Origin of the sequence: Gemmata sp., assembly GCF_051859125.1 — a bacterium.
Taxonomy (GTDB): domain Bacteria; phylum Planctomycetota; class Planctomycetia; order Gemmatales; family Gemmataceae; genus Gemmata.
Window position 1 is genome coordinate 1 of record NZ_JBHYGG010000068.1, and the last position, 57,671, is coordinate 57,671.

Annotated in this window: 45 protein-coding genes and 2 tRNA genes (1 of these 47 running past the window's edge); 24 read left to right on the top strand and 23 right to left on the bottom strand. The window is 69.8% G+C overall.

Translation table 11 applies throughout. The annotated features are described in order from the left end of the window. The coding region (locus ACTIGN_RS08125) for a ketopantoate reductase family protein (RefSeq protein WP_439622632.1) at positions 1–582 on the top strand (582 nt) is incomplete at its 5' end. Here ACTIGN_RS08125 and ACTIGN_RS08130 read toward each other — a convergent pair. The 3 genes from ACTIGN_RS08130 to prfB all read right to left on the bottom strand — a co-directional run bounded on the left by ACTIGN_RS08130 (position 572) and on the right by prfB (position 4,125). Beyond that, a complete protein-coding gene (locus ACTIGN_RS08130; RefSeq protein WP_439622634.1) occupies positions 572–2,359 on the bottom strand; it encodes a protein kinase domain-containing protein in 1,788 nt (595 codons plus the stop codon). The genes ACTIGN_RS08125 and ACTIGN_RS08130 overlap by 11 nt on opposite strands. A gap of 88 nt (positions 2,360–2,447) precedes the next feature. Next, positions 2,448–2,909, bottom strand: a complete 462-nt coding sequence (gene tsaE, locus ACTIGN_RS08135) for a tRNA (adenosine(37)-N6)-threonylcarbamoyltransferase complex ATPase subunit type 1 TsaE (RefSeq protein WP_439622636.1) — start codon at positions 2,907–2,909, stop codon at positions 2,448–2,450. Positions 2,910–2,999: 90 nt separating this feature from the next. Then, positions 3,000–4,125 (bottom strand): peptide chain release factor 2 gene (prfB, locus tag ACTIGN_RS08140; RefSeq protein WP_439622638.1). Its coding sequence is split into 2 segments (ribosomal slippage): positions 3,000–4,055 and positions 4,057–4,125, totalling 1,125 coding nucleotides; the frame shifts between segments, so codons are not numbered across the junction. Between the two features lie 136 nt (positions 4,126–4,261). On the opposite strand from prfB, the gene ACTIGN_RS08145 reads away from it, so the two are divergent. After that, positions 4,262–4,996, top strand: coding sequence for an SDR family oxidoreductase (locus ACTIGN_RS08145; RefSeq protein WP_439622640.1), 735 nt, complete (start codon positions 4,262–4,264; stop codon positions 4,994–4,996). 109 nt (positions 4,997–5,105) lie between these two features. Here the strand turns inward: ACTIGN_RS08145 and ACTIGN_RS08150 are convergent, their stop codons facing one another. After that, complete coding sequence (locus ACTIGN_RS08150; RefSeq protein WP_439622642.1) at positions 5,106–5,858, bottom strand: PP2C family protein-serine/threonine phosphatase; 753 nt, start codon at positions 5,856–5,858, stop codon at positions 5,106–5,108. Between the two features lie 255 nt (positions 5,859–6,113). Between ACTIGN_RS08150 and ACTIGN_RS08155 the strand changes: the two genes are divergently transcribed. The 6 genes from ACTIGN_RS08155 (at position 6,114) to ACTIGN_RS08180 (ending at position 12,461) form a co-directional block, all read left to right on the top strand. After that, positions 6,114–7,259, top strand: coding sequence for a glycosyltransferase (locus ACTIGN_RS08155; RefSeq protein ID WP_439622644.1), 1,146 nt, complete (start codon positions 6,114–6,116; stop codon positions 7,257–7,259). Positions 7,260–7,370: 111 nt separating this feature from the next. Further along, a complete protein-coding gene (locus ACTIGN_RS08160; protein WP_439622646.1) occupies positions 7,371–8,585 on the top strand; it encodes a branched-chain amino acid ABC transporter substrate-binding protein in 1,215 nt (404 codons plus the stop codon). A gap of 86 nt (positions 8,586–8,671) precedes the next feature. Next, entirely contained in the window at positions 8,672–9,616 is a 945-nt protein-coding gene (locus ACTIGN_RS08165) for a branched-chain amino acid ABC transporter permease (RefSeq protein WP_439622648.1), read from the top strand. After that, positions 9,613–10,686 carry a branched-chain amino acid ABC transporter permease gene (locus ACTIGN_RS08170; protein WP_439622650.1) on the top strand — a complete coding sequence of 358 codons (1,074 nt, stop codon included), beginning with the start codon at positions 9,613–9,615 and terminating at the stop codon, positions 10,684–10,686. Before ACTIGN_RS08165 ends, ACTIGN_RS08170 begins: the two co-directional genes overlap by 4 nt. An 18-nt stretch (positions 10,687–10,704) precedes the next feature. Continuing rightward, positions 10,705–11,742, top strand: a complete 1,038-nt coding sequence (locus ACTIGN_RS08175; protein WP_439622652.1) for an ABC transporter ATP-binding protein — start codon at positions 10,705–10,707, stop codon at positions 11,740–11,742. Next, positions 11,739–12,461: an ABC transporter ATP-binding protein gene (locus tag ACTIGN_RS08180; RefSeq protein ID WP_439622654.1), complete on the top strand. Its 723-nt coding sequence runs from the start codon at positions 11,739–11,741 to the stop codon at positions 12,459–12,461. The genes ACTIGN_RS08175 and ACTIGN_RS08180 overlap by 4 nt, the downstream gene beginning before the upstream one ends. 3 nt (positions 12,462–12,464) lie before the next feature. Here the strand turns inward: ACTIGN_RS08180 and ACTIGN_RS08185 are convergent, their stop codons facing one another. From ACTIGN_RS08185 to ACTIGN_RS08220, 8 genes are all read right to left on the bottom strand, one after another. Further along, the gene (locus tag ACTIGN_RS08185) at positions 12,465–13,145 is read right to left on the bottom strand and encodes a hypothetical protein (protein ID WP_439622656.1); all 681 of its coding nucleotides are present in this window, start codon (positions 13,143–13,145) and stop codon (positions 12,465–12,467) included. 13 nt (positions 13,146–13,158) lie between these two features. After that, on the bottom strand, positions 13,159–13,575 hold the full coding sequence (locus ACTIGN_RS08190) for a hypothetical protein (RefSeq protein ID WP_439622658.1): 417 nt from the start codon (positions 13,573–13,575) through the stop codon (positions 13,159–13,161). A gap of 25 nt (positions 13,576–13,600) precedes the next feature. Next, positions 13,601–14,623, bottom strand: coding sequence for a D-alanine--D-alanine ligase family protein (locus ACTIGN_RS08195; protein ID WP_439622660.1), 1,023 nt, complete (start codon positions 14,621–14,623; stop codon positions 13,601–13,603). Positions 14,624–14,717: 94 nt separating this feature from the next. Further along, the gene (locus ACTIGN_RS08200; RefSeq protein WP_439622662.1) at positions 14,718–16,133 is read right to left on the bottom strand and encodes a KamA family radical SAM protein; all 1,416 of its coding nucleotides are present in this window, start codon (positions 16,131–16,133) and stop codon (positions 14,718–14,720) included. A gap of 335 nt (positions 16,134–16,468) precedes the next feature. Then, positions 16,469–18,187 carry a hypothetical protein gene (locus ACTIGN_RS08205; RefSeq protein ID WP_439622664.1) on the bottom strand — a complete coding sequence of 573 codons (1,719 nt, stop codon included), beginning with the start codon at positions 18,185–18,187 and terminating at the stop codon, positions 16,469–16,471. A gap of 164 nt (positions 18,188–18,351) precedes the next feature. Continuing rightward, a complete protein-coding gene (locus ACTIGN_RS08210; protein ID WP_439622666.1) occupies positions 18,352–19,656 on the bottom strand; it encodes a Glu/Leu/Phe/Val family dehydrogenase in 1,305 nt (434 codons plus the stop codon). A gap of 274 nt (positions 19,657–19,930) precedes the next feature. Then, positions 19,931–20,968: a class 1 fructose-bisphosphatase gene (gene fbp / locus ACTIGN_RS08215; protein WP_439622668.1), complete on the bottom strand. Its 1,038-nt coding sequence runs from the start codon at positions 20,966–20,968 to the stop codon at positions 19,931–19,933. 103 nt (positions 20,969–21,071) lie between these two features. Next, entirely contained in the window at positions 21,072–23,699 is a 2,628-nt protein-coding gene (locus ACTIGN_RS08220) for a hypothetical protein (protein WP_439622670.1), read from the bottom strand. Between the two features lie 117 nt (positions 23,700–23,816). Here ACTIGN_RS08220 and ACTIGN_RS08225 point away from each other — a divergent pair, with 117 nt between their 5' ends. Next, positions 23,817–24,677, top strand: coding sequence for an SDR family oxidoreductase (locus ACTIGN_RS08225; protein WP_439622672.1), 861 nt, complete (start codon positions 23,817–23,819; stop codon positions 24,675–24,677). Here the strand turns inward: ACTIGN_RS08225 and ACTIGN_RS08230 are convergent. Continuing rightward, entirely contained in the window at positions 24,601–26,532 is a 1,932-nt protein-coding gene (locus ACTIGN_RS08230) for an ABC transporter permease subunit (RefSeq protein WP_439622674.1), read from the bottom strand. The two genes, ACTIGN_RS08225 and ACTIGN_RS08230, sit on opposite strands and share 77 nt — an antisense overlap. A gap of 137 nt (positions 26,533–26,669) precedes the next feature. On the opposite strand from ACTIGN_RS08230, the gene ACTIGN_RS08235 reads away from it, so the two are divergent. Both ACTIGN_RS08235 and ACTIGN_RS08240 read left to right on the top strand, forming a co-directional pair. Then, a tRNA-Gly gene (locus tag ACTIGN_RS08235) sits at positions 26,670–26,740 on the top strand. A gap of 403 nt (positions 26,741–27,143) precedes the next feature. After that, positions 27,144–27,638, top strand: coding sequence for a hypothetical protein (locus tag ACTIGN_RS08240; protein ID WP_439622676.1), 495 nt, complete (start codon positions 27,144–27,146; stop codon positions 27,636–27,638). A gap of 76 nt (positions 27,639–27,714) precedes the next feature. Here the strand turns inward: ACTIGN_RS08240 and ACTIGN_RS08245 are convergent, their stop codons facing one another. From ACTIGN_RS08245 to ACTIGN_RS08260, 4 genes are all read right to left on the bottom strand, one after another. Then, the gene (locus ACTIGN_RS08245; RefSeq protein WP_439622678.1) at positions 27,715–29,025 is read right to left on the bottom strand and encodes an SCP2 sterol-binding domain-containing protein; all 1,311 of its coding nucleotides are present in this window, start codon (positions 29,023–29,025) and stop codon (positions 27,715–27,717) included. Positions 29,026–29,072: 47 nt separating this feature from the next. Beyond that, positions 29,073–29,516 carry a MarR family winged helix-turn-helix transcriptional regulator gene (locus ACTIGN_RS08250; protein WP_439622680.1) on the bottom strand — a complete coding sequence of 148 codons (444 nt, stop codon included), beginning with the start codon at positions 29,514–29,516 and terminating at the stop codon, positions 29,073–29,075. 213 nt (positions 29,517–29,729) lie between these two features. Then, positions 29,730–30,218 (bottom strand): gluconokinase, encoded by a 489-nt coding sequence (locus tag ACTIGN_RS08255; protein ID WP_439622682.1) that lies wholly within the window; start codon positions 30,216–30,218, stop codon positions 29,730–29,732. A gap of 24 nt (positions 30,219–30,242) precedes the next feature. After that, entirely contained in the window at positions 30,243–30,617 is a 375-nt protein-coding gene (locus ACTIGN_RS08260) for a hypothetical protein (protein ID WP_439622684.1), read from the bottom strand. Positions 30,618–30,800: 183 nt separating this feature from the next. Between ACTIGN_RS08260 and ACTIGN_RS08265 the strand changes: the two genes are divergently transcribed. From ACTIGN_RS08265 to rho, 6 genes are all read left to right on the top strand, one after another. Further along, positions 30,801–31,682 carry a DUF1559 domain-containing protein gene (locus ACTIGN_RS08265; RefSeq protein WP_439622686.1) on the top strand — a complete coding sequence of 294 codons (882 nt, stop codon included), beginning with the start codon at positions 30,801–30,803 and terminating at the stop codon, positions 31,680–31,682. A 615-nt stretch (positions 31,683–32,297) separates the two neighbouring features. Further along, entirely contained in the window at positions 32,298–32,765 is a 468-nt protein-coding gene (locus ACTIGN_RS08270) for a TraR/DksA family transcriptional regulator (protein ID WP_439622688.1), read from the top strand. 252 nt (positions 32,766–33,017) lie between these two features. After that, positions 33,018–34,157, top strand: coding sequence for a S1C family serine protease (locus tag ACTIGN_RS08275; protein WP_439622690.1), 1,140 nt, complete (start codon positions 33,018–33,020; stop codon positions 34,155–34,157). A gap of 723 nt (positions 34,158–34,880) precedes the next feature. Further along, entirely contained in the window at positions 34,881–37,814 is a 2,934-nt protein-coding gene (polA, locus tag ACTIGN_RS08280; RefSeq protein ID WP_439622692.1) for a DNA polymerase I, read from the top strand. Beyond that, positions 37,807–38,502, top strand: a complete 696-nt coding sequence (gene coaE, locus ACTIGN_RS08285; protein ID WP_439622694.1) for a dephospho-CoA kinase — start codon at positions 37,807–37,809, stop codon at positions 38,500–38,502. The genes polA and coaE overlap by 8 nt, the downstream gene beginning before the upstream one ends. A gap of 143 nt (positions 38,503–38,645) precedes the next feature. Next, positions 38,646–40,388: a transcription termination factor Rho gene (rho, locus tag ACTIGN_RS08290; RefSeq protein WP_439622696.1), complete on the top strand. Its 1,743-nt coding sequence runs from the start codon at positions 38,646–38,648 to the stop codon at positions 40,386–40,388. A 74-nt stretch (positions 40,389–40,462) separates the two neighbouring features. Here the strand turns inward: rho and ACTIGN_RS08295 are convergent, their stop codons facing one another. The 3 genes from ACTIGN_RS08295 to ACTIGN_RS08305 form a co-directional block, all read right to left on the bottom strand. Further along, positions 40,463–41,017 (bottom strand): hypothetical protein, encoded by a 555-nt coding sequence (locus ACTIGN_RS08295; protein WP_439622698.1) that lies wholly within the window; start codon positions 41,015–41,017, stop codon positions 40,463–40,465. An 83-nt stretch (positions 41,018–41,100) separates the two neighbouring features. Next, positions 41,101–41,664, bottom strand: coding sequence for a hypothetical protein (locus ACTIGN_RS08300; protein ID WP_439622700.1), 564 nt, complete (start codon positions 41,662–41,664; stop codon positions 41,101–41,103). Beyond that, positions 41,664–42,023: a hypothetical protein gene (locus tag ACTIGN_RS08305; RefSeq protein ID WP_439622702.1), complete on the bottom strand. Its 360-nt coding sequence runs from the start codon at positions 42,021–42,023 to the stop codon at positions 41,664–41,666. The genes ACTIGN_RS08300 and ACTIGN_RS08305 overlap by 1 nt, the downstream gene beginning before the upstream one ends. 119 nt (positions 42,024–42,142) lie before the next feature. Here ACTIGN_RS08305 and ACTIGN_RS08310 point away from each other — a divergent pair, with 119 nt between their 5' ends. Together ACTIGN_RS08310 and der are read left to right on the top strand one after the other, a co-directional pair. Further along, complete coding sequence (locus ACTIGN_RS08310) at positions 42,143–42,922, top strand: SDR family NAD(P)-dependent oxidoreductase (protein ID WP_439622704.1); 780 nt, start codon at positions 42,143–42,145, stop codon at positions 42,920–42,922. 104 nt (positions 42,923–43,026) lie between these two features. Beyond that, a complete protein-coding gene (gene der / locus ACTIGN_RS08315; protein WP_439622706.1) occupies positions 43,027–44,541 on the top strand; it encodes a ribosome biogenesis GTPase Der in 1,515 nt (504 codons plus the stop codon). Positions 44,542–44,701: 160 nt separating this feature from the next. On the opposite strand, the gene ACTIGN_RS08320 is transcribed toward der, so the two are convergent. Then, on the bottom strand, positions 44,702–46,030 hold the full coding sequence (locus ACTIGN_RS08320; protein ID WP_439622708.1) for a 3-keto-disaccharide hydrolase: 1,329 nt from the start codon (positions 46,028–46,030) through the stop codon (positions 44,702–44,704). Positions 46,031–46,259: 229 nt separating this feature from the next. Here ACTIGN_RS08320 and ACTIGN_RS08325 point away from each other — a divergent pair, with 229 nt between their 5' ends. Together ACTIGN_RS08325 and ACTIGN_RS08330 are read left to right on the top strand one after the other, a co-directional pair. Next, a complete protein-coding gene (locus ACTIGN_RS08325) occupies positions 46,260–47,906 on the top strand; it encodes an OprO/OprP family phosphate-selective porin (RefSeq protein ID WP_439622710.1) in 1,647 nt (548 codons plus the stop codon). A gap of 392 nt (positions 47,907–48,298) precedes the next feature. Next, positions 48,299–48,520, top strand: a complete 222-nt coding sequence (locus tag ACTIGN_RS08330) for a hypothetical protein (protein ID WP_144944155.1) — start codon at positions 48,299–48,301, stop codon at positions 48,518–48,520. A gap of 102 nt (positions 48,521–48,622) precedes the next feature. On the opposite strand, the gene ACTIGN_RS08335 is transcribed toward ACTIGN_RS08330, so the two are convergent. Further along, complete coding sequence (locus tag ACTIGN_RS08335; RefSeq protein ID WP_439622712.1) at positions 48,623–52,306, bottom strand: PVC-type heme-binding CxxCH protein; 3,684 nt, start codon at positions 52,304–52,306, stop codon at positions 48,623–48,625. A gap of 201 nt (positions 52,307–52,507) precedes the next feature. Between ACTIGN_RS08335 and ACTIGN_RS08340 the strand changes: the two genes are divergently transcribed. Beyond that, a tRNA-Met gene (locus tag ACTIGN_RS08340) sits at positions 52,508–52,580 on the top strand. A gap of 102 nt (positions 52,581–52,682) precedes the next feature. Further along, positions 52,683–54,386 (top strand): DEAD/DEAH box helicase, encoded by a 1,704-nt coding sequence (locus ACTIGN_RS08345; RefSeq protein WP_439622714.1) that lies wholly within the window; start codon positions 52,683–52,685, stop codon positions 54,384–54,386. A gap of 203 nt (positions 54,387–54,589) precedes the next feature. Here ACTIGN_RS08345 and ACTIGN_RS08350 read toward each other — a convergent pair whose 3' ends face one another. Beyond that, a complete protein-coding gene (locus tag ACTIGN_RS08350) occupies positions 54,590–56,653 on the bottom strand; it encodes a choice-of-anchor X domain-containing protein (RefSeq protein WP_439622716.1) in 2,064 nt (687 codons plus the stop codon). Positions 56,654–56,987: 334 nt separating this feature from the next. Between ACTIGN_RS08350 and ACTIGN_RS08355 the strand changes: the two genes are divergently transcribed. Further along, on the top strand, positions 56,988–57,671 hold the start of the coding sequence (locus ACTIGN_RS08355) for an FG-GAP-like repeat-containing protein (protein WP_439622718.1). The gene runs 2,976 nt beyond the window's last position; the window shows 684 of its 3,660 coding nt (coding positions 1–684); the start codon lies at positions 56,988–56,990; its stop codon lies off the right edge, out of view.

The window sequence follows — 57,671 nt, forward strand, 5'->3', positions numbered from 1 at the left end:
GGGCGTGAGCCCCCCGCTCACGTGCGGGCCTCGGGGGGCTCACGCCCCCCGCTCGCCGACCTCTTGCGAGCCGCGGGGTTGTTCTCCGTCGTCACCGTCCCCGACATCGGCCCGATCAAGCACACGAAGTTGATGTACAACGCGGCGATCTCGCCGCTCGCGGCCGCGGCAGGCATTGACAACGGCAAGCTGCTGTCCGTGCCGGTCGCCCGGAAGCTGTTCTTCGCGCTGCTCCAGGAGAACCACCGCGTCCTCACCGCGGCCGGCATTGAACTCGGGAAGGTCGGGCCGTTCCACCCGTCCACGGTGGCGGGGATCCTGCGGCGGAAGTGGGTCGCGGGGCTGATGGCGAAGTTCTTCGAGCCGTCGCTCCGCGGGACGTACTGCTCGATGGCCGGCGAGATCCAGAAGGGCCGCACGGAGATCGACAACTACAACGGGCACCTGATCCGGCTCGCCGAGACGACCGGTACGCCGTGCCCGCTGAACCGGGCCGTGTTCGACCTCGTGTCGCGGATGACCGCCGACCGCGCGGCGCCGGGACCGGCCGCGTTCGAGGAACTGGCGGCGGTCACTTCGTGACCCGCGGGTCGATCCACGCCGCGTGCGCGCCGCGCTCGGTTTCCTCGGCCACCACCTCCAGGACCAACTCGGTCACCCCGCGGACGTCCACGTCGCATGCTTGCGGGGCCGCGGCCCGCTGGGGTTGCGCGGACTGCCACTTCTGCACGCCGTCGGCGTAGACCACGAACCGAATCGGCGGGGGGGACGGGGGCGCGGTGTCGTTGTACGCCACCGCGGCCCGGAACCGGGCGTACTCCTTGTTCAGCCGGTACGTCGCGCGGGTCGGCGGGGCCTCACGCGGCCCGGGGTGCACGAACAGCCCGTGTGCCGCCGCCTGCCCGTTCACGCGGACCGTTCCGTCCGCCCCGGGCGGGAGCGGGACGGCCGGGGCCGGGACCGTTCGCGCCGCGGGGAAGTCGGTCAGGTAGGTGACCTCACCGGACCTGCCCGGGGTGACGGGCGGAGCCGGGACCGGGTCGGCCTTCGGCGTGCCCGCTCCCGCCCGGTTCCGGTCCCGGTTGCCGAGGGCCGCGACCAAGAGGAGGCCCGCGACGCCCAACCACACCGCGGCAATCAGGGTGACGCCGTGCTTCTTCCAGAACGACTTCGGCTTCTTCTTGGCCTTGGTCCGCGAGCGGCTCTTGCGGCCCGACCTGCTGGCGGCGTCCTCCTCGGTTCGCTCGTCGGCCGGGGCTGTGACGAGCGCCTGCGTCTTCCGCACCATTCTCTCGGACTGCGGAGTGTTCGCGCCCCGGACCCTCGGGACCGGGGCGCGGAGCGGCTCGGTCGCCGGGAGCGGGGCCGCCCCCTCGATTCCGACCACGGGCGTGATCTCCAGGTCGTTCAGGTCGTCCAGGGCGTCGATGACCTCCGCGGCCGATGCCGGTCGGTCCGCGGGTTCCGTGGCCAGCATCCGTGTAATGAGCACCGCGAGCGACTCGGGGACCGCCGGGTTCAACTCCCGCACCGGGGTGAACCGGCCGCGGATGAGCGCCGCCGCCTGCGCGACCGGGTTCTCGGCCTTGAACGGCGGCCGGCCGGTGCAGAGCGCGTACATCACGCACCCGAGGCTGAACAGGTCGGTCCGGTGGTCCAGCGCCTGGCCGCGGACCTGCTCCAGCGACATGTACGCCGGGGTGCCCATCACCATGCCGGACTCGGTGAGCCCGTCGCTCTGCTCGACCGCCCGCACGAGGCCGAGGTCGAGGATCTTCACCTGGAACCCCGGGGCACTCTTCGGCCGGTTCCCGGGCCGGCACTCCAGCCAGATGTTCGCGGGCTTGATGTCGCGGTGGATGAGCCCGTGGGCGTGCAGCGCGGCGAGCCCCTCGGCGGCCTCGCGGGAGATGCGCAGGACGTCGTCCAGGACCGGGCTCTTCGTGGGCTGCACCCACGCTTCGAGCGACTCGCCCTTGAGGAGCTCCATCACCAGGAACACGGTGCCGCGGTCCTGGAACGCCTGGTACACGGTGACGATGTTCTGGTGCTTGACGCCCGCGAGGGCGCGGGCCTCGCGGAGGAACCGCTGCAGCGCGCCGCCGTCGCCCGCGGCCAGGTCCGGGTGCACCACCTTGATGGCAACGTGCCGACGCAGCGCGAGGTCCTCGGCCGCGAACACCATCCCCATGCCGCCCGCACCGAGCAGGTGCAGCACGCGGTAGTGCCCGACGCGGCCGATCTCGTCGGGCTCAACGGGGGGCTGGAGGAACGGGTACGCCCGGGGCTCCGGGGCGCGGCCCTGGCGCGGGGGGGACGGGCGGTCCGCGCCGCTGGAGGTGGGCGTCGGGTTCGACATCCGCGGGGCTCGCTCGGGGTCGCGTGGCGGTTGGTCCCGGAGATTTTAACACAGGCCCGCACAAACTTCCCGTGCGACGCGCACGCGATTACGGGAACTCGCGGAGCAGGCACTCGTACCGCTCACCGGTCGCCGTGAGCGTGAACCGCCGGCGGGACTCGTCGAGGATCGCGATGTCGATGCGGAGGTGCTCGGCGGGGAGCGTCGGTTCGACCTTGTCGGCCCACTCGATGATGCACACGCCGTCGCCTCGAAAGTACTCCTCGACGCCGAGCTCGGCGAACTCGCGCGGCCCGCTCAGGCGGTAGGCGTCGAAGTGGTAGATCGGCAGCCGCGCCGGGTACTCCTGGATGAGCACGAACGTGGGGCTGTTGACCGCGGCGGGGTTCCGCACGTCGAGCCCCTCGGCGACGGCCCGCGTGAGGTGCGTCTTGCCGGCCCCGAGTTGCCCGACGAGCGCGACGACCGCCCCGGGGAAGAGCCGCGCGCCGAGCCGCCGCCCGAAGGCCTCGGTCGCCGCGAGATCGGGGACGTCGATGGTGCGGGTCATGAGAACAGAGCCACGGATGAACACGGATCAGACAGGAATCAGCTCTGAATTCTTATCCGTGTTTCATCCGTGTTCATCCGTGGCTCCAGCTTACTTCTTCACCCTATTCATCTTCGCCGACTTGTGCCGCAGGAAGGCGTGCATGAACTGGTCGAAGTTGCCGTCGAGGACGTCGTTGATGGCCGGGGTCTTGAGGTCGATCCCCTCGCGCTCCTCGCGGACGAGCGTGTACGGCTGCATGACGTAGCTGCGGATCTGCGAGCCGAACGCGATTTCGCCCTTCGCGTCGTAGGCCTTCACGATGTCGCCCATCCGCTTCTGCTCCTCGACCGCTTCGAGCCGGGCCTGGAGCATCCGCATCGCTTCGGCCTTGTTCTTGTGCTGGCTCCGGCCCATGCGGCACTCGGCCCGGATGCCCGTCGGCTTGTGGATCAGGCGGACGCCGGACTGGGTCTTGTTGACGTGCTGCCCGCCGGGGCCGCCGGTGCTGAAGGTCTGCACCTCGAGGTCCACGTCCCGGATGACGATCTCGATGTCGTCGGGGATCTCCGGGAGCACGTCCACGGCCGCGAACGACGTCTGCCGGGTGTCGCCGCTGCCGAACGGGCTCATCCGGACGAGCCGGTGGACGCCGATCTCGCTCTGCATGTACCCGTAGGCGTAGGGGCCGATGATCTTGAACGTGACGCTCTGGACCCCGGCCTCGAGGTTCGGCTCGACGTCGACCTCGTCCTTCGGCACGTCGAACCCGTGCCGCTCGGCCCACCGGGAGTAGGCCCGGTACAGGATGCCGGCCCAGTCGCAGGCGTCGGTGCCGCCGGCCCCGGGCTTGATCGACACGATCGCGGACCGCGCGTCGTGCTTGCCGCTGAGCATCGTCTGGAGTTCGAACGCCTCGTACTGCTCCTCGGCACGCGCGAGTGCGGGCTCGATCTCGGCCTCGAACGAGGCGTCCTCTTCAGCGAGTTCGGCCATCGCCTTGATCTCGCCCGTCGCGGCGGTGAGCTCCTCGAACGGCTTCACGAGCGCGTTCGCGACCTTGATCTGCGCGATCACCGACTTGGCCCGGTCCTGGTTGTTCCAGAAGTCGGGCTCGGCCTGCTTGGCCTCGAGTTCATTGCGGAACGCGGTCTTGCTGGGCAAGTCAAAGAGAGTCCCGCAACTGGGTGAGACGGGCGCACAACTCGTCGGTGCGTCGGCGGAGGTCAGCGTTCATCGGAGTCGCCCTTCGTGAAGATGCCGCGGCCGTGTGCCGCCCGTTCGGTTAGACAGTAGCATAGCGAAGAGGGTTCAGTGTCTGAAGCCCACCCAGGCCCCCGGATCGCGATCTGCGGGCTTTCAAGGAAATCTCCATGTCGAAGCTCGCAGGCAAGGTCGCGGTCGTCACCGGGGGCGGGTCGGGGGTCGGGAAGGCGACGGCCGCCCTGTTCCTCAAGGAAGGCGCGAAGGTCGTCATCGCGGGCCGCGACGCCGCCAAGCTCGCCGCCGTGGCCGCGGAGTTGAAGGCCGGCGACAACCTCGTCACCCAGGCCACCGACGTCACCAAGGCCGAGCAGTGCCAGGCGCTCATCGACGCCGCCACCAGGGCGTTCGGCCGCGTGGACGTGCTCGTGAACAACGCCGGCACCAACATCAAGGAGCGCACGCTCCGCGAACTCACGCCCGAGACGTGGGACATGATGATCCGCACGAACCTCGACGGCGCGTTCTACTGCACGAAGGCCGTGCTGCCGCAAATGTTCGACCGCAAGGACGGCGTGATCGTGAACGTGGTGTCGGTGGCGGGGAAGCGGGCGAACCCGCTCGGCGGCGCGGCCTACGTCGCGGCGAAGTTCGGGATGGGGGCGCTGGGGCTGGTGCTGGCGGGCGAGGAGAAGGACAGCGGGGTGCGGGTGAGCAACGTGTATCCGGGGGAGATCGACACGCCGATCCTCGCGGCCCGGCCGCGGCCCGTCTCGGAGGAGCAGCGGGCGGTGATCCTGAAGCCCGAGGACGTGGCCGACGCGGTGCTGTTCGTCGCCTCGCTGCCGCCGCGGGTCTCGGTGCCCGAACTGGTCATCAAGCCGACGGCGCAGATGTACTGGTGAGAGTGTTGAAGAGTGTTTCGTGTTGAGAGTGTTGATCGATCGGGGCCGAAGTTGCGAGCTTAAACCCCAACACTCTCGACACTCTTCAACACTCCAAACACTCTCCCGATCACTCCTGCACTTCGAACACGACGCACGAGACGTTGTCGCGCGAGCCCTGGGTGAGCGCGAGCTGGCCGAGCGACTCGGCGAGTTGCTGCATGTCCTCGGCGGCGCTGATCTCGGAGGCGAGTTGCTCGTCGGGCACGACGCCGGTGAGGCCGTCGGTGCAGAGCAGGAACCGGTCGCCGGCCTGAACGGGGACGACCGCGACGTCCGGCCCCTCGCCGACTTCCTTGCTGCCGAGGTACTTCCACAGCACGTTCTTGAACCGGTGGTCCTTCGCCTCGGCCGGGGAGATGGTCTTGGCCTCGACGAGCGCCTGGGCCAGCGAGTGGTCGATGGTGAGTTGCTGGATCTTCTTGTTGCGGACCATGTACCCGCGGCTGTCGCCGACGCCCGCGACGTACACCTCGCCGCCCTTGCGGAACAGGGCGAGGACCACGGTGGTCCCCATGTTCTTCATGTCCTTGTCGAGCGCGCCCATCGCCATGATTTCTTCGTTGGCCTGGACGATGGCCCGGCGGGTGGCGGTCTTCACGCCCTCGGCGTTGACGTTCGAGGTGAGCGTCTTGCGGAGCACGGCGGGGATGATTTCCACCGCGCGCTTGCTCGCGATCTCGCCGGCCGCCTGGCCGCCCATCCCGTCGGCCACGATGCACACCGTCAGGTCGGGGAACGCCTTGACGTCGATCGAGTCCTCGTTGTTCTCACGGTAGTTCCCGAGCAGGCTCGACTTACCGATGCTCAGCGTGAATGCCATTGTCTGTCCCCGAACTCGCGATGTGAGCGGGATCCGCCGACTCGATGGAGAGTACATTCGGACGACGCAGGAACGAGCGGCCGCGGCGCGCAAACTGCGTCTGGTGCTGTTGTAGCTTACACCGGGCCGGAGCGGCGAGCAATCCGACACACCGGATTCGAGCATTTCCCGACCGAGCCGCCTTTTCCGCCCCCCCGAAAGTCGGTACAGTCCGCACCCCCGGACCCCTTCCGGGCTCTGGCGCAGGAGATCGGCATGGACGCCGGCGAACGGGTGGTGCTGGTCCACGACTGGCTGACGGGCATGCGCGGGGGCGAGAAGTGCCTCGAGCCGCTGTGCCGGCGGTGGCCCGCGAGCCGCCTCCTCACCCTCCTGCACAAGCCCGGCAGCGTCTCCCCGACCATCGAGCGGACCCGCATCACCCCGAGCCCGCTCAACGCGCTCCCGAGGGTCGAGCGGTACTACCGCTACCTCCTGCCGCTCATGCCGTTCGTTGCCGGGTGGCGGGTCGAGAACGCCGACCTCGTCGTGAGCCTGAGCCACGCCGTCGCGAAGTCCGCCCGCCCGCCGAAGGGCGTCCCGCACGTCTGCTATTGCTTCACCCCGATGCGGTACGCCTGGCACATGCAGGAGTCGTACTTCGCGAAGAAGGGCGTCCTCGGCGGGCTGAAGGCGAAGGCCATTGACCTCCTCATGGGCCGCATCCGCGAGTGGGACCGCCGCACCGCGGGCCGCGTCACCCACTTCGTCGCCATCAGCAACACCGTGCGGGACCGCATCCGCGACTGCTACGGCCGCGAGGCCGCCGTGATCTACCCGCCGGTGGACACCGAGTTCTACCGGCCGTCGAACGAGCCGCGCGAGGACTTCTACGTCGTGGTGTCCGCGCTCGCCCCGTACAAGCGGTTCGACCTCGCGGTCGATGCGTGCCAGAAGCTCGGCCGCAAGCTCGTCGTCATCGGCAGCGGCCAGCACCTCGCGAAGCTCAAGGCGCAGGCGGGGCCGACCACGCAGTTCCTCGGCTGGCAGTCGGACGAGGTGATCCGCGACCACCTGCGGCGCGCGAAGGCGCTGCTGTTCCCCGGCGAGGAAGACTTCGGCATCGTGCCGCTGGAGGCGCAGGCGTGCGGGTGCCCGGTGATCGGGTACGGCCGCGGCGGGCTGACGGAGACGGTCCGGCCGCTCGGCGAGAGCCCGACCCCGACGGCCGTGGTGTTCCACGAGCAGACGGTGGACGCGGTCGCGACCGCCATCGAGACGTTCGAGCGCGAGGCCGACCGGTTCGACCCACGTGTCGCGCGGCGGCAGGCGGTGGGGTTTCGGAAGGACCGTTTCGAGGCGGAATTGTTCGAATACCTGAACGGGGTGATCGGTCAGAAGGGCGTCCGCCGCGCCGCGTAAAATGCGACGGGGGAATAAGCGGCGCGGGTTGGGGCTCGGGTCGTTGACGCGGGGCGCGTTCAACCCTAAACCTGCCTTGTCCCATCCCCCACACATCACCGGGAGTTCGCCGTGGACCGTCGCAAGTTTCTGACCGTTGCGGGTGGCGGCGTGGGGGCGGCCGCGCTCCTCGGGACCGGCGGGTGCGGGAAGAAGGAGAACACCCTCAAGATCGTGTCGAGCCTGCCCCGGACCGGGTCCGCCCAGGGCCAGACGGACACGATCGTCAACGGGATTAAGTTGGCGATCAAGGACTACAACGGCGAGATCGCCGGGATGAAGTTGCAGCACCAAGACAAGGACGACGCGACCGCGGCGCAGGGGCAGTGGGACGCGGGCAAGGAGGCGGACAACGCCCGCGAGGCCGTCTCCGACAAGGACGTGATGGTCTTCATCGGACCGTACAACTCGGGGGCCGCCAAGGTCTCCATGCCGATCCTGAACGAGGCCGGGCTCCTCCAGATCTCGCCGGCCGCCACTTGGCCCGGGCTCACCAAGCCGGTCCCGGGCCTCAAGAACGACGAGCCCATGGTGTACCGGCCGTCGGGCAACGTCACGTTCTGCCGCGTGTGCCCGACCGACGACACCCAGGGGCCGCTGACCGCCCGCTACCTCGCCGCCGAACTGAAGGCGAAGTCGGTGTACGTGCTCGACGACAAGGAGCTGTACGGGGCCGGCATCGCCGGGCTGTTCAAGGCCGAGTGCGAGAAGCTCGGGATCAAGGTCCTCGGCCACCAGAGCATCGTCGTCAGCCAGCAAAACTTCAAGGGCCTGATGAAGGAGATCGCGGCGCTGAACCCGGACGCGGTGTACTTCGGCGGGACCACCCAGAGCAAGGGGCCGCAGATCGCCATCGACATGAAGGGCGAGGGGCTCAACTGCCCGCTGTTCGTGCCGGACGGGTGCTACGAGGACGCGTTCATCAAGGCGGCCGGGGCCGACGTCCTCAACGGCCGCGTCTACGCCACCATCGGCGGGAAGGACCCGAGCCAGTTGACCGGGGCCGGGGCCGAGTTCGTCAAGAAGTACCGCGAGGAGTACAAGAGCGAGCCGGAGGCGTACTCCGTGTACGGGTACGAGGCCGCGAAGGTGTTCCTGGAGGCGGTGAAAAAGGTCGGTGCGAAGGACCGCGAGGCGATCCGCAAGGCCGTCCTCGCCACCAAGGACTTCGACGCCGGGTCGCTCGGGAAGTGGAGCTTCAACGAGAACGGCGACACCACCCTCCAGGTGCTCACCATCAGCAAGATCGAGGGCGGGAAGTTCAAACCGGTCAAGACGCAGGAGTGACACGACCGCGGCCGGGCGAACCCGGGGCGCGGGCGACGGGGCCCCCCGCCGTCCGCGCCCCGGGTTCGCCGATTGTGGGGGTGCCGATGCTCGACCTGTTCGCCCAGACCGACGCCGCGGGGTTCGGGCAGTTCCTGCTGCTCGGGCTGGTCCTCGGCTCGCTGTACGCGCTGATCGCGCTCGGGTACACGATGGTGTACGGCATCATCGAGCTCATCAACTTCGCGCACGGCGACCTGTTCATGCTCGGCACGTTCCTGGCCCTGACCCTGGCCGGGTGGGCGGGCGTCTCGACCGCCTCGGGGCGCGACGGCGGGGCCGTCGCCGGCGCGGTGCTGCTCATGCTCGTCGTCACCCCGCTGGCGTGCGCCGGCCTGAACGTGGCGACCGACCGGGTGGTCTACAAGCCGCTCCGCAACAGCCCCAAGCTCACCGTCATCGTCTCGGCCATCGGGGTCAGCTTCGTCTTCATGAACCTCGGGCTGTTCTGGAAGGGCGCGACCCCGGTTCGGTTCCCCGATCTGATCCCCGACGACAACCTGCTCGGCGGGGCGCTGGCGTTCACGTGGAAGGACCTGATGGTCGTCGGGGTCACGGTCCCGGCGATGGTCGCGCTGACGCTGTTCGTCAAGTTCACGCCGCTCGGCAAGGCGATGCGGGCGACGGCCCAGAACCCGACGGCCGCACAGCTCATGGGGATCAACGTGGACCGCGTCGTCGCCGCGACGTTCGGCATCGGCGGGGCGCTGGCCGGTGTCGGGTCCGTGGTGTACGGCCTGTACATCAAGTCGGTGGACTACCAGATCGGGTTCCAGAACGGATTGTACGCGTTCACAGCGGCGGTCCTCGGCGGCGTCGGGAACATCCCCGGGGCGGTCCTCGGCGGGCTAGTGATCGGCGTCGTCGGGGAGCTGTCGAAGGCGTACCTCGGGGCCAAGTGGAGCGAGGCCACGATCTTCGCCATCCTCATCGTGATCCTCGTGTTCCGCCCGTCCGGCCTGCTCGGGGCCCGCGTCCGGGAGAAAGTATGAGCGTGCTCCGGCACTGGGTCCCGGCCCTGTTCGTGTTCCTGGCCGCGTACCCGTTCCTCCCGTTCGCGGAGGCCAACCGCGGCGAGCAGTTCACCATCCTGTTCATCTACGCGATCCTCGCCCTGGGGCTGAACGTCGTCCTCGGGTACACGGGCGTGCTGCACCTCGGGATCGCCGCGTTCTTCGGCATCGGGGCGTACACCGTCGGCATCCTCACCGTGCCGTTCTTCCCGTTCCAGCAGAGCTTCCTCGTCGCGGCGGCGGCGGCGGCCCTCGTCGCGGCCGCCGTCGGCGTGGCCACCACCGCCCCGATCCTCCGGCTCCGGGGCGACTACCTCGCGCTCGTCACCCTCGGGTTCGGGCTCATCGCCCTGTACGCCATCCGCAACCTGGACGCGATCACCGAGGGGACGAAGGGGCTCAACCCGATCGACGCCGGCCCGGTCCCCGGCGTGCGGGAGAACGTGGACCTCAGCGCGTTCCGGGTGAACGACGAGTGGGGCGTGCGGTGGTACAAGTACCCGTACCTGTACTTCATCGTCCTGGGCACCCTCGGGGCCGTGATGCTGTTCCTGCGGAACCTGGAGCGGTCCCGGCTCGGCCGCGCGTGGGTGGCGCTGCGGGAGGACGAGCTGGCCGCGTCGTGCATGGGGCTCAACCCGGCCCGGCTCAAGCTCGCGGCCATCGCCATCGGGGCCGGGCTCGCCGGGCTCGCCGGCGCGTTCTACGCCATGTCGCTCCGCACCACCGGCAACCCCGCCGCGTACGACTTCACGCTCTCGATGATCATGGTGTGCTGCATCATTCTGGGCGGCCTCGGCAACCGCTCCGGGGTGCTGCTGGGCGTGTTCCTGCTCATGGGGTTCGACCGGATCGCCACGAACGTCCTCGACAACTGGCTCCAGGAGCAACTCGGCACCGGCGGCAAGAACTACGAGAAGGTCAGCGGGTGGAAGCTCATGATCTTCGGCCTCGTGCTCATCCTGATGATGCGGTTCCGGCCCGAGGGGCTGCTCCCCGAGGCCCGGGTGAGGCGTGAGTTGCACGACGCCGACGCGAAGGCCGGGTAGCGGTCCAACGGGGGTGCCATGTCGGTACTGAAGATCGAAAAGCTGACGATGCGGTTCGGCGGGATCACCGCCGTGAACGCCGTGGACCTCACCGTCGAGCCGGGGCAGATCTTCTCCGTTATCGGCCCGAACGGGGCCGGGAAGACCACCGTGTTCAACGCCGTCACCGGCATCTACGAGCCGACCGAGGGCCGCGTGCTGTTCGAGGACCGGCCCCTCGTGAGGCCGCTCGCCAAGGGCACCATCGCGTTCGCGGTCGCCGTCGGCGTCCTGGCCGGGCTGCTGTTCGCCACCCTCGCGGTGAACGTCGAGACCCTGTGGCAGGTGTCGATCCGCGACAACTTCGCCGGCAAGAACGAGCCGTTCCCGTGGGGCAAGGCGCTCGGGGACGCCGCGGCGCACGTCGCGGAGCGGGGCCGACGCGCGGGGCTCGGGTTCGCCGTCGGGGTGCTCGTGGGGGCGGCCGGCACGCTCGCGAGCTGGCAGCGGTCCCGGCACGCGGCCGACGCGATCTCGCAGCAGGGGATCGCCCGCACGTTCCAGAACATCCGCCTGTTCCACGGCATGACCGCCCTCGAGAACGTCATGGTCGGGATGACCCGGGCGCTGGTCGCGCACCCGCTCGTCAGCGCCCTGAACCTGGCCCCGCACCGCCGCGAGGAGCGGGCCGCCGAGAAGCAGGCCGCGGAGTTGCTCGCGTTCGTCGGCCTCGCCGGCAAGCACAACGAACTCGCCAAGAACCTCCCCTACGGCGCCCAGCGGCGGCTCGAGATCGCCCGCGCGCTCGCCACCAGGCCCAAGTTGCTGCTCCTCGACGAACCCGCCGCCGGCATGAACCCGAGCGAGACCGTCGACCTGATGGGGCTGATCCGCAAGATCCGCGACCGCGGCGTCACCGTGCTGCTCATCGAGCACCACATGAACCTGGTCATGGGCATCTCGGACCGCGTCGCGGTGCTCGACTACGGCGTGAAGATCGCCGAGGGGAACCCGGCCGACGTGAGCCGCGACCCGAAGGTCATCGAGGCGTACCTGGGCAAGGAGGAGGTGACGTGAGTTCCGCCCTGCTCGACGTGACCGACCTCGAAGCGGGGTACGGGCCGATCAACGTGCTCCACAAGCTCTCGCTGCGGGTCGACCGGGGCGAGATCGTCGCCATGATCGGCGCGAACGGGGCCGGCAAGACGACCACGCTCATGTGCCTGTCGGGGGTCGTGAGAGCCCGCGGCGGCAAGGTCGTGTTCGACGGCAAGGACCTCGTGGCCGAGCGCGTCCCGGCGCACAACATCGTCCGGCTCGGGCTCGCTCAGTCGCCCGAGGGCCGCAAGATCTTCTCGCGGCTCACGGTCCTCGAGAACTTGGAGATGGGGGCGTTCACCCGGTCGGACAGGGACGGCGTGCGGGCCGACCTCGAAAAGGCGTTCGTGATGTTCCCGATCCTCCGCGAGCGGCAGCACCAGGCCGGCGGGCTCCTCTCGGGCGGCCAGCAGCAGATGCTCGCCATCGCCCGCGCGCTGATGGCCCGGCCGAAGCTCCTGCTCCTCGACGAGCCGTCGCTCGGGCTCGCCCCGCAGATCGTGGTGCAGATCTTCGACGTGATCAAGGAGCTGAACCGGCAGGGGATGTCGGTGCTGCTGGTCGAGCAGAACGCCCGGATGGCGCTGAAGGTCGCGCACCGCGGGTACGTCCTCGAAACCGGCCGGATCACGTTCACCGACACCGGCGAGGCGCTCCTGAACGACCCCCGCATCCGCGCCGCGTACCTCGGCGAGTAACGGTCACCTCTGCGACGCCGGGTTCGGATACCCGATCTCGGCGAGGTCCGCCTTCAGGTCCGCGAGCGTCACGTCCGGGTTGATGCGCGCAACGAACGTCTCGGTGAGCGGCTTGTGGGCGTAGACGTGCCGCACGGCCGCGAGCGTGAGCTTGCGGTCCGAGGCGTCCAGTTCGTAGTAGTCGCGCGCCCGCGCCAGGAACGCCTGCGGCTTGCCCTCGAACGGCGAGAGGAGCCCCGCCGACCCGTCCGGGTCGTCGCCGCCCGGGAGCTCGACCGCGCCGCGGTGCCAGCGGTCGTCGGTGTACTGCCGCCAGACGCAGAACGTCGTGTCCTCCATCGTGAACGCCGGCTCCTTCAGCGCGGCGGCGAACACCCTCGGAACGTCGTCGAGGACGCCGGGCCACACGCTCTTCGGCCGGCGCGCATATGGGGTCATCGGGCACTCGTGCGCGAAGCCCTTGAGAAAGCAGCCGTGCTTGTTGAACAGGGCATGCAAGTCGTCGCCCTGGCCATTCCGCATTGAACCCATCTGCTCGCCCTTGCTCCACTTCGAGTTGAACGAGTAGAAACGGTACTCCCACTCGGGCGACAAAATCGCACCAAGCGTCGCCACGCCCTGCATGAGCCGCTTGAGGGCGTCGACGTCGGGCAACTTCGAGAGGTCGCGGGTGGAGATGATCACAGGCTCCCCACGGTCACTCCCACCACACCGTTACCAAACCGAACTCGGGGAACGAGGTGCCGAGGGCGCAGCAAACCTCGTTCTCGTCCTCTTCTACGGTCACCTCACCGCCAAGATTGGTAGCTTCGAGGACAACGCCCAACTCGCGAGCGTCATCGAGCGTGGGGGTGAGAAGGTATAGCGTGTCCGTGTTCCAGCGATTGTCGGGCAGATCTCGCAACTTGATGAGTCCGTCAACCAGCAACAGCGACGATCCGTAGGGAAGGGATCGTCCCGGCCGGTCGAGTAGCACGGCAACCCAGAGCGGCCGGTGACGTTGCAAGGTTGCGAACACACGCTCGCCGTCGAATGCGTTGAACCTTGTGCGGCGGATCAGTTCGAGTTGGATGTCTTGGACGGTGGCGTCGCGTAAGGAACGGTTCGCTTCCACGGTCACCTCCACGAAGATTTCGCGATCATACCAGCCCGTACCGCTTGATCGCGGCGTCGAGGATCATGCCCACGAGTTGCGGGTAGGTCAGGCCGAGGCGGTACGCGAGGAACACGATGTCGCCGGACTCGGGGTTCAGCCCCGGGAGCGGGTTGATCTCCAGGAAGTACGGCACGCCGTCGCGGACGCGGAAGTCGGCCCGGGCCACGTCGCGGCACCCCAACCCGGCGAACACCGCCAGCGCGTCCGCCTCGACCGCCCGCGTGACGGCGGGGGGCAGTTCGGCCGGCGCTTCGTACTCGACCGACTCCTCCCAGTTCCGCTTCACTTCGAGGCTGTAGACGAAGTGGTCCCCGGGCGTCTTGGGGAGCACCCGCATGATGCCCAGCGGCTCTGGCGGGTCGTTGCCGATGATGCCGACCGTCACCTCGTCGCCGCTGATGAACTCCTCCACCAGCACCGGCTGCTGGTAGTTCTTCCACAGCTCGACGACGGTCGGGCCGAACTCCGCGGCGGTGCGGATCAGGCACCGGTTGCGGATGCCCTTGCTCGACCCCTCGCACGTCGGCTTCGCGATGACCGGCAGCGGCAGCCCGGCTTCTTCCAGCACCGGGAGGAACTCGGCGCAGTCGCCGTCGTACTCGCCCGGGGGCGGGGACAGCACGATGCCCTTCGGCACCGTTAGGCCGAGCGACTCGGCGACGCGGCGGGTCATGTCCTTGTCGAGCGCGACGGCGAGCGCGAGCGGGTCGGAGCCGGTGTACGGGATGCCGAGCATCTCGCACACGGCCGGCACGCGGGCCTCGCGGGACCGCGAGACGCCGGACCCCTCGGCGAAGTTGAACACGAGGTCGGGCGGGTCCTTGAGCAGCGCCTCGATGAGCGGGCGGCCGTTGCCGAGTTCGACGGGCGTGTGGCCGAGCGCCCGGAACACGTCGGCGACGGCCCGCACAGTAACGGGCGAGTCGAACTCCTCGTGGAGGTCGTCCGGCGCGCCGGCCGGGGCCGGGCCGGTCGGCTTCAGGTCGAACGCGATGCCGATCCGCATGGGTCTCTCCTGGGGGCTGCCTGCGAAGGACCAAGAGATAACAAAACAGCCCACGGATCACAATCCGTGGGCTGAGACGTTGTGGCTCGCGGGCTCACCCGTTGCCGTTGGCCATCGGGAGCGGGACGGTCGCCCGCGGGGCGTCGCCGCTGCCTTCGGCGGCCGGGACCGGGCCGCCGGAACAGCCGTCGAGCAGCGCCCGCTTCCGGCGGCGGTCCATCCGCTCGTTGTTCTGCGGGATCAGCGCGGTCCGGTCGCCCTGGAGCAGCCCGCTCACGCCGCGGGTCGGCGTCGGCTCGATGGTGCCGGGCTTGTCCTCGGCCTGGTAGCGGATCAGCATCCCCTCGTAGTTGCGGAGGATCACCGCGTCGTCGGACATGCTCACGAGGTAGTTCGGCATCATCGGGATCTTCCCGCCGCCGTGCGGGCTGTCCACCACGTAGGTCGGGATGCCGATGCCGCTCATGTGGCCGCGGAGGCCCTCCATGATCTCCAGCCCCTTCCACACGCTGGTGCGGAAGTGCCCGGCCCCGGTCACCGGGTCGCAGTGGAACAGGTAGTACGGCCGGACCTTGATGCGGAGCAGGCCGCGGAGCAACTCGCGCATGGTGCCGAGGTCGTCGTTGACGCCCTTGAGCAGCACCGAGTGGTTGTTGATCGGCATCCCGTGGCGGAGCAGGGACCGGCAGACGCGGGCCGCCTCGGGGGTGATCTCCCGCGGGTGGTTGAAGTGCGTCTGGATGTACACCTTCTCGGCCGACGCGAGCAGGTCGATCAGTTCGGGGTCGTACAGCCGCTGCGGCAGCGTCACGGGGACGCGGGTGCCGATGCGGATGACGTCGACGTGGTCGATCACCTTCAGGTTGTCGAGGTAGAACCGGAGCTTGTTGAGCGGGAGGGTTAGCGGGTCGCCGCCGGAGACGATGACGTCGCGGATCTCGGGGTGCGTCCGGACGTAGTCGATCATCCGCTCGTCGTCGGCGCTGACGCCCTCCCAGCCGCCGCGGGTGAGGGTGGCGCGCTTGCGGGTGCAGTACCGGCAGTACATCGAGCAGTTGGGCGTGGTCACCAGCAGCACGCGGTCCGGGTACCGATGCGTGAGCCCGGGGACCGGTGAGTCCTTGTCCTCTTCGAGCGGGTCCTCGAGCTCGTACCCCGAGGCGTTCTCGGCCTCCAGCGGGTTCGGGACGGACTGGATGCGGATCGGGTCGACGGGGTTCTCGGTGTCGATGAGGGAGAAGTAGTACGGCGGGATGGCGAGCTTGTAGTCGCCCTCCAGGCGGCCGATCGCTTCGAGTTCCTCGTTCGAGAACTTCAGCAGGGTGCGGAGCTGGCGGACGGAGCGGATCGAGTTCTGGGTCTGCCACCGCCAGTCGTCCCACTGGGCGTCGGGGACGCTCTCCCAGATGGGGTGGCGGTTCGGGCGACTCGGGGGCTCCTCGTCGTCGAACCCGCCCGTGGCCGGCTGACCGGTCGAGGTGAGGGGGCGGCAGGCGTCGGGCTCGAACATACGGGGTGTGACCTCTTCGGGTCGGTTGGTCCCGGGCCGCATCAACGGGCGGTGCGGCTCGCGGGTGCGACTCGGTGCGCCGCACGCGGCGCGACACGTTCGCTATAAGAACGAATCGTAACGCAGGGTCCGTGAAAAACAAGTTGCTGGTACGGCGATCGACCCCGGATTCGGCGCTTTTCTCGCGCCACCATCACTACACTCCGAACGGTCCCGCGCCGCACAGCCGCCGCGGCCGCTCCGGGACCGTCCCGGGCGACCGCTCGCGCCCCACTTCTGAGGTTGACACGGGGGATACCCAATCTGGGCGGAGCGGTCAAGGCGGAGCGCGCGACTTACGGCGCGGTGGGTGCCGGGGGCGGGTCGCGGAAGTCGTAGACGACGAAGGCCGAGGTGCGGGCCAGCGGCGTCAGCGTGCGGAGGTGGTCGATGGTCGCGCGTTTCGACGGCGACAGGTCCGGGTGCAGCGTCAGCACCGACGCGCCCACGGCGAGGACCCGCGGGCCGACGTACCGCCGCACGTCGTCGCCGGTCCGCAGCGCGGCCCGCTCGGGGCCGACGATCTGGAACGGGGGCTTCCACGCGGCCGGGTCGGTGCCGAAGTACCACAGTGCGATCGGCGGCTCGCCGTTGGCCCGGTGCCACGCGCGCAGATCCGGGATTCCCTGGCCCCAGTCGTGGTTCGAGTCGCTGACCCGCTCGATCGCCGCGCCCGGCCCGCCGGCGAGTTGGTTCAAGTAGCCCAGGCCGTGCGGCCACACCCACACCGACGTGGCCGCTACCGCCGCGACCCCGACCGCACCGGCCCACGCGCCCCAGCGGCCCCACGAGCGGACAAGGGCGACCGCGACCGCGACGTACCCCAGCGCGAGCACCGGCAGCACGAACCGCACGCCGGTCTGGAGCTTCGCGGAGAGCGTCACGACCAGCAGCGCCGCGGTGACCGCGGCCAGCGGGTTCGCCGCGCGCCGCGGCCGCACCAGCGCCGCCAGCGCGAGCAGCACAACCGGCACCGGCGTCTTCATCGCCAGCACCACGGGGAAGTAGTACCAGCACCCCGACGGATGGTACGTGCCGTTGAGGTACGTCGGGCGGCCCTCGGCGTTGTGCCACCACTGGAACAGGAACGCGACGGCGGCGTAGGGCACCTGGTCGTACTCCGCGGCGTAGTGGTCGTACCGCGGGCGGAGCGGGTCGGTCACCGGGATCGCGCTGGCGACCAGCGCCATCGGCTGCCGGCCCGGTTTCGGGAACCCGCTGACGACGACGGCCAGCGCCGTGCCGAGCGCGATCGCCGAAGCGACGATCAGCACCGACCGCCCGACGGTCCTCGCCGCGGCACCGGCCCACGCGGTGACGGTCGCCCCCGCAGGGCGGAGCAACGCGCCGGCTTCGAACCAGTAGAGCACCTCGATGGCGGTGAGGATGACGCCGCCGTAGAGCAGGGCGGAGAGCTTGCACAGCACCGCGACGCCGAAGCAGAACCCCGGCACGAGCACCTTACTCGTCCAGCCCCCGCCCCGAGCGACGTACGCGAACGACGCGAGTGCGAGCAGTGCGGCCGAGACCGAGACGTCGGTGGTGGCGAGCGACGAGTGCGCCAGAAAGTTCGGATCGGCCGCAACGAGCCCGGCCGCGACCCGCCCGGCCCACGGCCCGCCGGCCGCCTGACCGAGCCGCATCGCGGAGAGGACGAGCACCGCGAGCCACACGAGCGTGACCGCCCGCGCGCGGGGGAGGTGTTCGACCCACCCCTCGCGCGGGAGCCAAGCGCCGGTTCGCTGCTCTTGGAGGTGCAGGGGGAGGGTGACGAGGTTGATCGGCAGGAACATGACGCCGTTGACGGCGGTCTTCTCGGTCCGGCCCTCGTGCCAGTTGGTGAGCCCGGCCTCGAAGTAGAACGGCTCGTCGTAGGTCGGCCCGAGGCGATCGGCGGCGGTCAGGCACCACGCGCCGCACCACACCGCGAGGACCGCGAGCCAGGCCGCGTCGATCCAGAGGTCGGTGCGGCCCGGCGGGGGTTCCGCGGGCGGGGCGGGGGGGGGGGCGGTCATCGGGCGCGGCCTCGGGACAAAGCGGGCGACCGCCTCATCCTATCCGCGTCACGGGACCGGCTCGAAATTCGAATCACGAAACTCGAAGCACGAAACAAGCCCGGAGTGGTGGGCTTCTTTCGTGCTTCGTACTTCGAAGTTCGAATTTTTGGGCGAAGCCCCGGTCACGGGTACAGGCCGCGCTTCGCCTTCTCGGTCGCGACCTTCTCGACGCCCAGGCTGAGGGCCGCCATGCGGTTCGTCATGTTCCGCTCGCGGGCGCGGTCGCGGACCCGGTGGAACGCGCCGAGCATCAGCTTCTTGAGCTGCGCGTTCACCTGGTCCTCGCTCCACATGAACTGTTGCAGGTCCTGCACCCACTCGAAGTACGACACGGTGACGCCGCCCGCGTTGCACAGGATGTCCGGGATCACGTACACGTCGGAGTCGGCCAGCACCGCGTCGGCGTCGGGCGTCGTCGGGCCGTTCGCGCCCTCCGCGAGGATGCGGCACCGCAGCTTGCTCGCGTTCTCGCCGGTGATAACCCGCTCCAGCGCCGCCGGCACCAGGATGGTACACGGCGTGCCGAGCAGCTCCTTCGGGTCGAGGTCGTCGGCCCCCGGGAACCCCTTGATCGAGTGCAGCACGTTCTTCGGGTCGGCGGCGTACTTGACCAGCGCCGGGACGTCGATGCCGGTCGGGTTCTTGATCGCCGCGTACCGGTCGCCGATCGCGATCACCCGCACGCCGAGCTGGTACAGTTCCTCGCACGTCACCGAGCCGACGTTGCCGAACCCCTGGACGACGGCGGTCGCCTCGACGGCCCGGAGCTTCAGCTCCTCGAGCGCCTCGCGGATGCAGTACACGACCCCGCGGCCGGTCGCCTCCTTGCGGCCCACGCACCCGCCGAGTTCGACCGGCTTGCCGGTGACGATCTCGGGGCACGCGTACCCGACCTTCATCGAGTACGTGTCGTAGATCCACGCCATGGTCTGCTCGTCGGTCCCCATGTCCGGGGCCATGACGTCGACCCGCGGGCCGATGATGTTGAGGATCTCCTCGGTGAACCGGCGGGTGAGCCGCTCCTTCTCGCCGAGGCTGAGCGCGGCCGGGTCGCACGCGATCCCGCCCTTGGCCCCGGAGAACGGGAGCTTCATGATCCCGCACTTCCACCCCATCCACATCGCGAGCGCCGCGACCTCGCCGAGGTCCACGCTCGGGGCGTACCGGAGCCCGCCCTTGCTCGCCCCGCTCGTGAGCGAGTGCTGGACCCGGTAGCCGATGAACGACCGCACCTGGCCGCTGTCCATGCGGATCGGCACGGCGACCACCTGGGACCGCTTGGGCACCATGAGCCGCTGGGCGATGCCGGGGTCGAGGTTGATGGCCTTCGCGACCTCGTCGAGTTGCCGGCACGCCATCACGTACGTGGGCGAGGTGTCGAAGAGCGTGGCCGGGTGCGACGGGGCCGGCGGGACGATCGCGGACATGGGCTGCACCTCGAACGGGGGAGAGGGCCGTTGCGACGGAGTGGGACTACCAGATTATACGCCCGCGGGGGAGGGCAATCGGCGGGGGCGAGAGGGCCGGAGTGCGGCCCCGAACGGCCCCGGGCGTGGTGTTCCTCGTGTCCGCTACCGGGCCGGGGAGTGCTCCGCGAGATGAAGGCCCTGAAGGTCGGCCCCGGCCGCGCGTCGTGCCGGGTCCGGGTGGGTCGGGGCGGCCCGCGCGTCTTCCGCGGCGACCGAGCCACCGCACCGGGTGTCAGTTCGCGGCCATCCGGTTGAACAGTTCCAGCTCGTCGCGGCTCCCGACGACGAACGGGGTCCGCTGGTGGACCGCGTCGGGAACGAGGTCGAGGATGGGCCGCGCGCCGTCGGTCGCGACCCCGCCGGCCTGCTCGGCGAGGAACGCGATCGGGTTGGCCTCGTACATCAGCCGCAGCTTCCCGCCCGGGGCGTCGGCCGTGGGCGGGTACAGGAACACCCCGCCCTTGAGCAGCGTGCGGTGGAAGTCGGCGACGAGCGAGCCGATGTACCGCAGCGCGTACTTCGTGCCGAGCCCGCCCCGGCGGAGCGCGTCGAGGTACGCGGGGTACGGGGCGGGGAACGAGTCCCGGTACGCCTCGTTCACCGAGTAGTACGGCCCGCGGGCGGGCATCTTGATGTTCTCGTGGCTCAGCAGGTACGCCCCGATCGACGGCTCCAGGGTGAACCCGTGGACCCCGTTCCCGCTCGTGTACACGAGCATCGTCGACGAGCCGTACAGCACGTACCCGGCCGCGACCTGCTCGCGGCCCGGCTGGAGCACCCACTTCGCCGGGTCGTCCGCGCACCCGTCCGGGCACCGCAGGATCGAGAAGATGGTGCCGACGCTCACGTTCACGTCGATGTTCGACGAGCCGTCGAGCGGGTCGAACACGACCGCGTACTTCGCGCCCGGGCTCCCGTAGTGGACCGCGGTGAGGCGGTCGTTCTCCTCGGACGCGATGAGCCCGATCGTCTCCTTCCAACTGAGGGACTCGATCAGGGTCTCGTTGGCGAACACGTCGAGCTTCTGCTGGACCTCGCCCTGGACGTTCGTGGCCCCGGCCGAGCCGAGGATGTCGGACAGCCCGGCCCGGCGGACCCGGGCGGCGATCATCTTCGTGGCCAGGGTGAGCCCGGAGAACAGCCAGGAGAACTCGCCGGTCGCGTTCGGGAACCGCCGCTGCTCCCGCATCACGTGCTGCTGGATCGTGAGCAGGCTCGGGTTGGCCGGGTGGGACAGGTGCTCGATCTCGAGTGCGGGAGCGTCGGCCATCGGGCGGCCCTCGGGAGAGAAGGTCCGGGCGCGCCCCGGACGGGCTCGTCTTAGCGACCCGCCGCCCGCCCCGCCACGGCACCGCCCGGCCGCGAACGCGGGACTACGGCTCGTCGATGCGGGCGCCGAGGACGTAGTAGCACAGCTTGCGGACGTCGCCCGGCACGAACCCCGGGGGCGGGGTGCAGCGGACGTCGACCCGGTGCCGGCCCGGGGGCACCTCGATCTGGTAGGTGCGGGGGATGCCGAACTGCTTCGCGTCCCACAGCTCGGACGCGCGGTCCACGTCGAAGGCGTCGTCGATGAGGCCGGTGAGCCGCAGGTGGAACGCGCCCGGGTTCTCGGTCCCGAACACCGCCCGCACGGTGAACGTCCGGGTGCGGTCCGTCGGGTTCACGACCCACGCCGTCGCCCGGTACGTCGCCCGCTTCACCGCGTGCGGCTCGCCGTTCTCGTCCACGGTCCGGAAGAACCCGGCGAGCCACAGCAGCGAGGGGAGCTCGCGCTCCTTCCGCGCGTACGTCTCGTAGTCGAACGGCGGGTTCGTGAGCCGCTGGCGGAGCAGGTCGCGGTACGGCCGCAGGTCCAGGAAGAACTGCTCGTGGTCCGGGTGAATCAGCTCGGGCAGTTGGAGCCCCGGCTTCCCCGCGAGGCTCGCGTACAGGTGGTGGACCGTCGCGACGATGACCGCCGCCCGGTTCCCCTCCTTGGTGGTGGCGTACCCCCGCTGGTCCACGAGCAGCCCGTCGAACCCGCGGAACACGACCCGCCGCAGGAACTCGTCGGTCGGCAGCCCGGCGACCTCCTGCTGCCACACGTCGGCCTCGCGGCCCTTGGTCGCGCCGAAGCTCCACGCCACCCCGTTCGTGTGCAGGTACCCGCGGGCGTGCTCGTAGGGCGGCATCCGGTGGACCGCGGCGGCCTCGGGGTACGGGCAGTACGGCAGGCAGAAGACCCGGGGCGGCGCGCCGGTCGCGCCGGTCGCCATCATCCGCTCGATCCCCTCGAAGAACTCCGCGTCGGCCCGGAACCGGTGCGCCTGCTCGTCGATCGTCGAGACGATCCCCTGGCGGAACCACGCGAACGGCGTCTGGTCGAAGAACCCGGCGGTCGCGACCAGCGCCCACGCGAGGTACGGGAACCACGGCGGGAGCAGCCGCGCCTCGAACCGCCGCACTGCACGCTCGACTGCGGCCGGGTTGCGGCGCTTCGCCACGAGGTACGCGACTGGCGCACCGAGCCAGATCAAGGCGCACAGTGAGAGGAGGACCGCCCGCATCCCCGTGTCGAGCAGCACGACGCCGAGCGTGAATGCGGCCAGTGCCGCGACCCCGAACCCGGCGGCGACCCGCACCGGGAGCCCCTTCGGGTGCGTGGCGAACAGCCGATCGAGCGCCCACAGGACCGCGAGCAGGCACAGGAACGCGGTGAACACGCTGATGCGATTGTACCCGCGGATCTGGGCCGTCACGAGCAGGTTGAACACGGCCCCGAACCCGCCGATGGTCGCGAGCAGCACCGTGAACAGCGTCATCCCGACGAGCGGGCCGTACGGCCAGGGCCGCGGGACCGGCAGCACCGCCAGGGCGACCAGCCCGACCAGCCCGAGCGCGCCGACCGCGCCGAGCGACGCCGAGCGGTTCTCCGTCTCGCTCGGCCGCATCGACGAGTTGTACAGCCACTTCACCTCGTTCAGCACGCGGAGGTTGTGGTCCTCGGTCGGGAGGACCAGGTGCGCGACCTTCAGGCCGTAGTAGTCGGCCTCCTCCGGGAACCGCATGGTGATCGGGTGCTTGCCGTACCTCGCCTGGTACGCGTAGGTCGGGGCGTGGTTCAGGATGCCGAACGCGAACACGAGGCCAACGACCGCGGCGGCCGACGCGAGGGGCCGGAGCGACCGCACCCCGGCGGCCGCGTACACCCCGGCGAACGCGATCAGCGCGCAGGTGAAAAAGGCGTAGTACGCCCCGGCCGACGCGGTCGCCAGCGCCAGCACCACGAGCCGGGCCGCGGCCCAGCTCTTGAGGTCGAGTCGCTGGGTGCCGTCGGGGCCGCGGCGGAACAGCGGGAGCCGGCCGCGGGTAAGGTCGAACGCCGGGAGCAGCGCGAGCGGGATCATCCAGTACGCGGCGAGGAAGTAGTGGTTCTCCCACCGCTGGTAGTGGAACGGCAGGAACGCGTACAGAATCCCGCCGACCGCGGCGGCCGGGAGCGTGAGCCCCAGGTGCCGGCACGCGACCATCGTGGTCAGCACGGTGAGCGGGAACGTGAGGAGGAAGTACAGGTTGTAGAGCACAACCACGTTCGTCACGGCCTTCGACAGCACCCAGAGGGCGAGGAAGTGCAGGTGGTCGATGACCGGGAAGTCGTGCAGTTCGAGGACGCCGGGCGCGCCCATCCGCTCGTTCACCCAGTGCCCGCCGAACCCGCGCTCGGCGGTCGCCTTCACCATCGGCAGGATCAGGAGCGAGTCGAGGTCGTAGTAGAACGGGGCGCTGAGGTCCGCGACGTCGAGCCGCAGGCCGAGGAACACGAGGACGCAACTGAGCAGCGTTGTGCCGGCGTACCACGCGAGCCGCTCGCGGCGGCCGGGGGCGCGGACCAGGTCGGCCGGCGCGGCGTCCGGCGGAACGGGGGCGGGCGCGGCCGGAACCGGCGGCGCGGCGGCACCGCCGGCGGGCTCCGCGGCGACGGGGGGAGGCGCGTCGCCCGATCGGTCCGGCTCAGGCATGTGGCTGTGGTACTCGGATGCCCGGGTGGTGCCTTGGTCGCGGGCGGCCCGCCCCGCCTACAATCGCGGTGCGGGCGGCGGCACACCCCACACACCTTTTAGGGCAACGACACACCAATGTCACCCCTTGACGTTACGACCCGGCCGAACCTGATCGTCGGGTGCGGCTACCTCGGCCGCCGGGTCGCGGCCCGGTGGGTCGCCGCCGACCGCCGCGTCGCGGCGCTCACCCGCGGGAACGCCGCCGCGCTCGCGGCCCTCGGCGTCGAACCGGTCGCCGGCGACGTGACCGACCCGGCGAGCCTGCGGAACCTCCCCGCGGCCGCGACGGTCCTGTACGCCGTCGGAATGGACCGCTCGGCGGGCCACTCGATGCGCGACGTCTACGTCGGCGGGCTCGCGAACGTCCTCGACGCGCTGCCGGCGTGCGACCGGTTCGTCTACGTTTCCAGCACCGGCGTGTACGCGCAGGCGGGCGGCGAACTCGTGGACGAGGCCAGCGCGACCGAGCCGCTCGAGGAGTCCGGGAGGGTCGTGCTGGCGGCCGAGCGGCTCCTGCGCGAGCGGCGGCCCGACGCGGTCGTCCTGCGGTTCGCGGGGATCTACGGCCCGAACCGCCTCCTCCGCAAGCAGCCGATCCTGAACGGCGACCCGCTCGCCGGCGACGCCGACCGCTGGCTCAACCTCGTTCACGTCGACGACGGGGTCGGGGCGGTGCTGGCCGCGGAGTCCGCGCCCGTGGCGGGCGCGACGCTGAACGTCGCCGACGACGAACCGCCCACGCGCCGGGCGTTCTACACGCTCCTGGGGGAGCTGCTCGGGGTGCCGGCGAAGTTCGACCACCGCCCCGAGCCCGGAATCGCGAACCGCCGCGTCTCGAACCGCGCCGCCCGCGAGCGGCTCAGGTGGACCCCCGGTCACTCCACCTATCGGGACGGTCTGCCCCACGCGGTTCGGTCCGGGGGCGGCGCGGCCTAGCGCCCGGGATTTCGTGGTCGCGGTTCGCCTCGCGTGCGAACCCGTCGTGCGCCTGCTCGCGCCAGTACAGGGCCAGGGCGGTCCACCCGGCGATGCCGATGACCCACCCGAGGGCCACCACGAGGAACCCGGACGACTCGCGCCGGGACGCTTCGCGGAACACCTCGAAATCGAGGGCCGGGAGGCCACCCAGCACCACGGCCGGGGTCGCCGCCGCCACGAACGCCATCCCGTATCCCAGCAATTCGCCCGTGCCGCTCCCGCCGCCGCTGATGCCGATCCCGGCGCAGCAGCAACTCAGGAAGAACCAGTAGCCGCCTACGAGTAGTAGCGCCAGCGGCACCGACCGGGCGATCGCCACCCGCGAGTTCCGGGCCGTCGCCGACGCCCAGAGCCCCAGCGCCGCGAACACGTTCATGTACGCTGCCAGCGCCACCGCCGTCAGGGCGATACTGACCACGTTCACCGACAGCGTGGTGACGCCGATCCCCCACACCACACCCAGTAGGAGGAAGGCGTCCTTCTGGCCCAGCACGCACCCGTACCACTTCCCGTGGAGGATCTCGCGGACCGTGAGCGGCGTGCAGACGAGGCTCACCCAGGTGTCGCGGTCCCGCTCGCCCGCGACCGCCGACGCCCCGCGGACGGTCGTGCGGAGCAGCACCAGCAGCCCGAATAGGCACGTCACCACGCACAACCAGACCTTCGTGGAGCTGCGGAACTCTTCCAGCGGGCTCCGCCAGTACCGCCGCCCGGAGTACGGCTCGTCGAACACCGTCATGAGGAACTGCGCGACGATGCTCAGGAACGGGAGGAACACGCACCCGAGCACGGCGGCCGCGAACACCCGCTGCACGACGCCGCTGCCGCTCCCCGGCTCGACGTACATTTCGCGCCACCGCACCGGCTCGCCCCGCAGTTGCGGGTGCCACCGGGCGTTGGTCCGCCGGCCCATCACCCACGCCAGGAGCCGGGCCGCCGCGCTGCGGGGGGCGGCCGCCGCGCCCTCGGTCCGGACCGAACTCCGCACCCGCCACGCGGCGACCGCGATCGCCGCCGCCGCGAACGCCGCGTGGAACCCGACGTACCACGCGGCCGGCGCCGGGAAGACATCGACGCTCAGCGTGCGGGCCATCTCGCGCGCCGCGACGAACGGGTTCCCGCACGCGAACAACCGCACCGCCTCGACCAGCGCCGGCTCGGAGGCGTACTGCGCGTCGGACCACGCCCAGAGCGAGAGCCACACGTACACCACCGGCAGGCCGTAGGCGAGCATGATCGCGTCGCGGGTCCGCGGGAGCAGCACCGACGATACCACGCCGAGCGCCGCCAGCGACACGACGCTCACGGTCGTCATGCCGACGGCGACGAGGAGCAACCGCGGCTCGATCCCGCCGAAGAACTGCATGATTGCGATGACGGGCAGCCCCGCGAGGACGAGGGTCATCAGCGCGCCGACGCGGGCCGCGAGCTTGCCGAGCACGATCTCGCGGCCCGAGAGGTCGGTGGCGAGCAGGAAGTGCAGCGTCTTCCGCTCCTTCTCGTCGGTGATCGCCCCGGCGGTGACCCCCGGCGTGACGGCCGCGACCAGCAGGAACTGCGTGACCGAGTACACCCAGAAGAAGTTCTCGGCGAACCGGGTGAGGACGTTCGGGTCGACGGTGCGGGCGTCGTTCAGGTCCTTGCGCCAGGCGTAGAAGAAGATCGCCAGCACGAACACGAGGCAGAGGAGGTAGAACCAGCGGAGGGCGAACGTGGACCAGCGGCGGCCCGCCCGCGTCGCGTCGAGGGTGAACACCGGGCCGAACACCCGGTCGGTGACGGCGGACACGAACGCGGCCAGTCGGTCGCCCATGACGCTCTTCTCACCGTGGTGGGTGAACGCACTCTAAGCGGTCGCCGCGGGACGTGCAACAACGCACCCGGGGTCCGGGCGAGGAATCAAAAAGAGGGCTTGAAGGCGGCAGCGGGTTCGTTAAAATCGCCTGTGTTGCGGGATTGGTATATCGGTTGTGCCCAGCCTTCCCAAGGCTGTGAGACGAGTTCGACTCTCGTATCCCGCTCTCCCAATTCTCACTTTGCCAGAATCCTGCGCGTCGCGGCCAGAACCGTGTCGGCGGGCCGGTTTTGCCGACCCACCGACACGGTTCTGTTTTCTTCTCCGACGACGACCGTGTCCGACGTAACCCTTGCTGTTCCTCGGTGATTACGGGCGGAGCGACCGCAAGTCCTCCAGACTCACCTGGCGGCCGTCGGCCGCTCACAACTCGACCCGCAATGACTTCCCCTTCTTGCCGTCCGCCGGCGCGAACTCGTCGCCGCGATCCGGCTCATCTCCTTGTCGTCGCAGGTGCACTTCACGGGGGCTCCGCGAGAGATTTTTCGGATTGGTTGCAAGGTGAAACCGAACCCTTCAGTATACCCCGTCAGTTAACGGTTTCAAGTTGCAACCAAAGGAGACTCGCCGTGACCACCTCAACCGCCCTCACCCTGGCCCACACCGCCGTCAGCGTCCTCCCGGTCGGGCTCGGCCTGCTCGCGTTCGCCCGCAAGGGCCGGGTCGATCCGCGGACGCAACTCGGGAAGTGGTACCTGGGTACGGTGCTTGTCGGGTCGGTGACCGCGTTCGCGTTCGTCCCGCGGCTCGGCTTCACGCCGGGCCAGGTGCTGACGCTGGTGACGCTGGCCCTCCTGGCGGTCGGCACGGTCACGGTGCGCGGGGAGTGGCGCCGCAACGGGTACGTACAAACGGTTGCCCTCTCGACGACCTACCTGCTCCTGATGGTGTTCGCGACGACCGAAGTGCTGAAGCACGTCCCGGTGGGGCACCCATTCGCGGCGAACGCGGCCGACCCGGCCCTGCTCCCGGTGCGGCTCGGCCTGCTCGCCGCGTACCTTGTCGGGCTGACGTACCAACTCCTGCGGCTCCGCTCGGCCAGCACGCCGACGGCCCGGCTGTAACTTGCGGGCGCACTGTACCTCAAGTCCGCGGGGTGAGGCGGGCGGGGGGAACCGGAACGCCGGTTCCCCGCGCCCGTCACGACGGAAAGCACTTCCCGAACGCGACCAGCAACCGCGGCGACCCCTTGATCCGAATCGTACGCCGCAGGAGCGCCCACACCAGGCTCCGCTCCTTCGCCAGGAACCCGAGCCACGTCTCGCTGTCGGCGGTCAACCGCAGGTCGGCGGTTCCCTCGTGGCCGTCCGCCACCCGAAGTGTCTGGTCCCGGATGACGACCGTGGCCGTTCGCGGTTCCTTCCCCGTAAAGGTGAAGTGAAACACGGCGCTGAGCCCCGCCGACCGGCCCCGCTGGAACGTGTGCGGCATCCCGCTCAGGAACCCGGTGATGCTCCGGGGGAGCAACGTACCCCGGACGTGCTTGACGGGCTTGTGCGGGAACCGCTTCGTGACGTGGTCCTCGGCGTCGGACTTCGGCACCACGTACACCGTCTCCTCCTTCGCCTGGAGCGGCTTCACGATCTCGTTCAAGAAGCCCTTGCGGTCGGCCCGGAACGGCCCGATCACGTCCTCCCCGGCCGGGCAGACCGAGAGGCAGTAAGCCGCCTTGTAGTTCGGGCCGAAGGCGAGACTCTGCCAGACCGAGACGGTTTCCTGGCGAGTCACGTTCTTCCGCAAGTCGAGGCCGCTCTTGGCGTCGGCGACGTGTTCGGCCCAGTCGCCGAACCCGCCCATGAACTCCCGGTAGTTGTGGGTGTAGCACGAGGCGAGGTCGAACCGACCGTCGGGCGCGATGGCCCCGACCGGACACGCCGCCACGCACAGTTTGCACGACAAGCACGGGTTGAAGTCGATGGGCCGGTCGTACTCGGTCGCTTCCACGCCGAGCAGCACCGTCCCGAGCAGGATGAAGTTGCCGAACTTCGGGTGGATGACGTTGCGGTGGATGCCCATCATGCCCAGCCCGGCTGCAACGGCTATTGGCTTGTGAGACACGACCCACATCTTTTCCGGCCACCGCTCGGCCTCCATCGGGAACCCCATCGGCGGGTTGATCGCCGGGACGCCGTCCCGCTCCAGGGCGGTGACGACCGCCCGGCACACGTCGTTCACGTCCTCCCCGGTGGAGTGAAACTCCAGGTTCGCCACCGATCGGGCCGGGTTGCGGATCGGCTCCCGGTTCATCCGACAAACGACCGCGAGGAGCGCCTTCGTCCGGGGGTAGAACCTCAGGATGTCGGCCCTCTGGTCGTCCAGGGCCGGGTGCCCGATCGCGACCACCCCGGCGTCGTCGGCCCCGCAGTCGAGGGCGAGGCGCCGCAGGCGTGCGGCGTCGAGTTTCGGGGGCGAATCGACTTCGCCGAGAACGGGCAGGGGGGTCGACGGCATGGCGGGGGCCTCGATACTTGTGTATGCAACTATATCCGCAAAAAAAGTCACCTGGTCCGGGCCGACTTGACCCGCTGGATGGCGGCGTCGAGCAACCGCAGGCCGTCGGCCCCCAGGAGCTCCTTGGCCACGGCCTGGGCCGCCTCCCAGGCGGGAATTGCCTTTTCCATGAGTCGCTGGCCCTCGGCCGTGAGCCGGAACGGGTGCGAGCGGCCGTCGTCGTCGGGCAGGATTTCGAGCCACCCGTTCGCCACCATCCGCTCCACGGTGCGGCTGAGGGTCGAGGTGTCGAGTTCCAGGATGGCGCAAACCTCAGCGGGCCGGGCGACGCCGAGTTTGGCGGTGACGGCGAGGACGTTGCCTTGACTCAACTTGACCCCGAACGGGCGCAGCGCATCGTCGTACAAGTTGGTCACCACCCGGTTGAGCAACCGCAGCCGCCCGGCGATGCAGGTCGTGGCAATCGTCTCGATCGTCGTCGGCCCGGCCATCGTCCCGCCCCCCGCAATGACCTACTTGTATACGCAAATATCTGGCGCGTCAAGGACCGCACCACTTTTGCGAGGGTCGGGTCCTGGTGGGCGGCTCGCTCCGCGAGTCCCACCCCCGGCGCGGCGGTGGTCTCCGGTCTCCGGTGCGCTGCGACGTGCGACTGGTGTCACTCGCGGAGCGGGTGACCGACCTTTGTTCGGTCGCCTTGAGGATCAGACCCCGAGCTTCCGGCGGATCTCGTCGGCGGCGTTCTCGGGGGTCTCGCGGACGTCGATCCGCACGGCGTCGGTCGGGGGCTCCAGCGCCTCGAACTGGCTGTGGAGCAGGCCGGGCTTCATGAAGTGCCCTGTGCGGGCTTCGAGCCGCTCGCGGATCACCTCTTCCGAGCCCTCCAGGTACACGTAATGGACGCGGGCCGGGTCGTGCCGCTCCAGGTAGTCCTGGTAGGCGTGCTTCAGCGCCGAGCACGCCAGCACGACGCTCTCGCCGCGGGCGAGCGCCCCGTCCATGCGGTCCCGTAGGGCGGCGAGCCACGGCTTGCGGTCGGCGTCGGTCAGCGGGGTGCCGGCCCGCATCTTCTCGACGTTCCCGGCGGGGTGGAAGTCGTCGCCCTCGACGAACGGCCACCCGAGCTTCTCGGCCAGCACCTTGCCCACCGTGCTCTTCCCCGAACCCGAGACGCCCATGAGTACGATGACCATTGCCGGCCCTCCCAGGGGTTGTGGCTACTTCTTGGCGGCCCTCGTCGGTTCCGCCTTTACGCGTTCGACGGTGAAGGTGAAGTCGTTCGGGCCGCCGGCGGTCACGTCGGCCTCGAGGCCGGACGTCGCGAACGCCTCGAACTTCGTGTCGATGATCCGCGGCGGGATGCGGTCCGGTGCGGGCATGTAGGGGGCGATGAGCACCTTGTTCTTTCCGAGGACCGCCCCGTCGCCGGGCCGTTCCGTGATGAGGGCGAAGTTTCCGTTCTCGTCGATGGTGCCGGAGGCGCTGTACCCCTTTCCGTCCGCGCCGACCCCCTCCAATACAACCTGCGCGTCCTTCAGGTCCGTTGCGGCGGAGCCGTCAGGGTAGACGACCTTTCCGCGGACCGGAGCCATTCCTGTGCCGCAACCCGCGAAAAGTAACGCAGCCAAACTGAGACCGCAAAAGCGTATGGGATAATACATTGCCACTCCCGACCCGGGGGGTATTGTGACGGTGCCGTAAACGGCGATCGCCGTTCGGATCATAGCAGGTACGAATCCTTCGCTCTCCCCCATCTCCTGACGCGAGGCGTCTCCATGGTTCGCTCCAGACCGCGGTTCGGTTTCACGCTCATCGAGTTGCTGGTGGTGATTGCAATCATTGCTATTCTGATCGGGCTCTTGCTGCCGGCCGTTCAAAAGGTCCGCGAGGCCGCGGCCCGCATGAAGTGCTCGAACAACTTGAAGCAAATCGGCATCGCGCTGCACGCCCACCACGACGCGATCGGCAACCTGCCGACCACCCGCCGTGACACCTACTATACCTGGCTCGTCGAGATCCTCCCGTACATGGAGCAGGGGCCGCTGTACGCCCAGTGGAACATCAAGAACAACTACCCGAGCCAGACCGCCGCGGCCCGCGAGGGGAAGGTCGCCGCGTACTTCTGCGCCAGCCGCCGGTCGGCCGCGGACGCGCCGGTTGCGTCTGAGACGATGGACGGCGGCACGGCAGTAATCACCGGCGCTGTCGCTGACTACGCCGCGTGCATCGGGACCACCGGCGACTACTGGAACCAGACCCCCGAGGCCAACGGCGTGTTCCGGATGCTCGACGCGTTCCCGGTCGGCAGCACACCGTTCAAGCGGGGCATCAAACTGACCGAGATCACCGACGGGACGAGCAGCACCGCGATGGCCGGGGAGAAGCACGTCCGCCCGGGCACGTTCGGCGACCCGGCCCAGGGCGACGGCCACGCCTACAACGGCGACAAGGGGCACTCGATGCGGATGCTCGGGTCGCAGACCATCGCTAAGACCACGACCGAGACCGGGGCCAAGTTCGGGAGCTGGCACACCGGCGTGTGCAACTTCGTGTTCTCCGACGGGAGCGTGCGGTCGGTCCGCACGTCGATCGATTCCAGTACCCAGACGGCCATCGCGACCCGCAACGGGGGCGAGACGAATACAAACACCGACTGAGCGTCCCGATCCCGCCTCGCGCGACCGGGAATTACGGTGATCCGTTTCGAGACACCTCGTGTTGAGAAACGGATCAGCGGACCGCGCCGGCCCTCTATGTCCCCCACCTCGCGCAACCTTCTCCCGCAGCGGCTCGAACTCTTCTCGTCTCAAATCCTGCTCGCGGTGACTCGATGTGATCACAAAGTGTGCAGTCCACTTCCCACTAACTGTCCAGCATTCGCCCTTCGGCACCTGATTCGCACAGAGACCTCTCCGTTTGGAACTGTCGGGACACGGCCATCACGTTGCCTCCGAACCCGCCGCACGAACTCAGCCGGAATTCCTGAATCTTGAAGTGATTGGCCGCCGTCTAACGGCCTGATAGGAGTTGGGGCGTGGTGTGGCAGGAACCGCAGAACCTGCCTTGCCCGATCCCAAACTCAGAGATTCGGTCACAGATTTGTGACGAATTTTTGAAACGGCAAGAGTTGCCGCCTATAGTATTTCCGGGGGAAATAGAACTGGTGAGGAGCGAATTCACCCTCAAACCCTCGGTCCAATCTGCGACACAATTACACCCACTCAGGCTCCCGCGGACCGACCGGAAGCTGACTACCGGGGAGGTGATGGATCATGGCACGGCAAGACGCGCTGCTCCGATTACATAAGACCCTGATCACGCGCCGCACCGAACTCCGGAAGCGCCTGGGCGTGGAACTCGAGGACCTCGCCCACGTCAAGCACTCGTCCGCCTCCGGCGACGCGGCCGACGCGGCGTTCGACGCCAGCGGCGAAGAGATCGCCTCCACGCTCGCCGAACTGGAGTCGAAGGAACTCGCCCAGATCGAGCGGGCGCTCCGCCGCCTCAAGGCCGGCGTGTACGGCAAGTGCGAGGCGTGCTCGCTCACCATCCCGGTCGCCCGGCTCAACGCCCTCCCGTACAGCACCCTGTGCGTGAAGTGCCAGCGCGAGATGGAGGCCGAGGGCGGCTGGCTCTACGGCCGCTCGGCAGAGGACTGGGGCCGGCTGTCCGACGGCGGCAACCCGATGGAGGAGCGCGACGTCCGCCTCTCCGACCTCGAAATCGACATGAGCAAGTGACGTTACACGGCCCGCACCGGTCGTGCCGATCACGCGAAGCCCGCGGCCCGCACAGGCTGCGGGCTTTGTTCGTTTAATCCCGTCGCGCGACCCACAAAATCCTTTCAGCGAACGCGAACCGGCTCACGGCCGGCCCCGGCCCCGGCGTAGAGTGTCGGGGGGCGCACTTGAGCGATTCCGCGCCGGAGGTGGTGCGGCGTCGCGCCGAGCGCCCCCGAACCTGTGCGACCCCGAGACCCGACGGGTGGGACCATGAAGTCGAAGCTCGCGTTCCTGGCGGTGTGCGGTTGCGGCTCGTTCGCCGGCGGCGTGGTCGCCGACGCGGTGTTCCGGTCGCCCGGCAGCGCCACCGCCCGCCCGCCCCTCCCGCCCGTTCCCGCCCAGGTGTCCGCCGAGTTCGACCCGCAACCGGCGGCCCTGTCCGACCGGTTCCAGGCCACCATTCGCAAGGTGAGCCCGGCCGTGGTCGCGGTCGACGCCGTGAAGCCCCCGCAGTCCGACCCCACGGCAAAGGGGAAGCCGGTCGAGGAGTCGGGCTCGGGCGTGATGGTCAAGTTCCCCGGGCTCCGCGGGGTCGTGGCGATCACGAACAACCACGTCGTCGGGGCCGCCGAGCCCGCGAAGGTGTACGTCACCCTGTCCGACGGGCGGATCGTTCAGCCGTCGAAGATCTGGGCCGACGCCGAGTCCGACATTACGCTCCTGCACCTCGACGACGACACCCTCCCGGCGATCGACCTGGCCGACAGCGACCGGGTCCACCGCGGGCAGTGGGTGCTCGCGTTCGGGAGCCCGTTCGGCCTGAACCAGACGGTCACGCACGGGATCATCTCGGCGAGCGACCGCGGCCAGATCAACCTCGGCTCGACGATCCGCATCAAGGAGTTCCTACAGACCGACGCGGCGATCAACCCGGGGTCGAGCGGCGGCCCGCTCGTGGACCTCGACGGCCGGGTGGTCGGCATCAACACGGCGATCGCGTCGAAGAGCGGCGACAACAGCGGGGTGTCGTTCAGCATCCCGGCGAACCTGGTGAAGCGGGTCGCCGGGCAGTTGATCGAGAAGGGGGCGGTGACCCGCGGCTACCTCGGGGTGCAACTGGCGAGCGTACTGGACCCGGCCGAGGCGCTGCGGCTCGGCCTGAGCCGGGTGAGCGGCGCGCTGGTCGAGATCGTCCACCCCGGGACCCCGGCCGCCGCCGGCGGGCTGCGCCAGGGGGACGTGATCCTCAAACTGGAGGACGTCGCGCTGCGGGACGAGAACCACCTCATCAACCTGGTGTCGGCGCTGCCGCCGGGGCAGAAGGTGCAGCTCCTGGTGTGGCGGGACCGGAAGTCGCAGCTTGTGGCGGTGACGGTCGGCGAGTACGGGCAGAAGCCGCGGCCGCGGTAGGAAGTGTTGCGACCCGCTCCGCGGGTCGCGCCGTCCGGAGGTGGCCGGCCGCCGGGATCACGTCACGGGACCGGAGAGGGGGTGCCGCCAGTCGGGCACCCGATAGCCGCCCGGCACGGGCCGCGAATCAATCCTCGTCCTTGGGCTTCATGCGGAGGAAGATCATCAGGCCGATCAAGGCGAGCAGCGCCACGGCCATGCCGACCATGACCCACGTGTTACCAAGAAAATCCATGTCTGGTCCCCTTCCGAGCGGATAGGTTGAGGGAATGATGGCGGGCGAAACCGCTGCCGGGTCAGTCGGACCGCCGATCGGGTTCTCAGTGCAACCGTGTTCTAGCCCCCGATTTGTGGGGGTGCAAGTGCCTGCGACAAAAACTTCACGGAGTCGCCCCGGCCCCGTGCGGGTCCGCCCGGTCCCCATTCGAACGCCCGTTCCGAAGGGGCTACGAACGTCGCCGTGTGACAATCGTAGGCCACTCCGGGCAAGTTGTCGGCACCGCCGGGCGTCCGTGGCGGTCGGGTGTCTGGTCCGCGACCGTCGGCGGGACCGCGATCCGACCTTGACACCCGGCCGCACCCGCCCATATCCTTTTGGAAGCCACCGCTCCCCGGACTCAGGTCATTCGATCGATCCGGCGACGCCACGTCGCCCCGCCACCGGTCACCGTTACTCTCACCCGGCTCGCGCCCGCCGCGTACGAACAACAAGGTTCCCCACGAATGACGGACCCGGCCCCCGCGGGCAGTCTGTACCTGCTTGACGCCCACGGGATGATCTTCCAGATGTTCTTCGGGGTCGGGCCGATGAGTGCCCCCGACGGCCGGCCGACCAACGCCGTGTTCGGCGTCACCCGGGCGCTCATGAACCTGTACGACCGCGGGGCCGCGTACCTCATCGCGGCGCTCGACCACAAGGAGCCCACGTTCCGCGAGACCCTCGACGCGAACTACAAGGCGCACCGCGACCCGCCGCCCGCGGACCTGATCGCCCAGGAGCCGATGATCCAGCAGGTGATGGAGGCCATGGGCGTCCCGTTCCTGGTCGCTCCGGGGTACGAGGCCGACGACGTCATGGCGACCGTCTCGGCCGCCGCCGCGGCCCGCGGGCTCGACGTGTTCCTCTGCACGTCCGACAAGGACTGCCGCCAGCTCGTCACCGACCGGGTGAAGATGCTGAACCTCCGCAAGGACTACGAGGTGCTCGACGCCGCCGGCGTCCTCGCCGACTGGGGCGTGCGGCCCGACCAGGTCGTCGACTTCCAGGCGCTCGTCGGCGACTCGGTCGACAACATCCCCGGCGTCCCCGGCGTCGGCCCGAAGACCGCCGCCAAGTGGATCCAGGAACTCGGCTCGCTCGACGCGATAATCGCGAACCCGGACAAGGTCAGCGGCGGTCCGAAGACGAAGCAGGCACTCAAGGACGCCATCGCAACCGGCAAGCTCGCGCTCAGCCGGCAGTTGGTGAAGCTCGACCCGAACGTGCCGGTCGCGTTCGACTGGGACGGCTGGAAGCGGCGCGACTGGGACGGCCCGCGGCTGCTGGAACTGTTCCACGAGTTCGGGTTCCGCGGCTTCGCCGAGCGGGTCCGCAAGACGCTCACCGCGAGCGGCGCGGCCAGGAACGCGGCGGCGCTGGAAGTCGCAGGCCTTGCCCCCGCGGGCGAGCGGAAGGCGGCCCCTGGTAAGCCGGCCCGTGCCCCCCGCGGCAAGAAAGCGGCCGCCGCACCGACCGGCCCGAGCCTGTTCGACACGCTCATGGGCGAAGCGCCCGCGGCCGGGGACGCGCCCGCGGCCGAGCCGCCCGAGCCGCCGCAACCCGCCGACAACTGGGACTTCTCGGGGTACCAACTCGTCGACACGCCGGAGCGGTTCGCGGCGTTCCTCCCGGAGTTGAAGGCCCAGAAGGCGCTCGTCTTCGACCTCGAAACGACCGGCCTCGACCCACTGCAATCGGAGATCGTCGGTTACGCCTTCTGCTGGGAGAAGGGGAAGGCGCACTACCTCCCCGTTCGGGCGCCGGCCGACGACCCGAAGCTCGACCCGGACGCCACGCTCGCCGCGCTGAAGCCGGTCTTCGAGGACGCCGCGGTCGAGAAGCGGAACCACAACGTCAAGTTCGACGCGATCGTCCTCGCGGCGAACGGCGTAGACCTTCGGGGCGTGGCCGGCGACTCGATGATCGCGCACTACCTGCTCCACCCCGGGGCGCGGGCGCACGGTCTCGACGACCTGACCCGTGACTATTTGGGCCACACGAATATCAAGATCAGCGAGCTGATTGGGAAGGGTAAGAAGCAGACCACGATGGACAAGGTGCCCGCGGCCACGGTGGGCAAGTACGCGTGCGAGGATGCCGACACCGCCTTCCAGCTCGCCGCCCGCCTGGAGCCGGAACTTGTAAGCGCCGGGTTCCGCGACCTGTACGAGCAGTTGGAACTGCCGCTCGTCGGCGTGCTGGCGGAGATGGAGCGCACCGGCATCCGCGTCGACGTGCCGTTCCTCCAAAACCTCGGCGTCGAGATGGCGGCCGAGGTCGCCGGCCTCGTGAAGGAGGTCCACGCGCTCGCGGGCCGCGAGTTCAACATCGCGTCGCTCAAGGAACTCCAGAAGGTGCTGTTCGAGGAGCAGAAGTTCCCGGTCCAGAAGCGCACGGGGATCAAGAACGAGCCGAGCACCGACCAGGAGTCGCTCGAGCGGCTCGCGGCGCTGGGCCACGAGTTGCCGCGGCGGCTCCTCGCGTACCGCCAGGTGACGAAGCTCAAGAACACCTACGTGGACGTGCTGCCGGCGATCGTGAACCCGGACACGCACCGGGTTCACACGTCCTTCAACCAGACCGCGGCCGAGACCGGGAGACTGAGTTCGAGCGACCCGAACCTGCAGAACGTCCCGGCCCGGACCGAGCAGGGGGCACAGCTCCGCAGGGCGTTCGTGCCCCGCGAGGGGTGGACCCTGGTGGCCGCCGACTACTCGCAGATCGAGTTGCGGCTGCTGGCCCACTTCAGCGGGGACGAGACGCTGCGGGCCGCGTTCGCCGCCGACCGCGACGTCCACACCGCCGTCGCCGCGCAGATCTTCAAGGTGGCAGAGGAGGGGGTCACGAAGGCGCAGCGCGGGGTGGCGAAGACGGTGAACTTCGGCGTCCTGTACGGGATGAGCGCGACCGGCCTGTCGGTGCGGCTCGCGATCCCGCGGAAGGAGGCCGAGGAGTTCATCGACACGTACTTCGCCCGGTACCCGAAGGTGCTCGACTACCAGCAGCGGCTGCTCGCGAACGCGCACGAGACGGGCGTCGTCGGCACGATCCTCGGGCGGAAGCGGACGTTCAGCCCGGACGCGATCAACCCGAACTCGAGCTACCGCGGCCGCGGGAACGCCGAGCGCGAGGCGATCAACATGGAGATCCAGGGGTCGGCCGCCGACCTGATGAAGAAGGCCATGCTCGCGGTCCGCGACCGGCTCGCGGCCCGGAAGTTGCAGTCGAAAATGCTTCTGACCGTCCACGATGAACTGGTCTTTGAAGCCCCGCCCGGTGAGGTGGCCGAACTGGCCGCCCTGGCCCGCGAGGAAATGGCGGGCGCGATGAAACTGGACGTGCCGCTGCGCGTGGACGTGGCCGCCGGCCCGAACTGGCTGGACGTGAGCGATGTCTAACCAGCAGGCGCCAAACAGTGCCCACCAGTTCAAGCACGGGCCGAAGCCGGTGATCGGGCTGGTCGGCGGCATCGGGGCCGGGAAGAGCACGGCCGCCGGGTGCTTTGCTCTCCGCGGGGGGCTCGTCATCGACGCCGACGCGCTCGGCCACGAGGCGCTGCGGCAGCCCGAGGTACTGGCCGCCGCCGCGGGGCGGTGGGGCAACGGGGTGTGCAAGCCCGACGGCTCCCTCGACCGCCGCGAACTCGGCCGGGTCGTGTTCGGGAACTCCGACGAGCGCCGCGCACTCGAAGGGATGGTGTTCCCGTGGATCACCGCCCGGTGCGCGGCCGCGATCGAAAGCGCGATGACGCACCCGGCCGTTCCGTTCGTGGTCGTGGACGCGGCGGTGCTGTTCGAGGCCGGGTGGCACGCGAACATGGACCGCATCGCCTACGTCGACGCGCCCCGCGACGTTCGATTGGCCCGCCTCGCCGCTCGCAGTGGCTGGACGGAGGCCGACCTGGCCGCCCGCGAGGCGGCCCAGTGGCCCGCCGACGAGAAGAGGGCGCGGGCCGATGAAATACTCGTGAACGACGCCGGTCCGGTCGAATTGCAGGAGCACGTGGATCGTCTGTTGGGGAAGTGGGGGGTGCGGATCGGGCCGGCGGTCGAGGGCGCCGCCCGCGGCGCACCGGCCCCGGAATAGCCGCCCCGCCTCCCACCCCGCCCCGAGTTGGTTCCGGTCTGTAGCCGCAGTGCCGCCGGCGTTCAAGGAGCGCGACCGCTCTCCCGCCCGCGGCAGGCCGGAACCCGCCTTCTGGATCGCCCGCCGCTGAGGTTGTAACTCCCATGTCCGATACGAAAGCCGAACCCGCCAAGCCCGTTCGCACCACGCGCCCCCGGGCGCGAAAGAGCACCGACGCCCCCGTCGAGGAGCCGCGGCCGGTGGCCGCCGCGGCGGACGACGACGGGTTCTCCACCGGGATCGTGGACGTGCCCGCCCCGGTGCGCGCGAAGGAACCGGCCCCGGCCCCGGAGGCCGCGGTCCCGGAACCGCCGCCCGCCCCGCGGGCCGAGCGCCCGAGCCCCGCTCCCCGCGCCGAGGCACCCGCGGAACCGGCCCGGCCCGAGCCGCCGGCCCGGCCGGAACGCGCCGAGCGGCCCGAGCCCGTGCGCCACGAGCCCCCCGCGCGACCCGCGCCGCCGCACCGCCCCGAGCCCGTGCGGCCCGAGCACCCGCGCGCCGAGGGCGGCCGCGTCGACCCGAACGAGCACGGGTTCGACGCCGAGACCAACTCCCGGTACGAGGAGATCAAGAAGGGGAACACGTACATCACGCAGTTGCAGCACATGACCATCGTGCAACTGCAGAAGGCCGCCCGCGACGAGAACATTCCCAAGGAGGAACTCGTCGGCCTCAAGAAGCAGGACCTGATCTTCCGCATCCTCAAGGAGCGGGTGAAGGCCAACGGGCTCATGTTCGGCGAGGGCACCCTGGAGGTGCTGCCCGACGGGTTCGGGTTCCTCCGCAGCCCGGACTACAACTACCTCCCGTGCCCGGACGACATCTACATCTCGCCGTCGCAGATCCGCCGGTTCGGGCTCCGCACCGGGGCCGTCGTCGCCGGCCAGATCCGCCCGCCCAAGGAGAACGAGCGGTACTTCGCGCTGCTCCGCGTCGAGGCGATCAACTACTTCGAGCCGGACCTGCTGACGCAAAAGGTCGTGTTCGACGACCTGACCCCGCTCCACCCGGACGAGCGGCTGCGGCTCGAGACCGATTCGACCGAACTGAACACGCGGGTGATCGACCTCATCACGCCGATCGGCAAGGGCCAGCGCGGGCTCATCGTCGCGCCGCCGCGGACCGGCAAGACGGTGCTGCTCCAGAAGATGGCCAACTCGGTCATCAAGAACCACCCGGAGTGCTACGTCATCGTGCTGCTCATCGACGAGCGGCCCGAGGAGGTGACGGACATGAGCCGCACCGTCCTCGGCCCGCGGGTCGAGGTGGTAAGCAGCACGTTCGACGAGCCGCCCGAGCGGCACGTCCAGGTCAGCGAGATGGTGATCGAGAAGGCCAAGCGGCTGGTCGAGTACGGCACAGACGTGGTGATCTTCCTCGACTCGATCACCCGGCTCGCCCGCGCGTACAACACCGTGTCGCCGGGCTCCGGCAAGCTCCTCTCCGGCGGCCTCGACGCGACGGCACTCTACAAGCCGAAGCGGTTCTTCGGCGCGGCCCGCAACATCGAGGAGGGCGGCTCGCTGACCATCCTCGCCACGGCGCTGATCGAGACCGGGTCGAAGATGGACGACGTGATCTTCGAGGAGTTCAAGGGCACGGGCAACATGGAGCTGCACCTCGAGCGCCGCATGGTGGACCGCCGCGTGTACCCGGCGATCGACGTGAACCGCTCGGGCACCCGTAAGGAGGAGCTGCTCCGCTCCGAGGACGAACTGCGGCTCGTGTACATCATGCACAAGATCCTGTCGGACATGAACCCGGTCGAGGCGATGGAACTGCTGCTGAAGCAACTGAGCAAGCACAAGGCGAACGCCGACTTCCTGTCGAGCGTGACGCTGACGTGAGCCCATTTGGTGTGAGGTTGAGGTAAACGCGACGCCCCGGACCTTGACGGTTCCGGGGCGTCGCGTTCTCTTCGTCACCGTCGGTGCGAACGGGGCACGCAGATCTTGTTCGTCGCGCCCTGGGCTTCGAGCGCGTCGAACTCCCGCTCCATGGCGTCGTAGAAGTCCGACAGGCGCACGTTCGCGTTGTCCCGTCGCCACCGCTCGAACTCGGTAAGCGCCGTCGAGTCTTCGAGGAGTTCCGATCCGAGCCGGACGACCAACTGGTTCGGGCGGTGCCGGGTCGGGTCCAGGAACTTGACCGCCTCGGCGACTCCGAGTTGTTGACACGCAATCGTGTACCCCACGGCAACGCTGCGGCCCCGGCCCGCCCGACAGCTCACGAGCAGCTTGTCTTTCCCGTGTGCGAACTGGAGCGCGTCCCGGAGCAGCGACTTGCTGGGGAGGTGCTTGCTCTCGCGGGGTTCCTCGATGTCAACGAACCGCAGGAACAGGTGCGAGCGGGTGTGCGCCGGGACGAAGTCGGTTTCTCGCACGTCCGAGTCGAGCATGACCAGCGCGTGCCACCGGGCCGGTTCGCGTTCGAGCGTGAGGCTCGCCGCGACGTAGCCCGCGATGCGGATCTCCACGCGAACGCTCCTCGCGTGTTCGGCGAGCTGGGAGCGTGCGCGCCGCCACTCCGGTCGCTCACGCTCCGGGCTCGACAGGCCGTTCACTTCTTGTCGGTCGCCTTCTTCAACTCGTTGACCACGGCCGTCACGTCGGTCTCGTTCACCGACTCGTAGGCGAACGACTTCACCACGTTGCCCTTGTGTACGACCACGGCCGTCAGGTGTGCGTCGGCGTTCACGGCCCAGTTGTTCGGGCCGGCCTTGTCGCCGTCGAACGCCGCGAGCGAGGTCCTCTCGAACTTCAGCGACATGTTGATCTTCGGCAGGTACTCCTTGTGCTTGTCGAACGCCTTGTCGCCGAGCCACACGGCCACGACCGCGACGCCGTCGAGCTTACCGGCCTCGGTGTCGAGCGCCTTCATGAACCGCCCGAGCGGGCGGCCGCCGACGGGGAGCCCGCCGTCCTCGGCCTTCACGAACAGGTAGACCGTCGGCGCGTCCTTGCGGTCGGCGGCGAAGTCGGCCTCCTTGCCCTCGACCGAGCCGACCACGCCGAACGCCTTGAGCGCCGGCACCTTCTCCCCGGCCTTCGGGCCGGACTCCACGTCCGCCCGCACGCCGGGCGCGACCAGCACGAGCGCCGCCAGCACATTGAACGCCTTCATCACGCCTCCTCCGGGTCGGGGGTCACGCTCAACGGGTACTCCGGCACGGTCAGCCCGAGCCGGGGGATCGCTTGCAGCCGCCGCCACCCGCGGGTGACGCGGCGCTCCTCATCAGCGACGAACGCGGGGTCGAGGTTCGATTTCCCGAACGGGCCGTCGCACGGCACCGGCTCGAACGCGGGGTCGGCGACGTACTGCGCGAGCGCCGGGTTGCACCGGACGTGCCGCTCGGGGAGGCGGTGGAGCACCTCCAGCGGCACCTCGCCGAGCACGTACCGCAGGTACAGGTCGGAGTCCGCGATGGCCTCGACGTCGCGGCCGCACACCCCGCACCGGTAGCCCTCGTCGCACCTCGCCACGCGACCACCCTCCCGCCCGCGCCGCCAGCAAAAAGGGGACAGAACCTTCGGGTTCGTGAATCAGAATTCCCCAGCGCGGTATCATAACCTTGTTCGACTCTCCGGGGAAACGGGTCACGATGGGCGTTCTCGACAAGTTCCGACTCGACGGCCGCACGGCCCTGGTCACCGGCGGGAGCCGCGGGCTGGGCCGCGCGATGGCCCGGGCGCTCGCCGAGGCCGGGGCCGACCTGATCCTCGTGGGCCGCGACGAGGCGGCCCTCGACGGGGCCGCCCGGGAGATGGCGATGCTCGGCCGGTGGGTCGGGGTGATCGTCGCCGACGTGAGCCAGCCGGACGTTGCGGCGGCCGTGTGCGACCAGGCGCTGGCACTGAACCGCCCCCTCGACGTGCTCGTGAACAACGTCGGCGGCCGCCGCGTGGACGTGGCCACCGAGGACTTCCCGGTCGAGGAGTGGAAGCGGCTGTTCGACCTGAACCTGACCAGCGCCCTGGTGTGCGCGCAGCGGATCGGCCGGTTCATGCTCCAGCGGGGCCGCGGGTCGGTCATCAACGTCACGAGCGTCGCCGGGCCGGTCGCCATCAAGGGGATCGGCGGCCGGCACTACGAGGCCGCGAAGGCCGCGCTCGGCGGGCTCACCCGGGCGCTGGCCGCCGACTGGGCGCCCCGCGGGGTGCGGGTGAACGCGATCGCCCCCGGCGGGTTCCTGACCGAGCCGAACCAGAAGTGGTACGCCGAGAAGCCCGAGCTCCGCGCCACGTTCGAGGCGCACGTGCCAATGGGCCGGCTCGGAGAGCCCGCGGAACTCGGCCCCGCCGCCGTGTTCTTGGCGAGCGACGCCAGCAGCTACGTCACCGGCGCGACGCTGGTGGTCGACGGCGGGTACACCGCCTGGTGAACTTCGTCGTCAGGTCCGCAAGTCGTCAGGTCTTCGGGTCGAAGACGAACGGTTGCCGCCCGACCTGATGACCCGACAACGTGACGACTCGAGGACTCGAAGAGATGGCCCTTCCCACCGTAGCGATCGTCGGCCGGCCGAACGTCGGCAAGTCGTCGCTGTTCAACTGGCTCGCCAACCGGCGGATCAGCATCGTGGACCCGACCGCGGGCGTGACCCGCGACCGGGTCGCCACGGTCATCGAGTACCAGGACCGGTTCTTCGAGTTGATGGACACGGGCGGGATCGGCATCGTCGACGTCGACGACCTCACCGCCGACGTCGAGCGGCAGATCCAGGTCGCCATCGATTCGGCGTCCGTGGTCGTGTTCGTGGTGGACGTGCGGGACGGCGTCACCCCGCTCGACCAGGACGTCGCGAACCGGCTCCGGGCGATCCACAAGCCGGTCGTGCTCGTCGCCAACAAGGCCGACACCGAGAAGATCGGCCAGCAGGCCGGCGAGTTCAACGCGCTCGGGTACGGCGAGCCGCTCACCGTCAGCGCCGACCAGAAGCTCGGCCGCGGCGAGCTGCTCGAGGCCGTGTTCGCCAAGCTCCCGGCCGACACGCATGAGCTGCCCCCGGCCGACGCGGCGCTGAAGATCGCCACCGTGGGCCGCCGCAACGTCGGCAAGAGCACGTTCATCAACAGCCTCGCCGAGAGCGACCGGGTCATCGTCTCGGAGGTGCCCGGCACCACGCGGGACAGCATCGACGTGCTGTTCGAGCGGGACGGCAAGACGTTCCTCGCCATCGACACGGCCGGGGTGCAGAAGAAGACCTCGATGGCCACCAGCGTCGAGTACTACAGCAGCCACCGGGCCGAGCGGTCGATCCGCCGGTCCGACGTGGTGCTCCAGTTCTTCGACGCCCGGCACCGGGTCGGCCGCGTGGACAAGCAGCTCGCCCAGTACATCGTCAACGAGCACAAGCCGGCGATCTTCGTCGTCAACAAGTGGGACCTCGTCAAGGACGCGATGTCGACCGAGAAGATGGCCGACTACGTCCGCAAGATGTTCCCGATGCTCGAGCACGTGCCGATCGCGTTCATCACCGCCAAGAGCGGCAAGAACGTGCTGCGGCTGCTCCAGCTCGCGATCCAGTTGCACAAGCAGGCCGGCACCCGGGTGAGCACCGGCGACCTGAACCGGGTGGTCCGGGCGGCCGTCGAGGCGACCGCGCCGCCGCTGCAGGGGAGCAAGACCCCGAAGATCTTCTACGCGACCCAGATCGGCGTGTACCCGCCGACGATCGTGCTGTTCACCAACGGCCCGGAGCTGTTCGAGGAGACGTACATCCGCTACCTGACGAAGACGCTCCGCGACAACCTGCCGTTCCCCGAGGTGGCGATCAACTTGATGCTGCGGGCGAAGGGCGAGGGCGGCGGCCGCCGCACCTCCACCGACGACGCACCGGACGCGGCCGCCGAGGACACGGACGGCGACGACGCGCCGCCGATCGTGCGGAAGGCTCCCGCGCCGCGACCCCCGCGGGTCGTGGTCGAGCACGCCGACGCGGACGGCCCGGCCGCCCCGCGGCCCCGCAAGAAGAAGCCCGGGGTCGAGACGTGGGACTTCTGATCTGGAGATCGGACGTTGGGGATGGGAGGTTGGAAAGACCGCTCTTTCCATTCTCCCATTCACTTCTCCCTCCTCGTCACATCCGCACCGCAGTGTGACGCGGGTGCGATGGGAGGTTGGAGAGAAGGGCTTTCCCAATCTCCCACCTCCAACGTCCAATTCACTTCTTCTCTTCCATCGCCTTGATCGCGATGTTGCGGAACGCCACCGGGTCGTTGTGGCCGGCGAAGCCGAAGCGGCCCTTCGCGTTGTCCTTGCCCGGGTGCTTCTGGTTGTCCTTGAACTCGGTCACAGTGCCCAGGTCGCAGTCGAGGACGCGGGTGCCGTTCAGTTCCGCGACGAGCGTCGAGCCCTTCACGGTCACCTCCAGGAAATTCCACTCGCCGACCGGCCGCAGGTGGCCGCGGTGCGCCGCGACCATGCCGTAGGCCGAGCAGTTGAACTGCCGCGGGTCGAGCTTCGCGTACTTCGGGGCGGTGTCGTCGAGGATCTGCAGCTCGCACATCGCCTCGGTCGCCGCGTGGGCCGCGGCGGTCGGGGTGCGGATCGCCAGCCCGTTGTTGCCGCCGGCCGGGAGCTTGTACTCCACCCGGATCACGTGGTCGCCGTACTCGGCCCGCGTGACGACGTTCCCGCCCTTCTTCGGCTTGCACACGATCGCGCCGTCGGCCACCTCGTAGTTCTCGAGCGCGCCCTCCCAGCCGGTGAAGTCCTTGCCGTTGAACACGCTCTCGAACCCGGTCGCGGCCCGCTTCGCGAGCAACTCGTTGGCCTCGGTTGCGGGGATCTCGCGGACGAACAGGTTCCGCCACCGGATCTCGCCGCCGTGCGTCTGGAGCAGGATCTTCCCGGCCCGCGGGAGCGGCAGCTTGCGGTCCCAGAAGTTCTCCATGCGGGCCGCGTCCACGACGAGCTTGCCGTTGAGGTACACCGTGGTGCGCTCGCCGACCTGGAGGATGCGGAAGCTGTTCCACTCCCCGAACGGCTTGTCGGCGGCGACGAGCGGGTCGCGGCCGGCGGCGTCGGGCGCGTTGTTGAACAGCCCGCCGGAGCCGAGGTGCGGCCTGCGGGTCGGGTTCTTCGGGTCGAACACCTGGGTCGCGTCCCAGATCTGGACCTGCGGGGTGCCGCGGAGGTAGATGCCGCTGTCGGCCTTGGCGACGGTCTTGTACTCGATCAGCAACTCGATGTCGCCGTACTCCTTCGCGGTGGCGAGGTACGCGCCCTTGCCGTCGTTCACCAACTCGCCGCTCTGCACGCTCCAGTGTTTCATCGCGTCCGCGGTCCAGGCGTCGACTTTGCTGGCACGGTCCTCGGGCGAAAGTCTGGCGAGGTCCGCGGGGGTCGCGCCCTTGTCGTGGATCGCCCACCCGTGCCAGCCCTCCAAGTTCTTCTCGTTGAACAGCGGGGCGAACCCCTTCGGCGGCTCGGCGGCCGCGAGTGGGGGAGCGAGGAGCACAGCGGCGAGGAGGGCGGCGTGGCAGCGCATTGGGAGACCAGCGTGTGGGGAAGGGAGCGGAACCGGGCAGGTACGGGAAGTTATACCCGATCGCCGTGAGCGGGGGAACTTGGTGAGGGGGCGGGGGCGCGTGCGAATTTAGGCGAGTCGGCAGCGTGAGCGACCGGAGGTGGAACCCTGCGGCTCGGGTTGACCCCGTGGTTCACCACCGGTACTCCGCGGCCACTCTCTGTACGCACCCACGACGGGGTTGATGCCCATGCCGTTTCCTCACGGCCGAACGGGCGCTGTGCCGCTCGCGCTCCTCGCGGCCCTCATCGCCGCCACGATCGCGTCCGCCCAGGACGTGCCGCCCGTGGCGCCGACCGATCCACTGCCCGCGGCCGCACCGCCGGGAGCGGAGTTGCCCGCGCCCACGCCCGTGACCAACGAGGACGTGAAGCGGCTCGTCGAGCAGATGCTGAAGGACCGCGAGGAGAAGGCCAAGAAGGCCGAGGCCGACAAGAAGGTCAAGGACGCCCTCGACCGCCGCATGACCGCGAAGTGGAACAACGGGCTCCAGTTCGAGTCGGCCGACAAGAACTTCAAGATGCACGTCGGGGGCGTCACCCAGTTCGACATGGGGTGGTACAGCGTCGACCCGGCGCTGAAGAACTCGATCGGCGAGTTCAACAGCTTGATCGACCCGAACCTGGCGCTTCAAGACGGCATGGACTTTCGCCGCGCCCGGCTCCGGATCTCGGGCCTCGCGTACGAGCAGATCGAGTTCTTCGCGCAGTACGAGTTCGCCAACGCGACCGACCTGCGGCAGCGGACCCTGGGCATCGACAACGCGGCCGGGGTCGCGAACCCGGTGCTCACCAACTTCGACCCGGCCGAGACGATCGGGTTCAACGAGGTCTACATCGGCCTGACCAAGCTTCCGTTCCACGGCAACTTCCGCGTCGGCCGGCACCGCGAGAGCCTGAACTTCGTGACCGCCACCGCGGACACGTTCCAGGTGTGGATGGAGCGCGGGCTCATGTTCGAGGCGTTCAACAGCAACACGAACTTCTCGAACGGCATCACGATGGCAAACAACTACTTCAACGGCCGGGCGTACACCCTGTTCGGGTTCTTCCAGCAGAACTCGTTCAGCAACCGCCAGTTCGCGACCATCGGCGACGGGAACTACGTGTACGACGCCCGGGTCACGTGCCTGCCGCTGTGGAACGAGGACGCGGAACTGTGGGGCCACGTCGGGTTCGACGCCAGCTACCGGAACCTGAGCCAGAACGCGGTGCGGCTCCGGGCCCGGCCCAACGTCCGCGTCGGGAGCGGGTTCCAAGTGCCGAACATCGTGGACAGCGGGGTCGTGTTCAGCCGCGACGGGCAGCAGATCTACAACCTCGAACTCGCCGGCGCGTGCGGCCCGTGGACGTTCGCGGCCGAGGGCACCCTGTGCTCGATCACCAACGCCTTCACCGGCGGCCTGCCCGGCCCGGACGGCGCGCTCCCGGACGGGGCGAAGGCCCGCGGCACCTACTTCGCGTCGGGCGCGTACATCGAGGTGCTCCGATTCCTGACCCCCGACCACCGCGGGTACATCAAGGAGCGGCCCGGGTACGCCCGCGTCGTCCCCAGTAACCGGTTCCGGTTCCTCAAGGGCGAGGACGGGCGGTGGCTGTTCGACACCGGGGCGTGGGAGGTCGGCGTCCGGTACGACTACGTGGACCTGACCCACGGCGGCATCAACGGCGGCACCGCCCACGGCGTCACGGGGGCGGTGAACTGGTACCTGACGTCGAACGCCCGGGTGCAGACGAACGTGAGCTGGATGTCGAGGGGTTTCAACCCGAACGACTCCGCGGGCCGCCTCCCGGGCGACTTCACTGCCCTCGGCATCCGCTTCAACGCCGACTACTGACGCCGCATCCGGTTGAAGCGTGTCCCGGGCGAGCGCTTCGTCTGGTCCGAGCCCAGCGCCGAGCGAGGGTTCACTGGTCCGAGCCCGAGCGCCGAGCGAGGGTTCACGCACCCCCTCGCTCGGCGCTCGGGCTCGGACGGATAACGGTCCACACGACCCGGCACGAGCCGCCGGCGGCCCCGCATCACGAGTGCGGACCCCCGGCGGCTCGTGCGTTGTGCCGCCGGAGCGGGTCGGGCGGGAGAAACGGGTCAGAAAATTCGGAACGGTTTCAAGGGCGGTGCGGGCGGTGCCGATATTAAGGGTACAGCCCTCGCGTGTGGGCGGCCCTGTGGGGGAACAGGGTCGCCCACCGCGTGCGGCTTCGGGAAGCTCCCGCCACGGAGGCCGTCATGGTCCGCAAGCTGATTCTGGGGGTGTTCGCGGTCACCGCTCTGGCGGCGAACTCCGGTTGCCTGCTCAACCAGTACTCGAGCAACCCGGACGAGCGGATGCAGCAGTTGCTGTACCAGTCCGAGGACCTGCGCCAGATCAAGAACGAGTGGCGGCGGTTCTGGTTCAACGACCAGCCGAGCCACCTGACGCCGGAACGCATCCACGGCGGCATCATCTGACCTTGCGCGTGTTGGGAGTGTGGGAAGTGTTGAGAGTGTTTGGGTACCCGGAACACCGATCCCAAACACTCTCAACACTTCCAACACTCCCAACACTCTTTGTTACTTCGGTGCCGGTGGGAGTTCCGCCTGGGTGCCGGCCGTTCGCAGGCCGTCGCCGGCGAGGCGGATGGCGAGGGTCGCCGGCTTACCGGCGCCCGCCAGCTTCACCAGAAGCACGTTCCAGCCCGGGTTCAACTCGGCGGTGAACGGCGTCTCGACGGCCGCACCGTTCGGGGCCGCGGCGACCGGACTCAGGGCAGCCGCGTCGTTGACCCAGAGCCGCACCGCACCGGCCGTGGCGACCGTGCCGGCCGCCGACTGCTTCTTCTCCGAGAACACGTATGCCCGCAGGTACGCGCCGCCGTCGCCGGTCAGCACCGGCGACAGGTCGAGCTTGCCGCTCGGCTCGGCGGAGACCAGCTTCCACGCAGTGTCGGTCTTCACCTCGGGTTTGTCGGCCTTCACGTCGGCAGAGAACCCGCCCACCACCGCGGCCTCCAGCACCTGCCCCCGCAACCCCTCTTGCTCCTTGCGGCTCTTGAGGAACGCGAGCAGGTCGATGAACTGCTCGTAGTTCAACTGCGACACGACGTTGTCGGGCATCAGCGACACCTTCGACGGGGCGAGCGAGACCACGTCGGCCTTCGCGACCCGGACGTCGCGGCCGTTGGCGTCTCGCAGCACCACCTCCTTCGCGTCCTCCTTGATCTTCAGCCCGGTGATGACCTGGTCGTCGGCCGTCGTGACCCGGTACGTCTGAAACCCCTCCTTGATCTCCTTGCTCGGCTCGACGATCGACTCGAGCATCTTCTCGACGGTCATGGTGTCCCAGACGCGCGTGAGGTCCGGGCCGACGCTCCCGCCGACCCCCTCGAGCCGGTGGCACGCGGCGCACGCGAGCAGCTTCGTGTTCAGGTACAGCTCGCGGCCCTTCTTCGGGTCGCCCTTCTCGGACACGAGCTTGCGGACCTTGTCGATCTGGCCCGGCTCCAGCGACAGCAGGAGCCCGCCGCGGAGCACCTCGGCCTGGAGCTTGGCCATGACCGGGTCGTCGCCGAACTTCTTGAGCGCGTCGGTGACCTGCGGGAAGAAGTCGCGGGGGAGCTTCTTGGCGACGAACCGCTCGGCGATGAGCTTCGCCCCGGGCTTGGTGCTGGCGAGGACGATGACGGCCTCGCCGAGCAGCTTCTCGTCGGACTGGTCGAGGAGCTTCTCGGCGGTGCCGCGGGCGGCGGCGATGTCGAGGCCGGCGAGGGACCGCAGCGCCTCGGCCTTCACCGCCGCCGGGTTGTCGCCGGTCAGCAGCGCCTGGAGGTTCGGCACCACGCTCTTGTCGCCCAGGACGCGGAGCGCCTTGAGGATCGCGACCCGCTCGGCCTCGGACCGGTTCTCTGTGGTAAGAGCCTGGGCGAGGTTCTGCGACGCCGCCGACATGCGGGTCTCCTCGATCGCCTTGATCGCGACGAGCCGCGTGGCCTCGTCCTGTTTGGCGAGCAGCCCCAGAACGAACGACACGGCCTTCGGGTTGTTCTGGCCGTTGGCGGCGAACACCTCCACGGCGGCCTGCACGACACTCGCCGGTTCGTTCGGGCGGCGGGCGAGGAAGTCGGCGAGCGGGTCGAGCGACAGCGGCGGGTCGAACTGGTAGTTGGTGAACGAGCGGATCAGCGCTTCCCGTTGTGCGACCGTGAGGTCGGGCCGCAGGAGCAGGTCGGGCAGCGCGTCGGCGGCCGGCTTCGTGCGGAGCGTCAGGAACGCCTCGACGGCCTGCTCGCGCTCCTTGTCGCCGGACGCGGCCAGCGCCAGCAGCGCGTCGATCCCCGGCTTGCCGAGCCGCTCCAGGGCGCGGAGGTAGCCGTCGCGGAGGTACGGGTCGCCGTCGTGGTCGGCCAGGTAGCCGCTGACGAGCGCGCCCGGCGCGGCCTCGCCGCCGACGCGGCCCAGGGCCATCGCCGCGGCCCGGCGGACGGGCGGCTCGCGGTCGCCGATGGCCCGCACGAGCGTCTCGACCGCCCGGCCGTCCTTCGGCTTGGCGTGCAGCCCCAAACCGTCGATGGCGATCCGGCGGACGTCGACCGAGCCGTCGTTGGTCGCGAGCAGCCGGCACACGTCCTCGACGTCGGCGCTCCAGTGCGCCAGCAGCACGCCGAGCGCCGGGAGCCGGGCCTCGGCCTCGAACCCGCCGGACACGAGCTTCTTCAGCACCAGGTCGCGGGCCTTCGGGCCGCGGCGGACGAGTTCCTTGCGGGCCTCGACGCGGTCGGTCAGGTCCGGCAGCGCGAGCGCGTCGACGAGCTTGTCGTCCGGGAGTTGCTGGACCTTGGCCCAGCTGTCCATGCCGCGGCGGGGCAGGGCGGGGGCGTCCTTGGTGCCGGCCCAGGTGATGCGGTACACGCGGCCGTGTTGCCCGTCGCCGGAGAGCTTGCCGGCCCCGCCCGAGTCGGTCCGCCAGTCGCACACGTAGATCGCGCCGTCCGGACCGGTGACCATCTGGCACGGGCGGAACAGCGGGTCGGTGCTCCGCATGAACTCGAACTCGCCGGTCACCTTGAACGTCGCGCCGGTGGGCTCGACCTTGTAGGCGCGGATCAGCTTCCGGTACACGTCCGGGTAGTAGAGGAGCCCCTGGTACTGCTCGGGCAGGTAGGTGTCGTTGTAGATGAGCAGGCCGGCGGGCGAGCCCCGGCCGGTCTTGAGCATCGGCGGCACCTTTCCGGGCAGCTCGCCGGCGACGGCCCCGCGGGTGAAGTCCGACCGGCAGCACCGGGCGCCGTTCATGAGCCGCCAGCCGAAGTCGGTCCCCTCGGCGACGTGCATGAGCCGGCACCCCTGGAACTTGCTGCCGTCCTCCTGGTCGTTGTCGACGTGGAACAGGTTGAACCGGTCGTCGTAGGCGAGGTCGCGGTACGGGTTGCGGTAGCCCAGCGAGAACGCCTCCATGTTCGAGCCGTCCGGGTTGCACCGGAACACGGCCCCGGTGCGGAGGACCGTGGCGCGGCTCCCGTCGGACCCCTCGGCGTAGTTGTCGTCGTCGCCGCTGGTGATGTACAGCATCCCGTCGTTGCCGATGGTCAGGCCCGACACCTGGTGGTGGTGGAACCCGCAGAACCCCTGGGCGATCGTCTCCCGGAGGGTCCACGGGTCGCTGGCGTTGGCCGGGCGGTTCGGCGCGCCCGCGCCGGTCGTGGCCTGCGCCCCCTGCCGCCACCGCCGCACGGTGCCGCGGCCGGTGACGTACAGCCACCCCTCGTGGTACATCACGGTGGACGGCAGCTCCTCCGAGATGATGACCTTCGGCGGGTCGAACTTGCCGGCCGCGTTCGGCTTGAACTGCTTGATGAGGTCGGTCGTGAACTTCTTCATCGTCGCGACCTGGCGCGCCGTGCCGTCCTTGTACCGGAACGTCTCCTTGACTTCGAACCACTTGTCGCCGGTGACCGGGTCGGGCCGCCACTCCATGAGGTACAGCGTGCCGTCCGGGCCGAACGTCATGCCGACGGGGTTGATCGTGTCGGGCTCGGAGATCACCACCTCCAGCTTGAACCCCTCGGGGAGGAAGTACCCCTTGAGTGAGGGGTTGAACTCGCCCTGGTCGACCATCTTGACCGGGAACGGCTCGGGCTTCGGCGGCGAGTGCGGCTGTGAGAATTCAGCCGCCGGTTGCGGCGGGGCGGCGGCGAGGTGCGGGGCGTGGGGGGCGAGTCCGAGGGCGAGCAGGAGCGCGGGTAGGGTGGCGGTGCGCATGGTGGGAGAGCGTCTCCTGGGAGGACTCTTCGGCGGCGGTGGTGCGAGTTGGGTTCAGATTACCGCCTGTGCGGGTGGTTCCGAAAGGCAATTTCGGGCAGAACTCGGGCGGGGCGGGCGGGATGTGCGGGCCGGGCCGAACCGAGTTGCGTGATGTGTGTCTTGTCAGTCGCGGCCGACGCTGTAAATTGATCCTGAGGAGGCGGGGTAGCTCAGTGGTTAGAGCATTCGCTTCATAAGCGAAGGGTCGCGAGTTCAAGCCTCGCCCCCGCTACTGCAACAGCCCCTCGTTCTTCGAGGGGCTGTTTTCATTCACACACGCGATACCGAACGCGGGTCCGGTTCGGACAACAGGTACTCGCCCGGGGTCGTTAGCATGGCCGAAGCCGAAACAGTTCCGACGACGCCCGAACCGGACGCGGTGGGCGGGTTCGCCGCCCTCGGGCTGGACCCCCGCCTGGTCGCGGCGCTGACCGAACTCGGGTACGAGGAGCCGACGCCCATCCAGCGCGAGGCGATCCCGCTGCTGCTCACCGGCCGCGACATGGTCGGCCGGGCGGCCACCGGGACCGGCAAGACGGCCGCGTTCGCGCTCCCGCTGCTCCACCGCCTGACGCGGCCCGACGCCCCGAAGGGCCGACCGGCGGCCCTGATCCTGGTGCCGACCCGCGAACTCGCCATGCAGGTCGCCGAGGCGGTCCACAAGTACGGGCGGGCGCTCGGGGTCCGGGTCCTGCCGATCTACGGCGGCCAGGCGATGGGGCAGCAGTTGCGGGCGCTGGAGCGGGGCGTCGAGGTGGTCGTCGCGACCCCCGGCCGCGCCCTCGACCACGTCCGCCGCGGCACCCTCGCCCTCGCGAACGTCACCGCCGTCGTGCTCGACGAGGCGGACGAGATGCTCGACATGGGGTTCGCCGAGGACATCGAGGCGATCCTCAGCGGCACGCCGAAGGGCCGGCAGACGATGCTGTTCTCGGCGACCCTGCCCCCCCGGATCGCGGCCATCGCCGAGCGGCACCTGACCGACCCGGTCCGGGTGAACGTCGCCCGCGAAGCGGTGCCGACCGGCGAGGCCCCGAAGGTCCGGCAGACCGCGTACATCATCTCCCGGCAGCACAAGCTCGCCGCCCTCGGCCGGGTCCTCGATTTGGAGGCCCCGGCGGCCGCCCTCGTGTTCTGCCGCACCCGGACCGAGGTCGAGGAGCTCACCGAGGCGCTCGCGGCCCGCGGGTACCGGCCCGAGGCGCTCCACGGGGGCATGGCCCAGGACCAGCGGGACCGGGTGATGCGGCTGTTCCGGGCCGGCACCGCGGACCTGCTCATCGCCACCGACGTGGCCGCCCGCGGGCTCGACGTCGAGCACCTGACCCACGTGGTCAACTTCCACGTCCCGTGCGACGTCGAGGCCTACGTCCACCGGATCGGGCGGGTCGGCCGGGCGGGCCGCGAGGGGGTGGCGATCACCCTGGCCGAGCCCCGCGAGCACCGGATGCTGCGGAACATCGAGCGGGCGACCGGGCAGCGGATCGAGGCGGCCCGGCTCCCCACGGTCGCGGACCTCCGCGCCCGCCGGCTCGAACTCACCCGCGAGGCGCTCCGCGGGGCGATCGTCGAGGGCGACCTGGACCGGTTCCGCGTGGTGGTCGAGGCCCTCTCCGCCGAGTTCGACGTCATGGACGTCGCGCTGGCGGCCGTGAAGCTCGCCCACCGGGCCGAGGGCGGCGACGTCGAGGACGCCGACATCCCGGTCGCGCCCCCGCCCCAGGACCAGCGGTTCGAGCGCGGCGGCCCCGGCCCCGGGTCCGGTCCCCGGCGGCCCGGCCCCCGCGGCCCGGCCCCCGGCATGGCGCGGCTGTTCATCGGCCTCGGGCGGGAGGCGGGGATCACCCCGCGCGACCTGGTTGGTGCGATCGCCAACGAGGCCGGGCTCCCGGGCCGGGACATCAGCGGCATCGAGGTCACCGACCGGTTCTCGCTGGTCGAAGTCCCCGAGGAGGCGGCCGACTTCGTGGTCGAGGCGCTCAACGGGGTGCGGATGCGGGGCCGCAAGGTGGCCGTCCGCCGCGACCGCGGCCGGTAAGCCGGTGCCGGCCTGCCGCCCCGCCCTCGCCGACGACACGACGCTCGACCCGGGCATCGGCACCCACCCGAGACGACGCTCAGCGACGACCTGGGCGGCCGTGTCGGAATGGTTCTGGGGAGTAGAGACCGTTTCTGGAGACCCCTCCCCCAACTCCCCATAACTATCACGCCCGCAATCGAGCGAGCGACACGTCGGCCGCGTCACTTCACGCTCACGGCGACCGGGGCGCTCCAGTGACTACACCGGCCGCTGTCGTCGCGCCAGCGGGCGCGGACCCGGTACTCGCCGGGCTCCTTGAACACCTCCGCGGGGATCTCGATGACCTTGCCCGGTTCGACCACGGACCGCCAGTGGTCGGCGAGTTCGTACCAGCCGCGCTGGCCGACGCGGCCGACCCGCCACTCGACCGCCGCGGCCTTGTGGCCCGCGGGCGAGGCGAACGCCGACGCCCCGAACGTGAGCTTGCCGCCGGGCCGGTCCGCGGTCGGCCTCGCGGGGATCTTGTCGTCCCTCGCCTCGTGCGCGAGGTAGCCCCAGCCGTACCCCCGCTGGTCGCCGTCGTTGGGCGCGTAGTTCTTCGTCGGCCGCGAGTCGGTGCAGAAGTCCACGAGGTACTTGCGGAACCCGGCGAAGTCCGCGGTCGCCAGTGTCCGCTTGAACGGGCCGCCGAAGTACCCGCCCTCGGCCGGGTTGACGAAGTACCCGTTCTTCGGGTTGATCCGCGGGTGCATGTTCCACCGGGCCTCGTCGAGCCGCGGCCAGTCCACGGCGTACCCCTTTGGGGTCAGCGCCACCGCGAGGTCGGCCGCGAGTTGCCCCACCTGCCCGCCGCGGTCGGTGCCGTCGGCCGCGAACAGGTCGAGTACCTCGCGCGCCCGGTTGCGGTACTCCAGCGCGATCGCCGGGTGCTTCAGGCAGTTCATCGCCTCGATGTGGCCGGGCTGGTGGTGCCGCGGCACGAAGGTCATGTCCATGTCCCACGGGATCGGCGCCCAGCGGCCGTCCGGGTGGCGGTAGTACCCGTGGTTGCCGTCGGGCCGCAGGTCGACGTTGCCGACGAGGCGGTTCAGCGAATGGAAGCTGTAGTAGGCGGGCAGGTCGAGGTTCTTGCGCCACCAGTCCTCTTTGGGGCTCGACCGCACCCCGGCGAGGAACTTTTCCCACTCCTTCGGGGCGGCGTCGGCGGCCATCCCGTTCGGGACGTGCTTGACCCCGCTCTGCACGCTGACCACGAGTCCGTCGGCGAGCTTGCGGTCGGCGAGGAGCTTCGGCTCCATGTCGGCGACCGCGACGTACAGCCCCCACAGGTCGCCGGCGAACTGGTCCTTCGCGGACACCTCCTCGGGCGTGGCGACGACCCGCCACTGCACCCACGTCGCGAGCGGGGCCGGGACTCCGGCGAGCCGGTACGCCCGGAGCGCCAGCACCTCGTCGAGACCGGAGATGCCGCGGTGGACCGGGAGGTACGGGGTGGACCCGCCGGGGTTCAGGTTCAGGCTGTCGATCGGGGCCGGGAACGGCACGCCGTCGTGGTCGACCATCGGCACGTCGTGCCCCTTATTGAACTTCAGCCCCCATTTGTTCTTGCCGGCGATGTGCGCGCTGCCCTGGCCGCGGTTGCTGAACTGGACGTGGTCGTACACCACGCCGCGGTACACGAGCGTGCCCTGCTGCTTCTGCTTGTGGAAGTTGCCGTCCCACTGGCTCTTGGTCACGTCCTCGGCCCGGGCGATGAGGTGCAGCGACTGGAGCGTCCCAAAGAACGCCGCGGGGAACGTAACGGCCGGCGTCTTGCCGGGCTCGCGGGAGCCGGACCACGCGGCCGGGCCGGCGTCGCACCACCACGCGAAGTTCGGGCACGTGTCGTCCGCGGCCGGAGCCCGTACCTCTTTGCCCGCGGCGTCGGCCGCAACAATTCGGTAGCGCAGGAGCCAGCGGTGCTTCTGGAACGACGCCGGCACGCGAACGGAGAACACGCCGTCGCCGGCCTTCGCGTCGCCCTCCTTGCCGTCGTCGCGCATCGGCAGGTCGGTCCAGTCCTTCTCGTACTCGGCGTCGGCCCTGCGGACGTACCTCCCGGGCGCGACGGCCTGGAGCTTGAGAACCGGTTTGGTCGCGCCGGCGACGCGCGCGCTGACTAGGACCGCGGCGTCCGGCTTCGGCTGGGCCGGGTCGTGGCGGACGTCGGCGATCGCGGGCCTGGGGTCCGCGGCGGACGCGGGCGGCGCAACCGCGGCCGCAACAATCAGGGCAAGGAGACGCATCGCGGAGTTCCCGTGGGCGTGTTCGCCGGACCCGGACCAGTGTCCGCCCGTGCCGCCGCCCGGTCAAGGTGCGGACGGGTGGAAAGGCGCGACCGGTGCGACCGCGCGAATCCGCACTTTCATGATCTTGTCATGACCCGGGGGCGGGCCGGACTGTTATCCTAATCTCTCCAGTTACCCTGCGCGGCGGACGAGTGCGGGGGAGGCCCCGAGGCGTGCGGAGGATCGTCGGATGCCGTTACCCTGGTGGCTGCGCGCCCTCGCACCTCTCCCCCACCGAACGCCCCACCGGAACCCCCAACGGCACGCGAGCCGGGGCGCCCGGCTGTCGCTGGTGTCCCTCGAAGAGCGCGTCACCCCCGCCGCGACCCTGTCGGTGGCCGACGCCACGTTCGCGCTCAACGCCGGTGCCGCGGGCGTGGTCGTCACGCGGACCGGCGACCTCACGCAGCAGGTGACGGTCGGGTACACGGTCACCGGCGGCACCGCCGCGGCCGGCACGAACTACCAGGCCACGCCGGCGAGCGGGACGCTGTTCTTCCCCGCGGGGTCGGCCGCGGAGCGCATCCCCGTTTCGGTCCTCCCCACCAACTTCGCCGAGGACTCGCGCGACTTCTCGGTCAGCCTGACCGGGGTGATCGACTCGTTCGGGCCGCCGGCCGCGTACGCCCCGGGCCAGTCCGTCGGGGCCGGGAAGGGGGCCGATGCGGTCGCGGTCGCGGACGTGAACGGCGACGGCAAGCTCGACCTGATCGTCGCCAACTCGATCACGAACGGGGTCTCGGTGCTGCTGAACACGACCGCGCCGGGGGCCGCGGCGCTGACGTTCGCCCCGCGGCGCGTGTTCGCCGTGGGGGCCGGACCGGCCGCGGTGGCGGTCGCCGACGTGAACGGCGACGGCCGGCCCGACATCGTCACCGCCAACACCGGGTCCAACACCGTCTCGGTCCTGCTCAACACGACCGCCCCGGGCGCGCTGACGCCCGCGTTCGCCCGGCACGCCGCGTTCGCCACGGGC

Excerpts from the sequence above, each read along its gene's own strand:
- ACTIGN_RS08130 (WP_439622634.1), bottom strand. The coding sequence starts at position 2,359 with ATGTCGAACCCGACGCCCACCTCCAGCGGCGCGGACCGCCCGTCCCCC.
- tsaE (WP_439622636.1), bottom strand. The coding sequence starts at position 2,909 with ATGACCCGCACCATCGACGTCCCCGATCTCGCGGCGACCGAGGCCTTC.
- ACTIGN_RS08145 (WP_439622640.1), top strand. The coding sequence starts at position 4,262 with ATGTCGAAGCTCGCAGGCAAGGTCGCGGTCGTCACCGGGGGCGGGTCG.
- ACTIGN_RS08150 (WP_439622642.1), bottom strand. The coding sequence starts at position 5,858 with ATGGCATTCACGCTGAGCATCGGTAAGTCGAGCCTGCTCGGGAACTAC.
- ACTIGN_RS08155 (WP_439622644.1), top strand. The coding sequence starts at position 6,114 with ATGGACGCCGGCGAACGGGTGGTGCTGGTCCACGACTGGCTGACGGGC.
- ACTIGN_RS08165 (WP_439622648.1), top strand. The coding sequence starts at position 8,672 with ATGCTCGACCTGTTCGCCCAGACCGACGCCGCGGGGTTCGGGCAGTTC.
- ACTIGN_RS08170 (WP_439622650.1), top strand. The coding sequence starts at position 9,613 with ATGAGCGTGCTCCGGCACTGGGTCCCGGCCCTGTTCGTGTTCCTGGCC.
- ACTIGN_RS08175 (WP_439622652.1), top strand. The coding sequence starts at position 10,705 with ATGTCGGTACTGAAGATCGAAAAGCTGACGATGCGGTTCGGCGGGATC.
- ACTIGN_RS08195 (WP_439622660.1), bottom strand. The coding sequence starts at position 14,623 with ATGCGGATCGGCATCGCGTTCGACCTGAAGCCGACCGGCCCGGCCCCG.
- ACTIGN_RS08200 (WP_439622662.1), bottom strand. The coding sequence starts at position 16,133 with ATGTTCGAGCCCGACGCCTGCCGCCCCCTCACCTCGACCGGTCAGCCG.
- ACTIGN_RS08205 (WP_439622664.1), bottom strand. The coding sequence starts at position 18,187 with ATGACCGCCCCCCCCCCCGCCCCGCCCGCGGAACCCCCGCCGGGCCGC.
- ACTIGN_RS08210 (WP_439622666.1), bottom strand. The coding sequence starts at position 19,656 with ATGTCCGCGATCGTCCCGCCGGCCCCGTCGCACCCGGCCACGCTCTTC.
- fbp (WP_439622668.1), bottom strand. The coding sequence starts at position 20,968 with ATGGCCGACGCTCCCGCACTCGAGATCGAGCACCTGTCCCACCCGGCC.
- ACTIGN_RS08220 (WP_439622670.1), bottom strand. The coding sequence starts at position 23,699 with ATGCCTGAGCCGGACCGATCGGGCGACGCGCCTCCCCCCGTCGCCGCG.
- ACTIGN_RS08225 (WP_439622672.1), top strand. The coding sequence starts at position 23,817 with ATGTCACCCCTTGACGTTACGACCCGGCCGAACCTGATCGTCGGGTGC.
- ACTIGN_RS08230 (WP_439622674.1), bottom strand. The coding sequence starts at position 26,532 with ATGGGCGACCGACTGGCCGCGTTCGTGTCCGCCGTCACCGACCGGGTG.
- ACTIGN_RS08245 (WP_439622678.1), bottom strand. The coding sequence starts at position 29,025 with ATGCCGTCGACCCCCCTGCCCGTTCTCGGCGAAGTCGATTCGCCCCCG.
- ACTIGN_RS08250 (WP_439622680.1), bottom strand. The coding sequence starts at position 29,516 with ATGGCCGGGCCGACGACGATCGAGACGATTGCCACGACCTGCATCGCC.
- ACTIGN_RS08255 (WP_439622682.1), bottom strand. The coding sequence starts at position 30,218 with ATGGTCATCGTACTCATGGGCGTCTCGGGTTCGGGGAAGAGCACGGTG.
- ACTIGN_RS08260 (WP_439622684.1), bottom strand. The coding sequence starts at position 30,617 with ATGGCTCCGGTCCGCGGAAAGGTCGTCTACCCTGACGGCTCCGCCGCA.
- ACTIGN_RS08265 (WP_439622686.1), top strand. The coding sequence starts at position 30,801 with ATGGTTCGCTCCAGACCGCGGTTCGGTTTCACGCTCATCGAGTTGCTG.
- ACTIGN_RS08270 (WP_439622688.1), top strand. The coding sequence starts at position 32,298 with ATGGCACGGCAAGACGCGCTGCTCCGATTACATAAGACCCTGATCACG.
- ACTIGN_RS08275 (WP_439622690.1), top strand. The coding sequence starts at position 33,018 with ATGAAGTCGAAGCTCGCGTTCCTGGCGGTGTGCGGTTGCGGCTCGTTC.
- polA (WP_439622692.1), top strand. The coding sequence starts at position 34,881 with ATGACGGACCCGGCCCCCGCGGGCAGTCTGTACCTGCTTGACGCCCAC.
- coaE (WP_439622694.1), top strand. The coding sequence starts at position 37,807 with ATGTCTAACCAGCAGGCGCCAAACAGTGCCCACCAGTTCAAGCACGGG.
- rho (WP_439622696.1), top strand. The coding sequence starts at position 38,646 with ATGTCCGATACGAAAGCCGAACCCGCCAAGCCCGTTCGCACCACGCGC.
- ACTIGN_RS08300 (WP_439622700.1), bottom strand. The coding sequence starts at position 41,664 with ATGAAGGCGTTCAATGTGCTGGCGGCGCTCGTGCTGGTCGCGCCCGGC.
- ACTIGN_RS08310 (WP_439622704.1), top strand. The coding sequence starts at position 42,143 with ATGGGCGTTCTCGACAAGTTCCGACTCGACGGCCGCACGGCCCTGGTC.
- der (WP_439622706.1), top strand. The coding sequence starts at position 43,027 with ATGGCCCTTCCCACCGTAGCGATCGTCGGCCGGCCGAACGTCGGCAAG.
- ACTIGN_RS08320 (WP_439622708.1), bottom strand. The coding sequence starts at position 46,030 with ATGCGCTGCCACGCCGCCCTCCTCGCCGCTGTGCTCCTCGCTCCCCCA.
- ACTIGN_RS08325 (WP_439622710.1), top strand. The coding sequence starts at position 46,260 with ATGCCGTTTCCTCACGGCCGAACGGGCGCTGTGCCGCTCGCGCTCCTC.
- ACTIGN_RS08330 (WP_144944155.1), top strand. The coding sequence starts at position 48,299 with ATGGTCCGCAAGCTGATTCTGGGGGTGTTCGCGGTCACCGCTCTGGCG.
- ACTIGN_RS08335 (WP_439622712.1), bottom strand. The coding sequence starts at position 52,306 with ATGCGCACCGCCACCCTACCCGCGCTCCTGCTCGCCCTCGGACTCGCC.
- ACTIGN_RS08345 (WP_439622714.1), top strand. The coding sequence starts at position 52,683 with ATGGCCGAAGCCGAAACAGTTCCGACGACGCCCGAACCGGACGCGGTG.
- ACTIGN_RS08350 (WP_439622716.1), bottom strand. The coding sequence starts at position 56,653 with ATGCGTCTCCTTGCCCTGATTGTTGCGGCCGCGGTTGCGCCGCCCGCG.